Consider the following 57,671-nt stretch of genomic DNA (forward strand, 5'->3'; position numbering starts at 1 on the left):
TGATTAACTCAGCCCTGCTGGGTCGTTTTGCATAGCTTAGTCTAAACTCCAGTTAGTACATCTAAAACAGAAATTTATCGGCATGGCTAGGGTTTACATCCGTCAAGCATTAAAACTTAACCCGCAAGATTCACTAGCTTTGAAATACGCTACCAGACTGAAAATTGAACCGAGTGAAAATACCAATCCGAAATCAATGGCTAAAGCTCTGAGTATTGCGAGTTTATTAAGTCGATTTAACAAAGGGAAACCTTCTCAAGTCAAGTGTTGAAATTTCGGTAACAAACCGTACTAAAACCGAAGCTTCGTGACTAGATTACTCCCCTAGACTAAAATAATAAATAGAAGTAAAACTATTAAGCTACTGAGTCTGGGCGCTCAGTTTAATATAAGCAATATGGGATTCTTCGATTCGGAAATAGTTCAGCAAGAAGCAAAACAGCTGTTTGAGGATTATCAAGCGCTGATCAAGCTTGGCAACAGCTACGGCAAATTTGACCGCGATGGCAAAAAGCTGTTTATTGAGCAAATGGAAACCATGATGGATCGGTACCGCATCTTTATGAAGCGCTTCGAGCTATCAGAAGATTTCATGGCACAAATGACAGTAGAACAACTGAAAACGCAATTAGGTCAGTTCGGTGTCACTCCGCAACAAATGTTTGACCAAATGCACCTCACTTTAGAACGGATGAAAGCCGAGCTAGAAAAACAGCCCTAACAAAAGTTAGGAGTTGGGAGTTAGGAGTTCTCAATAAACTCATAACTCATAACTTATCACTCCTAACTTTAATTTGACTTGGGACGAGAAAACTGGGAAGGTGACTTGAAGTTTTCTACGGGTACGTTCTTAAGTGCCTTCTCCATAAAATCTTTCCAAATGGGAGCAACCATGACACCACCTGTGGCATGGTCAGCTAATTGTCTGTTGTCATCTCTCCCTACCCAAACAGCAGTTGTCAACTGTGGCACAGTGCCAACAAACCAAATATCTTTTTCTGATGATGTTGTTCCGGTTTTCCCTGCGGCTGGGCGACCGAGAGCAGCACCTTTACCTGTACCTTCAGTGATTACCGATCGCATCACATCGATAATTGCGGCTGATGCCCAAGGATCGAGAACTAGCTGTGGTTTAGGAGTGTTATCTAGCAACACGTTACCACTACTATCGGTGACACGGGCAATTACAGTTGGTGGAGATTGCCAGCCATAATTAGCAAAGGTAGCATAGGCACTAGCCATTTCCAGAGGAGTGACACCAATTGCACCAAGTGGTAAGGAAGTAACAGGTTCCATTGGACTCATAATGCCCAAAGTACGACACGTTTCTATAACTCTATTCATCCCTACAGCCTTACCAATCTTGATCACCGGAATGTTGCGCGATTGGGCTAAAGCTCTGCGGATTGGCATAGCTCCACTAAAACCGCCATCATAATTTCTGGGAAAGTACCAACCGTTACCATCTCGATAGCTAACTGGGGCATCTACCACCGTTGAGTCTGGCCCATATTTACCAGTAGCAAAAGCAGTATAGTATACAAACGGTTTAAAAGAAGATCCGGGCTGGCGCTGAGATTGAGTTGCACGATTAAATTCACTCGTCTTAGGATCTATACCGCCCACCAGTGCTTTAATAAAATGCGTGCGCGGATCGATTGCCACTAGGGCCATTTGATTCTTAGATAATCCTTGCCCCAGCAGTGTTTTATGCCACTTAACGACAGTTTCCTCAGCCATGATTTGGAAGTTGGCGTCAACTGTAGTTTGCACCCGCATCCCGCCTTTGAGTAGTGTCTCCCGCCCAAACTTTTTAGCCAACTCCTGCGCTACGGTATTGGTTACATAAGGTAAGGCACTACCTTGAAAGGATTTGATTCTCCCAAGTTTGATTTCTTGCTTGAGGGCATTATCGTATTCTGACTGGTTGATCCAGTTCAATTCCAGCATCCGTCCCAGCACTTCTTTTTGTTTCTGTTTTGCCAGCTTCATGCTCACAAACGGGCTAAATTCTTCTGGTGCTTGGATCAAACCCGCCATCATTGCTGACTCACCCAAGCTTAAATATTCTGATGATTTATTAAAGTAACTGCGGGCTGCCGTTTGTACACCATAATTGTTATGACCCCAATAAACTTGATTGAGGTACATTTCTAATATTTGGTCTTTAGTGAGAATTTGTTCTAACCGGATTGCTAGCACAGCCTCTGCTAACTTACGGGTAAAGGCCCGTTTTTGAGACAAAAACAGGTTTTTTACCAATTGCATAGTCACAGTAGAGCCACCCTCTTTGACTCCACCTGCTACAGCGTTAACTACTATAGCCCGGCCAACACCAGTGGGATTAATACCGTGGTGATCGTAGAAGTGACTATCTTCACTTGCTAATACCGCGCGTTTTAAGTTCGGAGAAATTCTATCTAGAGGTACGACTTCCCGGTTGGCTTCCCCGTGAATACTGGTTAAGAGCTTGCCCTTAACGTCATAAATGTAAGTCGTTTCTGAGGGGAAGAAGTTACGTAGCTGTCTCACATCTGGCAAATTACGGAAACTGATGGCTAAACCAACCAGTCCTCCGGCTACAATGGAACTTGCCAGCATGGTGATTGATAGGAGAGTACCGCCAGTTACCTGACCAACTCCTTTCAAAAACTCAAAACCTGATGAAGCCCGACGCTGTGGCTGTTTATCTTCAAAAGTCCTAGACGACGACACGGCTATTTCACTTCCTCACTTGTAAATTTAACTGTAATTGATTGGGTGAAGCAAGGCGGTTAGTTTTTTGCAATTATAGTAGTTTGGCAGATGAGAAAGCGGATAAATTGCAAGTGTTTATAACCAACTTAACTTCTAGTGTGCAAAACATAGCTAATAATCAGTCTCTTAATATGACGCAAGATTTTGCTTGGCTGCGTCGTGGTGTAGTAGAAGTTTTCCCACAATCAACTGATGTTAACAGCGAAAGTCTAGAAAGGCTCTTACTAACTACAGACAAACCTTTAAGGGTCAAATTGGGAATTGACCCTACAGGTACTGATATTCATCTTGGTCATAGCATACCAGTACGAAAACTGCGAGGATTTCAAGATGCAGGTCATACAGCAGTTTTAATTATTGGCGATTTTACAGCACGTATTGGCGATCCAACTGGTAAATCTGAAGTGCGTCGTCAACTTACAGAAGCAGATGTAGCTAAAAATGCTCAGACTTATTTAGATCAAGTACGTCCTATCTTGGATTTTGACACACCAGGAAGGTTAGAGGTGCGCTATAACTCCGAATGGCTCTCTAAGCTCAACTTAGAGAAAATTTTGGAGTTACTCTCCACGATGACGGTGGGGCAGATGTTAGCGAAGGAAGGATTTGCCGATCGCTATAAAAAAGAGAATCCGATTTTTATCCATGAGTTCCTGTACCCGTTAATGCAAGGTTTTGATTCGGTTGCAGTTGAGGCAGATGTGGAATTAGGCGGCACCGATCAGAAATTTAATATTGCTGTAGGTAGAGATTTGCAGCGCCATTTTGGTCAAAAGCCCCAATTTGGAATGCTGCTGCCAATTTTGATTGGCACAGATGGCGTGCAAAAAATGTCTAAGTCTTTAGGTAATTATATCGGATTGTCAGAACACGCAGGACAAAAGTATCAAAAGTTGCAAGGAGTTCCCGATAATCTCCTAGAACAGTATTTTGAACTGTTGACGGATTTACCTTTGGATCGACTGCCAGAAAATCCCCGCGATCGCCAAACACTCTTAGCATGGGAAGTTGTTAAACAGTACCACGGCCAACAAGCAGCCCAAGAGGCCAAAGAAGCAGCCCAAAGCGGCGGCAAAGAAGGTGCAGTTCCAGAATTTTCTCTAGCTGGCGTGCAGCAGTTTCCCGCGAAGTTAGCTTATATTCTCAATGTCACTGGCTTGTGCAAAAGTACAGGTGAAGGAAAGCGGAAAATTCAAGAGGGTGGCGTGCGTTTAGATGGCGATCGCATCACTGATGCTGATACCACTTTTGATGCTCCTGGTGAATTACAAGGTAAAGTTTTACAAGTTGGAAAAAATAAGTTTGTGCGCTTAGTACCCTAAATTGGGAGTCAGAATGAAAAAACTAATGACAAATGACCAATGACCAATGACAAAATAATTGTGGCTTTGGATGTGCCAGATGAACAAGCTGCGATCGCACTTTTAGATCAACTCCCGCAAGTTGGTTTTTGGAAAGTCGGTTTAGAGTTGTTTACCAGCACTGGCCCGAAAATTCTGGAAGTGTTAAAGTCTCGGCAAAAGCGCATTTTCTTGGATTTAAAGTTTGATGATATCCCCAATACCGTTGCTGGTGCTTGCCGGAGTGCAGCTAGATACGGAGTGGATTTACTGACAATTCATGCTACTGCTGGTAGAGATGCCCTGAAAGCCGCAACTGAGGCGGCACAGGAAGGGGCTGCAAAAGCAGGTGTACAACCACCAAAGTTAATTGCGATTACTCTGCTAACGAGCATTTCTGCCAGACAGTTGGCATTTGATTTAAAAATACCTCTAGAATTGCCAGAATATGCTCTAGAAATGGCCCTACTGGCTCAGGAATCTGGTTTGGATGGGGTAGTTTGTTCGCCTCAAGAGGTGGCACAGCTACGACAAACTTGTGGAAATGACTTTTTACTAGTTTGTCCGGGGGTTAGACCAACTTGGGCTGATATTGGCGATCAAAAGCGATCGCTCACTCCAGCACAAGCTATTATTGCTGGTGCAGATTATCTAGTGATTGGGCGTCCCATCACCACTGCTACTGAGCCTGAGTTAGCCTGGAAGAGGATTTCTGAGGAGTTGATCGCGGTGGCATGAAGCTTAGAGTCAGTGAGAAACTCAGAGTCCAGGGTGTAGAGAAGAACAATCTTGCCTCTTGGCTCAGTCAGAAAAATTATAGTTTCCTGTTTGCTTGTGGCTTCTGGGTTGTAGTCTCAAATAGCTTTGCTTACCCAGCCTTCTCGATAAACCCTATCCCTAAACCCTCGGCGCTAGCAGAAAGGGAAAATCTCAACAATGGTGCGAAGTCTTTGTGTTCTGAGCAAAATTTAGAAACATTAACTATACAGCTATTACAAGATTTACCTAGTTATACCAATCGTGCTAGTCAACGCGCCCGCCGCCTCAGTAGAAGCAGTCAGGTTTACAGTTATATGTTAGTGGCAGGAAGACCTGAGTTTACTCCTCTGCCCCTTAACCTTGAAGAATATAGTGCAGATACGTCTAAAAGTGCTGCATCAGAAGTTGAGCAAGTTTTCTTTACTACCTTGGAGCGGCAGTACATAGATCGGAAAGTTGTAGAATTACAAGAATTTCACTGGCTGTTATTGACTAAAACTAAAAGTGGTTGGCAACTAGTGATGATGTTTTCTCAAGTTGGTTCCTATTCACAACAGCAGCCACTATCTCCACCACGAGATAGTAGTAACGGTACTGTTGCCCAAGGAGTTAAAGCTTGGTTGCGCGATTGTGAAGCTGGAAGTTTACGTTAATAAAACCTAATTCCCAATCTTCGTAAATTAGAAGAATATTAAGTAATGTCTAAAAATACTTACTCAAATTCTCTATAAACAGGATTATCACTTGTGGTTAGAAACTATATTAAAATAAATGCAATAACGAGATTTAGAACATCTTGATTAGGATCGTTTGATTGAGGAGATTTAAAGATTGAATAATGAACAATAACACAAGTTTGAAAGTTATTTACTTTCTTTGAAATGCTCTGGCGCGGCATAGCCCCTTGTTAAAGGTAAGCTAACTTTTTACAGCACGGCGTAAATAAATTACTCATTTCAAATCAATAAAATGCTTACGCTGTATACCTGTTTGAATTTTGTTCGCGAGTCCGCAAGCGTCATTGTGAATTTTGAATTAGCCTTTTGCGGTACTAGTTATTTTCATAGAAGATACATTACCTAACTAGCTCGTATCAGTATGATTTTACCTGTATCTTTAGGAATATTTTTAGGAAAAATAGCTAATAAATAGCTAAAAGAAGCAGACATTATTTAAAAACGCAGATTGGCTTGAATTTAAGCGTTGTAACTCCCGTTTTTTGGCGATAACATGGAAAGAAGTTTATTTCAAGCTTTATCAAACCGCCTTTAGCGTCAGTTTTTTTATGGACATTCAGTTAATTAACATCGGGTTTGGTAACATCGTGTCTGCCAACCGAGTAGTTGCCATTGTCAGTCCAGAGTCTGCCCCGATTAAGCGGATTATTACCGATGCACGGGATAGAGGTCAACTGATTGATGCAACTTACGGTCGTCGCACGAGAGCTGTAATTATCACCGATTCCAGCCACGTAATTCTGTCAGCAATTCAGCCGGAAACGGTAGCGAATCGCTTTGTAATTTCTCGCGATCATCAAACTGTAGATAATTGACTAGCAGTGGATTTTTCCCACTCCTGTTTGTACCGGATCGGTAGTACCATGTGAATTAGACAAATTTTATGTCACTCTTGCTACAAATTCTTTAGTCATTAGTGGACTAAACCAAGAACACAAGACTAATGAATAATATGTATTGATTGATTCACAGGTTGAAGGGATGATGCCAGCTTTACCCATCCAGAGTAGTGCGACTACCGAAGAATGCTTACATTTAGGCAGGTTAATTGTTTTAACTGGCCCCAGTGGGGTCGGCAAAGGTACTTTAATGCGATCGCTCCTAGAGCGTCATCCAGAACTCTATTATTCCGTATCTGTGACAACTCGTTCTCCCCGTCCAGGGGAAATCGATGGCAAAAGTTATTACTTCATCAGTCGCAGTAAGTTTGAACAATTAGTTGCTGAAGGTGAATTTTTAGAATGGGCAGAATTTGCTGGTAACTATTACGGCACACCCCGTGAAGCAGTACTTAACCAAATTCATTTCGGTAAGTTGGTGGTGCTGGAAATTGAACTAGAAGGGGCAAGACAAATTCGTGCTTCCTTCCCCAGTGCCCTCAGCATTTTTATTTTACCGCCTTCCTTTGATGAATTAGAGAAACGAATACGCTCTCGTGCCCAAGATTCTGAAGAAGCAATCGCCCGTCGTCTGCTTCACGCCCAAGAAGAAATTCAAGCCGCAGATGAATTTGATATTCAAATCGTTAATGACGATTTTGAAACTGCTTTAAATGATATTGAAGGAGTTTTGTTTAAATAAATTAGGAGTTAAGAGTTAGAAGTTATGAATTATAAACTCCTAATTCTTAACTCCTGTATAGACGCGATTAATGAGCCAGCGCGTTGCGGGGGTTCCCACGGCAATCGCTCATGGGGGGAACCCCCAAGACCGCGCTGCCTCCCCGTTGTAGCGACTGGCGTCGCGTCTCTACTGCTAACTCCCAGTAATTAACCAAATAGACCTTGAATTAGTGCCAAATTACTGGTCAAAAAGTAAGCAACTACTGCACCACCAATACCACCAATCAAGAAAGAACTGCCGAAGTTGTTCCAGCTTTCTTTAGAGTTAAAAGCATCTGCTGGAGGCTTGGGTACGGTAACACTAGGAAGTGCTTTGGGTGGATTGCTATTTGCATACAGCGATAGAGCGCCTGTGAGAACTACAACCAAGCCAATGGCTGATAGTAACCCAGCTAAGTTAGCATTATCTGTGTCCCGCAGTGGGCCTAATTTGGCAAAGGGGCCAAATAGCCAGTAACCATGAGCCATACCAACTTCCAAACCGCGTCTAGCAGGAGCCAAACCTGGGCGATAGGCAGGTAAATTATTAATAAACCCCTTGATCAAAGGAGAAGAATTAACCGGGGTTTCTAAGTTGCCTATCTGTGGATCGCCAAATGCGGGAAAAACAACTTCCCGATTTCTAGGATCGCTGGGAAGATTCTTTGATGCATCTACTGCTTGTGCCATATTTTATGTTCGCCTCTAAATTAAAATGGTGGCATTTTTATATTAATAATAATTGTCGCTCAAGAAGCATTTTGTTTAGGAAGTTTAGAAAAATTAATTTAGCTGATTTTAAAACCGTGAAACTCGCGATCTGTAAACAGTATCACGAGTTTCAAAAAACTATTTTTGCCGGCTATTTTAGTGATAATTCTGCCTAACTAAGCTGAAAAAATCAACTACACAATATTAAGCAAAAAACAAGACAATGATTCAACAGTCCTAAATCCCATTAGACACTTATGGTAGTGGGTGGAAAAGTAGGTCGGGGAAAAAGCGGTTGAATTCAATCAAGATCCCTGCTGTGATGAACAGCCATATCGTAGCGGCCACGGGTGCTGTAGAAATGAATTTAATCAAATAAGCTGATTGATCGCCTTTGTCTGCCATGAATTTAGTCTCCAAAAGGAATGAATTATTTAAGCTGATTTAGCGTGGAGAAATGGGGATTTCTGTATCCTTGGCCGCTAATTTGTTTGAAAGGAGTTCTTGGACTGCTGCTACTGGCCAAGTAAAGCCTGACGCTATTATGGGTAGTGCCAAAGCAAAATCGATTTGGATTTCTTTTTGTTCAGTATTCGGGTCTTTTTTGATTGTTTGCAGATAGGTACGACCTACCCAGCCAATCCAACCAGCAATATATAGAAACAGAATGCTAGGGATCAAAAAGTCACCAGCATGATCTAGACGGCCATCAACAATCAAGTGGGGATAGCCTTCAGGACCACACAGTTCTTGAGAATAACGCTCAAACCGCTTTCTCCCAGATTCGGGGTCAGCGGTGGTATTACGGGCATTAGCTGCTAGCTGTTGAAAAGCGGGATTGTCTTTACACGGTGTCAAATTAGCCCCTAAAGCTTGTGCTGGGGGGGCAAAATTGAACCAAAGGCTAATCGCTAACATCAAAGCAAACAATCGTCGCATAGAGTTGTTTCCTTTTATTACAAAACAAGAAGTTCTTTGTACAAAACGAAGCGGCTTGTACAGTTGTTTTTTTGCATAACTAGGAAGTCATCATACTCTTGGGTGGGAACCGAGTAAAGTTTAAGTAAATAAAAGTTAAAGCTTCTCAACCAAAATTAGTGCTGAGTTCCGAGTGCTGTTAGCAAAAACGGGGCGTTTAGCCTGTCCTCAGTAGAAGAGTTGTTGTAGGGTAGTAAAGAAGCAAGATTTTTTCTTTACTATTCAGGACTCAGCACTCAGCACTCAGCACTCAGCACTCTCAATGACAACCGTTTTAGCAATAGAAACCAGTTGTGATGAAACAGCCGTCGCAATTGTTAACAATCGTAAAGTTTGCAGCAGTATCGTAGCCTCGCAAATTTCAGTCCATGAGCAGTATGGCGGGGTAGTACCAGAAGTAGCATCTCGCCAGCACTTGGAAACGATAAATGTTGCGATCGCACAAGCCTTAGAGCAAGCTCAACTAGATTGGAGACAAATTGACGCAATTGCCGCCACTTGTGCCCCTGGACTCGTAGGAGCGCTATTGGTGGGATTAACTGCTGCCAAAACTCTAGCGATGGTACATAATAAGCCATTTTTGGGAGTTCATCACCTCGAAGGTCACATCTGTGCAACTTACTTGAGCGAACCAACTTTAAATCCCCCTTTTCTTAGCTTACTGGTTTCAGGCGGACATACAAGCTTGATTTATGTCAAAGATTGTGGTATTTACGAAACTCTGGGACAAACCCGTGATGATGCTGCGGGTGAAGCCTTTGATAAAGTGGCGCGATTGTTAAAGCTGGGTTATCCCGGTGGACCAGCGATCGACAAGTTGGCACAGCAGGGTAATCCTCAAGCCTTTGCTTTACCGGAAGGAAAAGTTTCTTTACCTGGTGGGGGGTTTCATCGTTATGATGCGAGTTTTAGTGGGTTAAAAACGGCTGTATTACGTTTAGTGCAGCAGTTAGAAAAAGATAGTGGACAAGTGCCAGTGGCAGATATAGCAGCGAGCTTTCAGGATGCGGTAGCCCGATCGCTAACCAAAAGAGCGATCGCCTGTGCCCTTGACTATAGTCTAGACACAATTGCCATTGGTGGCGGTGTAGCTGCTAACAGCGGGTTGAGAAAAAACCTTCAAGCCGCCGCTGTTAAACATAACCTACGCGTCCTATTCCCACCTCTAAAATTCTGTACCGATAACGCCGCCATGATTGGCTGTGCCGCCGCTGACCATCTATCCCGTGGTCATACGTCTCCTTTGACACTAGGCGTTGAATCTAGATTAGGGCTTACTCAGGTGATGAAGTTGTATCAACCTGTTGAGTAGTCATTTGTCATTTGTCATTTGTACCTACCAATGCCCAATACAACTCTTGGAGAGGCTGCACTTCTCTACGAGACCCTGCGCGAACGACTACGCCCTTCTCTACGAGAGGCTGCGCTCAGGACAAGCTCTGTTACCACGCCAACGACTTCTCTTCGAGACGCACTCGCGTTCGCGGTAGTTGAATCTCGACTCACAACGACTGCACGGTAGTTGAGCGTAGTCGAAACTCAGTGCAAGTCGCTCGATTACCGCGCAACGATGCACTGAACGCAGTCGTTGTGTCGAAACTCAGTACAAGTGCCCAATGCCCAATGCCCTATACCCTATAACTATTGACTATCGCCCGAATGTGATCGGCCACTGCATCCGGCTGTTCTAACATAGCCAGGTGTCCGCAATTAGGAATTTCCAAAACATTGTCACCACAATATTGAAAAAGCCTGTGAAAGCTGGCTAAATGGCGCACATACTTGGGTTCCATAACCTTGTCTTCCGCGCCAGCCAAAAAATAAACTGGCTGCTTCAGTTGGGATACTAGCTCAGGTAAACGATTGATTTCTTCTTCAGTTGTGGAGTCTAACAAAGTTCCCAGAGCGGCTTCTGGGTCAGCCACAACGAAATCTATTACTCGTTGACGTGCCCAATAGCGCTCTAAAGGACGAGCTACACTAGCTCTGGTAAACAGCAAATCAATCAAAGGCACTTGGGACAGCCAGCGCGGACGGACTTGCAAAAATTTCTGACCCGCCGAGCGAAACTGCTCAAAGGCTTCTTTGAGGTAAATACCACCGCCAGCGTTGATACAGATAACTCCCTTAATACGCTCAGGTATTTGATCTGCTCCCCAAAGAGCGATCGTCCCGCCTAATGAGTGACCAATTAGCCAAGCACTTCTAATATTCAACTGTTTCAGGAGAACTGCTAAATCTTGAGTATACGCAGCAGGAGTATAAAGAGAATCGAAAGATGAGTCAGGCATACTACTGGAGATGGGCGTCATACTCAAAGACGTTTGTGCTTGACTAAAATCGGTTTTTATCTGAGATTGGGATTCACCAAAACCCCGCAAATCATAGGACAAGCACTGCAAATCATCTGATAGGCGGGAAATCACAGGTTGCCAATATCCACGGCTATTGAGCCAACCGTGGATAAATACCAAAGCATGGGGGCAGGAAGTGGGAGCCGTTAGCTCGTATGCGTGTGGAACGCCCAAGATTTCGATAGTTGCCATACTTGTATCGTACCCTTAAGGATGGGTGCGACTAAATACTAAAGTAGAAAGAGTTAGAAGTTAGGAGTGAGGAATTTTTAACTCATAACTCATAACTCATAACTTCTCACTTTTTTATTTACCCAGCAACCTCTGTCGCACTCCTTCAGCAATTTTGTGACCCAGATATTCAGGAATGAGGCTTTCATTCGGCCCTAACAAGTAGAGAATTAGCCGTGTACGTCCGCGCCAAACCAGTAAATTGGCATTGACTACCAAAAGGTCTTCCTGCCAGATAGCATACATCACTTTGTAGAATAATCCTGGTTGATTATCAGCTTCAATCACTAGAGCAGGGAGATGAAATACTGGATCGACATAAAACTCAGTTTGTACCTGCTCTAAGCCAGTGTCAAGATTAAATTCTACCGCCAGCATCTCTTCTACCTCAAACCGACCTCCTAAAGCCTCGCGAATTGCGCGACAGACATTTTCTGCGGTTTTCTCGGTCAAGGCTTTACTACCACGAGATACCAAAAGTTTGATAAAAACTAACATTGGCGGACGGATTTGACCATATAGACTTAAACCGTGGATAGTCAACCCATAAGCTGCTAGTACACCAAAAATATCGCTGAGGAGAAAAGACTGGTTGCGGTAAGCAAAATGCAGGGCACTTTTGCTTCCTTCCGGTTTTAGTTCAATAACAGCGCGTCTAGTTTTATAGAGACGGTAGGCTAACCGCAAATTTTGCAGTTGAATTTCACTACTGACAAATTGCTCATAAAACTGGGGAAACGCTCGGTTAAAGCGCTTTAGGAGTTCCAGTGTCGAAGATTTTAAACCAGAAGCCATTGTTAAGGGTAAAACTCGCTTGCTTTCGTCATCTGGGGGCTGGGTGTTGAGGGTTGGGTGTTAAGGACTAAGGACTGAGGATTGGGGACTGGGAGGACAAGGGGACAACAGAAGAGTGTTCTCGATACCCAATGCCCAATCCCGTGTATACAATTCACTCCTAAGCTAACGTGCATTTAAGCTCTATAGGAGCAATTGCCAGGATTAGGTTTTTCCATTATGAATTTTGAATTTTGAATTGTTTATATCCTTACGCTTTTGGTGAATTTCTCCTAGCCTTTACAACAAAATGCTAAAGTTGAAAATGATTGGTGTGAAACACGCTCTAACTAGCTGTTACCATTGCAAATCCCGAAAACAACCGAAAAAATTTGAGTGTAATAGGGTAATAAATGGGGGTAGCGATGTTAAAAGTGAATCAACACTCCTGAGAGTGGAAACCAATTCAGTTATACTACCCGAACCGCGTTGGCATGGGTTTTTGGAAAACTTGGTTTAGTACTCCTGAATCTGTAGGGACAACTAGGACAAATCTCTTTGAAGAGCATACAGCAGAAACTGCGGGCAACTCCAGCCCCAGTAGTATTAGCGAAGCTGCTTCAAAGGAGGCTCGGATCGTCTTCAGTACGGAACGAGATATTGACCTATATGAGCTAGAAGAACTCTGTGATGCAGTTGGTTGGTCGCGTCGTCCTCTAAGAAAAGTAAAAAAAGCTATTGAGCATAGTTTTCTCGTTGCTTCAATGTGGCAAGTGAGAGGAAACCAAAAGCGGCTCATTGGTTTTGCCCGTGCTACCTCAGATCACGCCTTTAATGCCACTATCTGGGATGTAGTGGTTCACCCAGACTTTCAAAGTCAAGGACTGGGGAAGGCGCTAATGAAATACGTTCTCAAAAAACTTAGGAGTGAAGAAATTAGTAATGTCACTCTCTTCGCTGACCCCCATGTTGTAGATTTCTACCGAACTATGGGGTTTATGGCCGATCCAGAAGGCATCAAAGGCATGTTCTGGTATCCTCACTAATGCTCAATCCAAATAAAACCCGATTCGCACAATAAAATCAGGTATAGTAGTACAAATCTATTATTTAAATTTGGTTTGACAAGGTTTAGCCGACGAACGCACAAGTAATATCTCTTGTAAAACTAAGTCGGCAGACAAACCTTTAACCTTTATCAGTCCAAATATCTAAATCTAGCTAATATTTGCAGAAGATATAAATATATTAGGCATGAGCAGTGTTATGTGATATGATTGCCTTAACGCTTTTGTGAAAGCGCGATCGCTTTGATGGGGAGCTAAAAACCAAACCCAAAAAAGCGGATGAGTATAACGGGATGTAGCGCAGCTTGGTAGCGCGCCTGCTTTGGGAGCAGGATGCCGCAGGTTCAAATCCTGTCATCCCGATTTAATTAATATAGTTAACACTTAGGGTAATTAGCCAGGTTTTCTTTGCTAAATATGCAATTGAATTACATATTTTTACGGAGAAGACCAATTAGGCTGTTTTGTAGTTGAAGCCTAACAGACAAATTTCGTCATTAAATAGTAAGATATTCTGAACACTAAGCTTTGTATAGATTTGAGAAGATACAGCAGTTTGCAACTAAGTGAGGTACAAAACCAAAGGCTTACAAATTAAATTATTCTTCTGCCTTCTGCCTTCTGCCTTCTGCCTCCTGCCTCAAAACCAATGACTTTGTACTTCATACAAATGAAAACTGCTGTATTAAAGCAATCGCAGATGGAACGATTGATTAACTAATAGCGTCAACTAATTTTAGAAAAAGCCGATAAAATGGCATTTATCATCTCCAAGGTTGGAGAGATGGATAGGCTTTTTGCTGTTTGAGAAGACATATAATTAGCATCTACGGCATTTCGCGGTCAATAGCGAAGCAAACCTAGAAAAACACAACGTTAGCACAGCCAACTTGTGAAAACGATACTATAGCAACTCTAAATAGTTAGGGAACATTGGATTTTGACCGTTGACGCTTAACACTCAACCTCAACGCGCATAATGAATTTTTCAAAACTAAAATGAATTGCTATATAACTAAAGCTAGTTGGTGCTGTGCAAATCCAACCATTTGTTTAATTTAATTGGACTATTGATGCGAGGAGCAGTCATGAAATCATTTATTCGCTTAGGCGCAACATTGGGTATAGCTGGCAGTGTATTTTTAACAGGGCTTTCAGGAATAGGCAATATACCAGGAATGGGCAATCTAGAGGCGATCGCTCTGCCACAAGATCAGGTAGTGAAAAAGCTCCAAGAAGTACCAGTATTCACGCTCACCAATCCTAAAGGCGAATTTGTAGTTCTTTCAAGAAACAACGCATCCAAGCCGATCTCACAAGTGGGATTTTTTATTAGCAAGCAAGATGCTCAAAAATTCCTTGACAATCGGCTCAAAAAAGAAAATCCCCAGTTAGCAGGCACTCTACAGGTTAGACCTTTGTCCTTGGCAGACTACTATAAAATAGTTCAAGAAAGCAAAAAGAAATCAGATTCTGTGATTTATACTTTAGTTCCGACGCAACAACAAGTAGCTTCGGCAACAAGTATGATCAATCAAAATGGTAAAAAGGTAGAGCAATTCAATGGTATTCCTCTATTTGTACCCAAATTTAAGAAAGATAATAGCTATCTGACTATTCCCCTTGCTAAAGGTAATGAGCGATACATCCCTTTCTTTTTTGAGAAAGAACAAGCAGTGGCTCTGTTAGAGGAATTCAAAAAAGCCGTGCCAAAGGAAGGAGCCAATACTGAAATTCAGGTGGTAGATTTGTACGGTGTTATGGAAGCTCTCAATAGCAGCAGCGATCCTAGTATCAATAAAATTGTTCTGTATCCATCACGGGAGTCGATCAACTTTATTCGCTCCCTGGCGCCAAATCAATCACCAGCTGCCAAGCCAGCTGCCGCCCCCGCTCCGAAAAAATAACGGATATGCGCTCCAAGGTTGAGGTATGGGGGAGAAACATCCGATAGTCTCTGGTTTACAACTTTGGCAGTGGCGGAATGCAGCTCTTGAAGCAGCGATCGCCACTGATGTTCCACTAATGGAAGTAGATTGGTTGCTCCTCGAAGTTGCAGGTTTAGACCGCTTGGCACTGCGTTTGGAATCTTTCAAAAACTGGCCGCAAATTCAACTGCAATTGCCGCTAGAAGAGTTAGACCATCTGTGGCAGAGGCGATTAAACGATCGCTTACCAGTGCAGTACATTGCTGGTGTGACACCTTGGCGTAACTTTCAAATTGCGGTGTCAAGCGCAGTTTTGATTCCCAGACCAGAAACAGAGTGCTTAATTGATTTAGCTTTAGCAGCTGCTAACGGTGTCTCAGGACATTGGGCAGATTTGGGTACTGGGAGTGGTGCGATCGCCATCGGATTAGCAGATGTCTTGCCAAAAGCAACAATTCATGCAGTTGATTACAGTTTAGAGGCTTTGGCGATCGCTCGATCCAACGCCGATAATTTGGCTTTTGCTGACCGGATTCAATTTTATCAAGGTTCTTGGTGGGAGCCACTGACATTCTTAAAAGGTCAGTTCAGTGGTATGGTGTCGAACCCCCCTTACATCCCCACCAGCACTTTACTGACTTTGCAACCAGAAGTCGTTAACCACGAACCACATCTAGCTTTGGATGGTGGTCTTGATGGCTTAGATTGCATTCGTCATTTGATCGAAGTCTCCCCTAGTTATTTGCAATCGGGTGGCGTGTGGCTAATTGAGATGATGGCTGGACAAGCGGATGCAGTGCAAGAACTTTTACAAAATCAAGGTAGCTATTGTAAAATTCAAATTCACGCTGATTTAGCTGGAATTGAACGTTTTGCCTTGGCCTATAAAAGTTAGGAGTGATGAGTTATGAGTTATGAGTTATGAAATTCCTTACTCCTGCACAGACGCGATTAATCGCGTCTCTACTCCTAACTTTGTAAATATGACCCAAGTTTCTTTAGAAAATTTAATAGTTGGCGCACGCGCTGGTCTTTTAGTGAGCTTTCCGACTGATACTGTTCCGGCACTTGCAGCGATACCAGAGAAAGCAGCATTAATTTTTGCGGCGAAACAACGCAGTCAAGACAAACCTTTGATTTTGATGGCGGCTAGTGCTGAAGATTTGTGGCCGTATGTCAAAGGTAGTGAGAATGAATATAAAGTTTGGCAAGAATTAGCAGATAAATATTGGCCAGGAGGGCTGACATTAGTTTTGCCAGCGAGTGAACGCTTACCAAAAGTTATGAATCCTATCGATCCAACAACAATTGGGATTCGAGTACCAAACAGTGCGATCGCTCAAACAATTTTGGCGCAAACAGGCCCTCTTGCCACCACTAGCGCCAATTTTTCTGGTCAGCCGCCTTTGCAAACAATGACAGAAATTGAGACTCAGTTTCCGCAGGTTCTGATAGCAACGACAGAATACCAGAGTGAAATACCAGGGATGGGTATACCTTCCACCGTTGCTAAATGGACAGGGATAAATTGGCAGATTTTACGACAAGGTGCCATCGAGTTAGATTTATCGAGTGATAACTAAGTATAGGTAGTTATAATGTTGTTTTCGTGGTGTTAACAACAGAGAAATCTGAAACTTTAGTTGGCGCTGTTGTACTTAATTAGCAAGTTAATAATTGCCAGATATGAATTGGAGCAACTGGATATATCTAGGAGTAGGAATAGCACTAGGTATGGTTTTCCGTCAGTTATTTGGGCGAGCGCCTAATGTTTTATCTAGCTCATCCCCAGTAGCGCCATCAGCTCAACAGGATATGTCACTAATATCGCAACAGCTACAGCAAACCCAGCTGGCATATCTGATGGCAAAGGAAATGAGCCAGTTTAAAGCTGGTTTTTTGGCGCGGACTACTCATGAATTGCGATCGCCTTTTAATGGTTTGATTGGCTTACATCAATTAATTTTGTCAGATTTGTGTGAAAATCCAGCTGAAGAGCGAGAATTTATTGCCCAAGCTCACGAGCGAACGCTGAAGTTGCTGAAGCTAATGGATGAAATTCTCAATGTTGCAAGAGCTGAACACGGCACTAATAAATTAGATATTCAGCCCAGAGCCTTAGCCGAAATTTTAGAGGAGGTTCATGACTTAACTTATATGCTGGCGGCAAATCGCAATTTTCCCTTACAATTATTACCCGCAGACTCAGAAATTTATGTTTTGACAGATTACCTCTGGCTGCGCCAAGTATTGATAAGTTTAATAGACACTGCCATTACTCAAATGGAGGAAGGCAGCATTTGTATTTCCAGTAGCACCCTACCTACAAACAATTTTGTAAACATTTGGCTAGATTTACCAACCCATGCTGTACCTTGGAGCGAGCCGATTGATTTGCTCAAATTTGAAGATCCGTTGACCCAGATTGACCAAAAAAACGCTACTCTTTCCCCAGGGATGAGACTATTAATCAATCAAACTTTGGTGGAAGTTATGGGAGGAAAGTTAGAAATCTTGCCTTCGACCATTGTCAAGGAACCACATCAGCAGCTTACCAGACTACAAATCTCTATTCCTCTAGTGAGTAGTGCTGAGTCCTGAGTAGTAGAGAGGAAATCTTGCTTTTTAACTACCCTACTACTACAGTTATTATACTTAATACTCAGCGCTCATTGCTCGGAACTATTTCGATGATTCTTGAAGCTGAACTTCTGTAGCAGCAAGGAAAGTACGGTTAGCTTGATTGTGTAGCACCATCGTAGTGGTAGTGTTGCTTTGAAAACCAATCTTTTCGTAGAAACCCTGTTGGTAAGTAGTCATCAGGTAAACTCGCTCAACCGACTTCATACGAGGATGTCTTAAAACGGTTTCTACTAAATTGCTTCCCAACCCACTATGTTGATACTCTGGATGAATCACAACATCCCAAATTGTGGCGCGATAGATGCCATCAGATGTTGCTCTTGCAAAGCCAATGAGCCGATCGCGATTCCACACGGAAATCACTGGCTCACTATTGGCAATAGCTATACCTAAGTCTTCAATACTGCGTCCCTTTGCCCAGAAAGCGGAAACGTTTAACAGTTCTTGGAGTTGATAAAGGTCAATTTCAGACTTGCGATCGCTAAATTTAATCTGAAGATCGTTCATGTATGGCATCCACTTTTAGCAGTATCTTTGAACAGACATTTGATGAAATTAAATATGCATTATTCAGAAATCTTGTAGAGACTTAGCACTACTAAGTCTCTACATTCTTTTTGGGCAGATGTCTATTCAGGAGGCAGGAGGAACCCACCCTTAATAAAGGTGGATTGAAACAAGGACGTTTTATACCTCGCTGCAAGCAGTCTCGGTATAATTATTAGTTTAAACTGGGCTTTAAACCCTGCAAATGCAAGTTTTCATTGATACTCATTCCCTCCTGCCTCCTAACTCCTGCCTTTCTTTGTAAGGTTAAGTCATATTTTGCTATAAATTGCTGTACGTGTAGAGAAAGAAAATTTAATGACAAACCCACTTCCATAGAGGATGAGTTGCTCCCTGTTGACGTATCCGATAAACTTGTTTTTCTAAACGTTGTTTTTCCTGCGGTGGCAGTCCGAGTAGAATATTCCGACTTTGCCAAACTAAAACAGCAGCAGTCATCCCCAGACAAAAAGCGAGACCGAAGGTAGACAGTGGATGGTAGAACAATCCAAATCTCACTGCCACCCAGGTAAAATATTGTTGCCACAGAGCAATTTCTGCACGTAGACCCCACAACGAGGCAGGCGCAATGGTCAGCCATAAACAGCCGACAAACAGCCACCTGCCATATACTGTTAGCTGATGTAGTCTTTGTACTTGTTGAGCAAATGATGGGTCAGATTTCTCAAAGTCTGGGACAGTATTTAATCGTTCTTGCGGTTGATCCATAGGGAAATAAGATTGCAAGGCGTGGGTGAGCAATTCAAAATACTTTCACCCAATTGGGAAATATACACTCTTTTTAACTATCCTGGGAACTGGGAGATGTATCAATCGAATCAGCGTTGTCTAACATTTGGGATTCTCCTTTTCGCTCTCGCCACCAAGTTAGAAGAGTACTGGCGATGAAAATACTCGAATAAGCCCCCATTGTGAAGCCAATAATCAAAGCCAGCGAAAAGTTTTTCAGTGTTTCTCCACCAAATAAAAAGATTGCAGATAATGTCAGTAATACGGTTAAGGTAGTGTTGATCGATCTTGTCAATGTTTGGTTAACCGCATCATCTACAATTTGGGCAATCGGCTGTTCGGGATGGATTTTAAGGGTTTCCCGAATGCGATCGTAAATTACCACTGTATCGTTGACTGAAAAACCTGTGATCGTAAGTAAGGCGACGATAAAAAGGCTATCTACTTCGATGCCTGCCACCAAACCCAAAAATGAAAAAGCCCCAACTGTAATCAAGATATCGTGGAGTAGGGCAACGATCGCAAACACAGCATAATCTAACTGGAAGCGGAAACTCATGTAGATAGTAATACCGATGAAGGAAACTATCAGAGCTAACATCCCGGATGTAAACAGTTCTCTGCCTAATGTGGGACCAACGGAGTCAATCTGGTTCTTTTGTGGGTCAAAAACGCCGATTTCTTCGCTCAAAGCGTTTTGTAATTTGGTACGCTGATCGACACTCAAATCTTTTGACCGAATTAGTACACCATTTTCTACACCATTTTCTGAGACAAGTTGGATACTGCTATCACCTAGTCCCTGTGCTTTTGCTACTTCCCGGACAGCGTTGATATCAATTGGTTTGTCGCAGTTACCGGGTTTGGTGCAATCTCGGACAAACTGCAACCGCGTACCACCGATAAAATCTAAACCGGGGCGTAAGGGGGAACGAATACTAGGTTGTTGCCAAGAAATCACCATTGAGATGATACCAGCGATGATGATAGCGGCAGAAATACTCCACCAAAGCGATCGCGATTTATTAATGCTTAGTTTCATTGAGTCACCTCTGCCTTATTCGATGCTGGCAGGTTTGGACAGAAAAGTTCTGTCTTCCGCAAGGAGTGAATTGAAATTGCCAAAAATAGCAATGTTCGACTACAGGTAATTGCAGTAAACATACTTACAGCTACCCCCAAAGCTAAGGTTAGAGCAAAACCTTTAACTAAACCAGACCCCAACCAAAACAGGGCAGCGCAAGCAATCCATGTAGTGACGTTGCTATCTAAAATACTAGAAAATGCCCGATAAAAACCCGATTCTACAGAACGATACAGAGATTTACCCGCCCGCAATTCTTCCCGCGTCCTTTCAAAAATTAGCACATTGGCATCAACTGCCATCCCAATACTGAGAATAAAACCAGCAATTCCCGGCAAAGTTAGGGTAACGCCCAACAAAGCAAAGGTTGACCAAGTTAAGAGAGAGTAGATCACTAGTGATATATCCGCAATCAATCCTGGTAGTCGATAGTAAACCACCATGAATATTAATACTAAAGTCAAACCACCGACTCCAGCATAAATACTACTTTGAATACTATCTTTACCCAAGGTTGCTCCGACTGTCCGCCTTTCTGCAACTTCTACTGGTACGGGTAATGCACCACCACGTAACTGCACGCCTAAGTCATTGGCTTGTTGGGCGGTAAAACGTCCTGTAATCACCGCAGAACCACCTGTAATCCCAGTAGCGGCAAATTCTATACCTACAGTAGGAGCGCTGATTAGTTCATTGTCTAGAAAAACACCAATGCTACGCCCAGTACCGGCGAGGTTTTTCGTCAAATTGGCAAACAGTTCACCACCCTTTTGGTCGAAGCGAATGGCAACATTCCAGTTGTTACCTTGAGTGGGTTCACCATAGGCATCCTTGAGGTATTTGCCAATTAGTGGTGGATTAGTGCTTTCAAACAATTCTGCGATCGCTTGATTATTTTTTTGTAAGTCTTCTTGATTCTTGACAATTGCCGCTTTGTCGGTACTCTTTCTTAATTCTTCTTGCTTGAATTTCAATTCGGCTCTTGATGCTTGAAAAGCCAGCAGTTGAGTTTCTGTATTCGCCTTTTGGGTACGAAATTCTAACTGTGCTGTACCGCCTAGCACCCGTTCAGCTTGTTCTGGATCGTTAACTCCTGGTAGTTGCACCAGTATTTTATCTGCGCCGACTGTTTGGATTACTGGCTCAGAAACACCTAAACCATTAATCCGGCCTTCGACAACTTTCTTCACACCTTCCAATTCGCGTTCGGTGATTTTGGGGATATCCGCTGATGGTTTCACCTGAATTGTGAGCTGTGAACCTCCGCGCAAGTCCAGCCCCAGAGGTATCGGAATTGTGGCAATCACCGTAATAGCGGCGATTATCAGGACTAAAATCAAAATTAATAGCGATCGCTGTCTTTGCATACCATAACTCGCATCTGACAAAGGCTATAATAGCGCTCTTTTGAGGAGTTATGAGTTGGGAGTTGGGAGTTAGGAGTTGAGAGTTAGGAGTTGATAGTTAGAAGTTGGGAGTTAGGAGTTGTAAATTCAATATTAAATTTTTAACTCCTCACTCCTAACTTTTAACTCTTAACTTTTAGACTCGCAACGCCACCATTTTTTCCACAGCTTCTACTATTTGCTCTGGTTGGATGATTGTTAGTCGTTCCAGATTGCCGTTGTAAGGTGTGGGAATATCTTGGGAAGAAAGTCGTAGTACTGGCGCATCCAATTCATCGAATAAGCGATCGTTGATTGAGGCGATGACTTCTGCTCCAATACCGGCAGTGCGCATCGATTCTTCCACAACAATGACTTTATGAGTTTTACGTATTGATGCACCAATGGTATCAAAATCTAATGGTTTGAGGGATATTAAATCGATAACTTCTGGATCGTATCCTTGTTTTTCAAGAGTTTTGACGGCTTGCACTACATGATGGCGCATCCGCGAGTAAGTAATAATTGTCACATCTTTCCCTGGACGCACAATTTCTGCTTTATCTAGGGGGAGGAGGTATTCTTCTTCTGGTAAATCTTCTTTCAAGTTGTAAAGTAAAACGTGTTCAAAGAACAACACTGGATTATCATCGCGGATAGCGGATTTCAGCAGTCCTTTAGCGTTTCTTGGTGTGGAACAGGCAACAATCTTTAACCCTGGCACAGCTTGGAAGTAGGTTTCTAGTCGCTGGGAATGTTCTGCGCCTAGCTGCCTTCCCACACCTCCAGGGCCGCGAATTACCATTGGAATTTTAAAGTTACCGCCAGAAGTATAGCGGAGCATCCCAGCGTTGTTGGATATTTGATTGAAGGCAAGCAGTAAAAAGCCCATGTTCATGCCTTCAATGATCGGACGCAACCCAGTCATTGCGGCTCCCACAGCCATGCCAGTAAAGCTATTTTCAGCGATGGGGGTATCTAGAATGCGGAGTTCGCCATATTTTTGGTACAGGTCTTTGGTAACTTTATAGGAACCGCCGTAATGTCCAACATCTTCACCGAGAACGAATACGCTGGAGTCACGCGCCATTTCTTCATCAATGGCTTCCCGTAAGGCGTTGAAGAATAGTGTTTCTGCCATTTAGACCTTTATAGTACGATTATGGTTTTAGAATTTTATCGTGCTGCTGTCGCAAATACAGTGAGCGATCGCACTAGTTAGAGTTTAGGTTTTTTAAATAAACTGCCCCTAGCATAGAACGAGTGATTGCCATAACTATATCAAAGCTATTTAACTTCGATTTTAGAGGTTTTATGAGCGATCGCCTCCCCTTTTGACAAATACGGCTAACTTATTTATGTAATAAAACGCAAGATAAATGTATAAAATATACTTAAAATCTCACGATTAAAAGTATAGTAACTTAACTCAAACCAGAAAAAATCTGTTATGGCAATAATTTATATATGCCTACTCTAGAACAATTGAAAACGTTGTTTATCTTAAGTTTTTGGGCTACTAAAATGTATTTACCTGTGTTTTTAGTGCGAATCGATGAACGAACAAAAAATATTGTAATTCTCGCTGGTGAAGAAAATGAAATTATAATTTAGTTAGACGGGAAGTGAAGATATGTATGAGTAAACCAGATTTTATGACAATGTCCCGTGTCCAATTGCGTCAATATATCTTTGACCACAGAGAAGATGATGAAGCCTTTCAAACTTATTTAGATCGATTCACCTCTGAAGACGCTGTAATCTTCCCTGCGCCGCAGTCAATAGATGATTTAGAAAACTTCCCAGAATTGCATCAACAAAACCTAGAAAGACTACGAAAGCAAGCTTGAGCTTTGGCAACCCTCCAAAAAATTTTATCAGCGATCGCTTCCCATTCTGGTAAATGAGGCAACCCTATACTTCAGTACTATCGCGACCCAAATATGCAGTTAAACTGCAAATAAGCAGTTATACTTAATTTAGCACTGTCAAAGTTAGCAGTTGAATCACCCACCAATCAAGATTTTATAACTTGGCATTGATAAGCAAAAGGAGTGCGAAGCAATGAGTCTTTGGGTTTAAATGGAATCTGTGATTTTCTAATTACCCGTTCTCCAGAAAGACTAATTATCACTGCACCAGTCATTATTATTGTCGAAGCTAAAAAAGAAAACATTACTGCTGGTTTAGGACAATGTGTAGCCGAAATGTTAGCAGCAAGAATATTTAACGAACGAGCAGGTAATGAAAATTTGATAATTTATGGAACTGTCACAACTGGAAGTATTTGGCAATTTTTAAAATTAGAAGGTCAATCTATCCAGATTGATTTAAGTGAATATTATCTTAAAGATGTCAATAAAATTTTAGGAATCTTAGCTAGTGGTGTCCGGTGAAAAAATTATCATTAAGTTGCGATCGCATCCCTAAAACACCCGCTCAAAAGGCTTTTTCCGATAACGCCGATAAATATCAAAATCACTGTCCAAAGTAGCGATCGCAGCAATATCTAAGCGTTCCGAAATGACAATCAAGGATAAATCTGCAAAATCCCCTGGTAAATCTCTGTACTGAGTATTCAATTCAGCAATGCGCGAAAAATCTTGCGGCAATATTTGCTCACACTCGTAGAGTTGTTTAGCAACATCTAGAAGAAACTCGTTTTGTGTACGCCAATCAAAGTTGAGCAACCACACTACTTCTGCAATACAAATGGGCGTAGTCACCAGCCTAGAAGTACAGTTTTCAAAGAAGCGACGCACCTGTTGGTGATACCGATCTCTAGCGCTATAGTACGCAAACAAAAACCCGCTATCCGCGAGTATAAGCGGATAATAGGTCATGAATGCCGCTTGTTGAGATATTGAGCGATCGCTTTTTTACGGTTTGAGCGTTCCGATAAATCCGTTGGTGCATCTTGTAGCAAATGTTCAGGGTGTCCCCCCCGCCTCTCTACCAAAGTTTTACCCGCTTGTAAGGTTAGCCAGCGTTCAGCAATCAAGCGTCGGATCAATTCACTCTTTTCCGTTTGCTCGTGAGCTAAAATATCGGCTAGCTGCCGTTCTGTTTCTTCATCCAGCCTGACACTGAGCATAACCTTTATCATCCTTGCAATACACGTATGACAAGTATAACGCCGATTAGTTAAATTTTGTTTGAATTTCGCACCAGCTAAACCCAAAATATAAAGATAGGACTTACGCAAAATATCTCTCAAACTCTTATTTCTCCGTGTCGTGCCAGTTGCTACCCTGCGGGAACGCTAAAAGCGAACAAGTCGGGGAACCGCAAGAGCGCACTGGCTTCTCTGCGCCTCTGTGGTAGCCTGCGGCAAGCCACTTCGTGTCTACGTTATTCTCTAACTCTTACGTAAGTCCTAAAAGAATCTCACGCCCAAACACCAAAACACAACTCTGCGTCTTCGCCCCTCTGCGTGAGATTTCCCACTAAATTAGTATTCAATATGCCTAGCCTACTTTAACCATCTCGCCGCATCTTTGGCATGATAAGTCAAAATCAAATCTGCACCAGCGCGTTTAAACCCAATTAAAGTTTCCATAACCACCCGCTCTTCATCAATCCAACCATTGAGAGCCGCAGCTTTCACCATCGCATACTCACCAGAAACATTGTAAGCGGCAACTGGCAAGTTACTTGCTTCCTTGACGCGCCAAATAATATCCATGTATGCCAAGGCTGGCTTAACCATGAGCATATCAGCACCTTCAGCGATATCTAATTCAATCTCTTTAATCGCTTCGCGGGCGTTACCTGGGTCCATTTGGTAAGTTCTTCTGTCCCCAAATTGTGGTGTCGAGTCTGCTGCATCCCGAAATGGGCCATAATAACCCGAAGCATACTTAGCAGCATAAGACAAGATTGGCGTATCTTGAAATCCTGCTTCATCCAAACCCTGACGAATTGCTTGCACAAACCCATCCATCATTCCCGAAGGCGCGATGATATCAGCACCAGCTTTCGCTTGAGAAACTGCCGTTTTCTTCAACAATTCCAGAGTTGGATCGTTTAAAACTCGTCCTGTTAAATCACCAGTTTGTAAATAACCACAATGACCGTGACTGGTATACTCACACAAACAAGTATCAGCAATTACAACCAAATCTGGCACTGCTGCTTTTACTGCCGTCGCCGCTTTCTGGACGATACCGCAATCATGCCAAGCGCCAGTGGCATCCACATCTTTATCAGCTGGAATACCAAATAGAATAATAGAAGGAATTCCTAAGTCGTAAACTTCTTTTGCTTCTTCAACAATTTTATCTACCGAAAGTTGGTAGACTCCGGGCATCGATTTCACCTCATTAGCGATTCCCTCACCCGGTACAGCAAATAGTGGGTAGATTAAATCACTTGTTGTTAAAACAGTTTCACGAACCAACCGGCGCAGTTGGGGATGAGTACGCAGACGACGGGGGCGATGTGTAGGAAACATAAAATTTTATCAAGAAAAACAACGCAAATAGACACAAAACAAAGCGTCACAAAAGCAGGCTAAAATTTTCCTGCCGTCAGACAGACTACAAACAGTGCTTAACTGTCCTTTGCCCTACTCTTAATCAAGTTGTAGGGCAATTTTGTATTCTACAGCTTGATTGCACCTATCCGACGGACTGGAAAAAAAACAACATTATGAAGCAATTCAAAATTCAAAATGATAAGACTGTCTGTTGTCTGTTGGCAAAATTGTGGGGAATTGAGGGTTGAGATTTAAACGCAAAGTGGCGCAGAGAGAAACGCAGAGGCACGCAGAGAATTCGCTACGAATTAATTAAATTTTGTATTTGGTAGCAAATAACTGACAATTACCAATGCCCAATGCCCATAATCTATGCTAAAAAACTCGGAAAATATAGGGATAACGGAAGGGTATATCAGGATTGCTAAAAACTCCGATGAGCGCCCAAATTGTTAATCCCCAGTGTAATAGATATCCCAGACCAGCTAGTGGACCCAGCAATAATAGAGGTAATACTAACCAACCGAATAGAAAAAACAGCGCTCCCAGAATTGCACCATAAAACCAGACATTAAAGTGGAAATTGATGGATTCTTTGGCGTTTTCTTTAACAACAGGATCGTCAGATACGAGCAGTATGGCGATAGGTATGCCTACAGATACCAATGTTGTGCTGAAAAAAATAGCTCCATGAGACAAAGCAGATAGAAGCTTTCGCTTGTCTGTGTCGTACATTGCTTTCTCCTATTTAGTCAGATTGTTGGTTATACTACGACCCTATCATGAGCATCGTTGTCTTAAGATTAAAAGACTTACCAGAGTCAAAAAAAATTAAGCTAGCTAACAAACAAATACATTTATGTCTACTGAACTTCAGTCTGAACTTATTCAAGCAGTCGAACTTCGCCGCAACTTTGCGATTATATCTCACCCTGATGCTGGTAAAACTACACTAACTGAAAAGCTACTCCTGTACGGGGGTGCAATTCACGAAGCTGGGGCAGTCAAAGCGCGACGGGCACAGCGTAAGGCTACCTCTGACTGGATGGCGATGGAGCAACAACGGGGTATTTCCATTACTTCCACAGTGTTGCAATTTGAATACCAGAATTGTCAAATCAATTTATTGGACACTCCCGGACACCAAGATTTCAGTGAAGATACTTATCGCACCCTTGCTGCTGCCGATAATGCAGTGATGTTAATTGATGCGGCAAAGGGTTTAGAACCGCAAACCCGCAAATTGTTTGAAGTGTGTAAGTTGCGGGGTATCCCAATTTTTACATTTATCAACAAGCTCGATCGCCCCGGAAGGGAACCTCTGGAATTGTTGGATGAAATTGAGCAAGAATTGGGATTGCAAACCTATGCAGTCAACTGGCCGATTGGGATGGGCGATCGCTTTAAAGGTGTTTTTGACCGACACAAACAACAAATACACTTGTTTGAACGCAGCGCCCACGGCAGCCGAGAAGCCCGCGATACAATAGTGGAGTTAGGCGATCCGAGAATAGAAGAACAGCTAGAACAAAATCTGTACTATCAACTGAAAAACGATCTGGAACTGTTAGAAGGAGTTGGCCCAGAGCTAGATTTGCAGTTGATACACGAAGGCAAAATGACGCCTGTGTTTTTTGGTAGCGCCATGACTAACTTCGGGGTAGAGTTATTCCTCAAGTATTTCCTCGACTATGCCCTCAAACCCGGTTCTCATATCAGCAGTGTTGGTGAAGTTCCCCCTACATACCCGGAATTTTCGGGGTTTGTCTTCAAACTGCAAGCGAATATGGACCCGAAACACCGCGATCGCGTTGCATTTATCCGGGTTTGCACTGGTAAGTTTGAAAAAGATATGATGGTGAATCACGCCCGCATTGGTAAACTCATCCGTCTATCTCGCCCGCAAAAACTTTTTGCTCAAGAGCGAGAATCGATTGATGTGGCTTATCCTGGCGATGTGATCGGTTTGAACAATCCTGGTGTTTTTGCGATCGGGGATACAATTTACACGGGACAAAAGCTCGAATATGAGGGGATTCCGTATTTCTCGCCGGAACTGTTTGCATCTTTGAGGAATCCCAACCCCTCGAAATCTAAACAATTCCAAAAAGGCGTTGCGGAATTGCGAGAAGAAGGTGCTGTGCAAATTATGTATTCAACTGATGAAGCCAAGCGCGATCCAATTTTGGCGGCGGTGGGTCAGTTGCAATTCGAGGTAGTACAGTTTCGTTTACAAAATGAGTATGGTGTAGAAACCATATTAGATTTATTGCCCTACAGTGTCGCCCGTTGGGTTGAGGGTGGTTGGGAAGCATTAGAAAAAGTGGGACGAATATTCAATACCACTACAGTTAAAGACAGTATGGGACGACCAGTGTTGCTATTCCGCAATGAATGGAATTGTCAACAGTTATTGGGCGACCATCCAGAGTTAAAATTAAGCGCGATCGCTCCAGTATTTTCTAGTCAACAACCAGTGGAATAATTCACTTGATGTGGCTCTAACTGGGCGCGGTTGATTTCCACGGCATCCGAGGTTCGCGCTTTTGCACAAACGTGGATCATTTAGAAGAGATTGGAGTGCCAGAATTTGTATGCCTTCACATGCCAAACCATCTTTGGAGGCTGGTTTAGTTGCCCTCAAGCAGGGAAATTACCAAACAGCGATCGCTCAACTAGAACCTATTGCTAGCAGCCATAATGGGACTGCTAGCTTACAAGCTCAGGTTGGTTTAGTGATGGCTTATGCTCGCACTGGCGAAGTTGCCAATGCGATCGCTATTTCCCAGAATCTCATTGAGAGTAACAATCCGCAAGTTCAAGAGTGGGCAACACGCGCTCTCGAACACCTGACAAAACGTAAAAAATCCGATCGAGAATCAAAAAAAGTCGAAACTGGATTTGTTCCCTTTGAGAATTCAACGCCAGCAGATTCAACCCCCATTACTCCCCCGGAAACTCCTACATCAGAGGAAAAACCGAACGATCGAGTCATAGAAACCAAAAGCGACGACATCCCGCCAATGGTGCCACTAGCTAGACTCAAAGCTACATTAGCGACACCGCCACCACCGCCGCCACCAGCTACACCCCTAAGCGGCTTCATGGGTTCTGTTACCCGCACCCAAGCCAAATTATTCGGCGTTATTTATTGGCGGCAAGCACAACGCGCCAAAGCATGGCAACCATTACGTAAACCAAAATTAATTCCCTTGCGGCTACTATCGGCAGGGACATTTATCGCCCTGTTTTGGGTAATACGAGAAATCCTCAAGTTGGCATTGGGATTCATCAACCAAACTTTAGTCAAACTACCTTATCTGGAGCCAATACAGTTTTTATACCAAGATCCTACTCAACTGTTGCTGATCGCATTGGTGATTTTAATCGGGGTATCACCTTGGTTGCTGGATTTGCTACTGACGAACCTGTATGGCCAGCGAGAATTTCCGAAAGATGTATTGAATACTCATAGCCGCGAAGCTGTTCGGGTGCTACAACGTTGTTGCCAGCAGCGGCACTGGCCGTTACCCAAACTGCGGATTTTACCAACGGCTGCACCAATTATTCTGACTTATGGTAGTTTACCACGTAATGCCAGGATTGTTGTGAGTCAAGGGCTATTAGAGCAGCTGGCAGATGATGAAATCGCCATTATTTACGCCACGCAGCTAGGGCATATTGCTCACTGGGATTTTGCTGTAATGTCTTTGTTGCTGTTGGTTACACTACCAACTCACAAGCTATATCAGCAAGTGTCGGAGTTGGGAGACAAAATATCAGCGAAAATTTGGCGTTGGCCAGTGACAATTCTGGCAAGTCTAATTTATGGAATTTGGTGTTTGCTGACTGGAACTGGATTGTGGTTGTCGCGGTTGCGGCTTTATTATAGCGATCGCGTCGCCGCTGAAATTACTGGTAATCCTAATGCCCTGATTCGCGCTTTACTCAAAATTGCCATTGGCATCGCCGCTGATATCCAAAAACAAGAACACACCAGTTGGCAACTGGAAAGCTTAAATCTTTTAACACCAGTCAGCTACCAACAGAGTTTATCTTTGGGCACTATTGCCAGTAATCTATCTTTTGAATCCTTTTTAAAGTGGGATACGGCCAATCCCTATCGCCGATGGTTTACGATTAATAATAGCCATCCTTTAATGGGCGATCGCATCGAACGCCTCTGTCAAATAGCCCGTCACTGGCATCTAGACACCGAACTACATTTTGCTAGCGTTCCATCAAAGGTTAAGCGTCAGTCTTTTCTATTACAAGTCGCTCCCTGGTTGGGAATTCCTCTAGGGGTTCTATTTGCAGCTTTCGTCTGGCTAACCTGGCAACTAGCATTCACACTCAAGTTTTTGAATCTAAAGTGGATATATGAAGATTGGTCTTTCATTACAGGCTGCCTTCTGATTGGCTTTAGCATCGGTACTGTGATGCGGATTAATTCTTTCTTCCCCGATATTAAACCTGCCACCGTACAAACTGACGACAGCTTACCCAACCTGTTAGCTGACCCTTCTGCCTTACCTATTGATAGCGTCAGCGTGCGTCTTGTGGGTAAATTATTAGGTCGTCAAGGCACTAGTAACACCCTAGCGCAAGATTTAATCTTGCAATCCAGCGCAGGTTTGGTGAAATTGCACCACATTTCTTGGCTAGGACAGTCAGTCAATCACCAGGATCTAATCGGGCGGCAAATTATCGTCACAGGTTGGTTCCGGCGAGGAGCAACACCTTGGATCGATATCCAAACCCTAGAAACTCAAAGTGGTAAAACCATTCATAGCCCTCATCCTATTTGGTCTACTTTTTTGGCTGTTGCAGCACAGGCTTGGGGCGCATACGTCTTTTTAACTGGTTAGTCATTGGTCATTAGTCATTGGTCATTAGTCATTAGTTATTGGTCATTAGTCATTGGTTATCAACAAAGGACAAAGGACAAAGGACAAAAGACAAACGACAAATCGAAATGTAAAGAAAAGTTGCAGATTTCCTTAACAAATGTTACATTTATTTACACAAACAAGAGCAACCGACATAACTCAGTATCAGCGCTTAGTTATGGATTTAGGTGCTTTTTCCCCGCTCTATACCTTTTTATCCTCCCAACACAGCAGCAAATTAACCAGCCACTGGCTGGTTTTTGTTTCAAAATATGCTCACTTGCATAAAAAAATGTGTTTTATGTTACGATCTAGTAATAGTAATGCTGAAAATGTAGGCGCTAAACTAGCTACGTAGAAAATACCGTGGTAATGTAAGGAATGGTATTTGATTCTGCGAAAAAGGGCATAGAAGAAAGCGTGTACTTTAGCAGGCAATAGGCTATTAAATTTACAATTCTTAGAATTAAGGTGTTATTAACTCACCATTAGTGTGAGCCTTTGGATTAAACAAGCTTGATCCCGACGAAAAACTGTATTGTTGTATAAGTTGACAGTTTCGAGCAAAAAAATTGGTTTATGGCAGTCTTGGTCAATAGCATCTATTTAAAAGCCAAAGCTAAGTGATTGTTTTCTTGCCTTGCCATGTTCATTCAACTCTGGAGGTATAGTTCATGTCCGTTCGCCTATATATAGGTAATTTGCCTAAAGATGAAATAGATCGTCAAGATCTGCAAGCCGTTTTTGCAGCAGAAGGTGATGCTGTAACTACTAAATTAATTAAAGACCGCAAAACTGGCAAATGCCGTGGTTTCGGTTTTCTTACAGTCAACAATGACGAACAAGCTGACGAAATTATTGAAAAGTATAATGGTCAGATGTTCAAAGACACTCCCATTAAGCTAGAGAAGGCATTACCTCGCACAAAGGGTGAAGAGGGCGACGAGCAAGCTCCTAAACCAGTTACTCTTGCTAATAATAGTACGCCAACTCCTGCCCCCAACAGAGAAGGTAGCCGTCGTGAGAAAAGCTCTAAGAAGCCTCGTCGTGGCGGCGGTGGCGGTGGTTCTCGCGAAACCAGCACCACAACCACCGATTCAGACGCTATTCGTCCAGATCCTCGTTGGGCTTCGGAATTAGAAAAGCTGAAGCAGATGCTAGCTGCACAAACTACGAATTAATCGTTAAGGGAGAGAAGTTAAAAATTAAAAATCAGAATTTTTTTTGATTTTTAATTTTTAATTATTGTTGATAATTATCTAGCTGCTTGGTTAAATATACTTGCAGCTAATTTTGTAAGTGCGTAAGCATCGCATTGTCAAATCGTGGAGAATTGAGGGTTGAAATTTCAACGCAGAGGGACGCAAAGGTAAGCGCAGAGGTACGCAGAGAATATGCTACGAAGTTATATAGTTTTCTATTTAGAATAAAATTAAGTTTTTGTAATTAGAGGCATTGAAAAACCTGGACGATGGGGATGCAATGCCTAGGTTGGGCTGCGCCTACGCAGTAATTAGCTGGATTTGATAAATTAGAGTCAGTAATGGCAAGCTTGATAATGCCAAGAGAACCAGAGGCGCGATCGCTTTCAAGATAATCTACACTCAAGGTGATACCGATCGTTTGCAGCTTCTGTTATGTCCTCAATTCTAGATTCTTTGCCACCTGCGCTCGCTAAAATTGTCCAGCGCTTTCAACGCGCTTCCGAACCGAAACGACGCTACGAACAGCTAATCTGGTATGCTCAGAAGCTCAATGAGTTCCCAGAAGCTGAGAAATTACCCGAAAATAAAGTTCCTGGTTGCGTGTCTCAAGTTTATATCACAGCAGCTTTGGATGACGGTAAAGTTGTATTTCAGGGCGATTCCGACTCCCAATTAACCAAAGGATTAGTCGGGCTTCTGGTTGAAGGATTACATGGATTAACGCCAAGTGAGATTGTCCAGCTTACTCCAGATTTTATTCAAGAAACAGGTTTAAATGTTAGCCTAACACCTTCCCGTGCTAATGGATTTTACAATATTTTTAAAACCATGCAAAAAAAAGCATTGGAATGTAAGTTAGATTTGCCTAGCTAAACTTGGTTATTTTAGTCATTTGTCATTAGTCATTGGTCATTAGCAAAGGACAAATGACAAATAAGGTACAACTACCAAAATTTAGTCTTATGTCAACAAATTTATTATCTACCCCTGCTACTGGCTTTGGTGGAGTAGTTCAAGAATATCTCTGGAATTGGGAAAATCAGCAATTGCGCGTTGTTTATGAAACCCTTGGTAAAGGTTCACCGTTATTGCTACTACCATCTTTCAGCAGTGTTTCGACGCGTTTGGAAGTCGGCGAACTTGCCAAGTTACTAGCTCCCAATTTTCAAGTTGTAGCCATAGACTGGCCTGGATTTGGTGAATCTTCTCGCCCTAGTTTGAATTATCGACCGGAAATATATCAGCACTTTCTGGAAGATTTTGTCAAAGCTATTTTTAATACTCCCATTACCGTGGTGGCGGCTGGTCATGCTGCTACATACGTTTTACAATTAGCTGTCAAACAGGCTGCTTTCTCAAAAATTGTATTGTTGGCTCCTACTTGGCGTGGGCCTTTACCAACAATGGGGGCAAGTCAACAGATAGCTGGCATTGTGAGAGAATTGGTGCGATCGCCTATACTTGGTCAAGTTCTCTACAAACTCAACACTACCCCATCCTTTTTAAGTTTCATGTACCGCCGTCATGTTTTTACTGACGCGGCTAAAATTACACCCAGTTTCATTGAGAAAAAGTGGCACACGACTCAACAACCAGGAGCGCGATTTGCATCTGCTGCCTTTGTAACTGGTAATCTCGATGCTGTACGCGAACAATCTGATTTTTTGGAACTTGTAAAATCTTTAACCGTACCGCTCATGGTAGTAATTGGAGAATCCAGCCCCCCCAAATCACGAGAAGAAATGAACGCTTTGGTAGCCTTACCAGGAGTGAGAAGCGTTGTTATACCCGGTTCTCTAGGACTGCATGAAGAATATCCAGCAGTTGTTTTAGAAGCAGTTCAAGATTTTTTGTTCTCTCGATAAAATTCAATCCTCATACCAAGACGCAAAGAATCATTTTGCGCCTTGGTGCGAGATTAAAATTAGTTCAAGCTACTGCTTCCCTACCTTGGGCGGCTTTTAGAAAACAAGCGGGAATCTTTTTCTTTTTTGAGGAAATTAAGAGAGCGACGCAAACGTTTTTTTCCTTCTGCAAACCCAGGTAAATTTGCATACTCAGACTTGGGATTTTCTGCAATATTTAAAGCCGTTTCTAAGTAGGATATGGCGAGATCCACTTCTTGATTAGATAGCTTAGTTGCGTTATCTTGCCAGCTTTCAGCGATGCGTCCCAAAGCTTCTTCTGCATTATATTTAAGCTCCAGTTTCTTCAAAGCTTCAATAAGCACCGGGACGGCTGTTGCTGCTTTTTCCCCCATGCTTTCTAAAGCAGAGGCAGCACTTGAACGAACCTGAAAGTCCAAATCATTTTTCAAAGCTTCAATAAGTGCGGGGACTGCGGTTGCTGCTTTTTCACCGATGAATTTCAAAGCATAGGCAGCATTTGAGCGAACTTTTGCATTTTTATCCTCTTTTAAAGCTGTGATGAGTACAGGCACGGCTTTTACTACTTCTTCACTCTTGCGTTCCCAAATACCAACCCTTCCCAAAATAGAGGCAGCACTTATACGAACCAAATCATTTTTGTCTTTCAATGCTTGGATAATTACAGGAAATAGCGATGTTGTATCTTTCGCCATATTACTCAAAGCACTAGTAGCATTTGATCGCACTTGCTCGTTGTCATCTTTGAGTGTTTCCATGAGTACGGGAATTGCTGCTTTCAGTTCGTTTGTGAGTTTGACGTTAAAGTTGTCATCGCTAGAATAAGTAAAACTCATAGATCGAAAAGCTATGAGCGCAGCTAACCGCACTTCCGTATCACTGTCTTTGAGTGCTGCAATGACAACGGGGATGACTGCTTTCACGTCAGGGGTAGATTTATTTAAGTCGTTGCCAGCAATGCTAATCAAAGCTGAGACAGCACAAACGCGAACTTCCGCATCTGGATCGTTTTTTGAGGCGGTAATTAAGTTTGGAATTACCTCACTAGCTACTTTTTTATCAATGCTTCCCAACAGGTGAGCAGCATCGGCACGCAGTTTTGTATCCCGGTTTCGTAACGCTTTAACTAAATCAGAAACAGCTTGTGAACCAATTCTTTGCCTTGCTCTAGCTGTTCTTTCAGAGCCACAATAGTTTCGGTTTGGTTCTTGGTAGCTTGAGACATGCAATGTGCGCTCCATCTGTTGCCCCCAGACGTTGCCTATCGGCAACATAGATAACCAAAGGCATAAAAATGAAATTTCTAATGCTACTTGAAATTTAACTAAAAAGCTGACTGGAATAGATGCAGATGCTTGACCTGTTTGAGTTACTTGCTTTTTCGAGCAGGTAGTGTTTCTTGAAACCACCACGCTTCTCCATCAAAGTATAGTTTTTTATGTGATGATTATCATAGATTTCCTCCTATTGTCAAGCTACTAACCTGCAACTTATGGCAGAGTAAACTAGCTTGGATGCAATATTCCTACCAAGCTATGCCAACTTATGAATATTTATTACTTATTACAGATGCACAAAAATAAAGTGCTTTTTGATTAAATTATGTGATTATTTTGCTGAAACCCAAAATAACAACAAGTTCGCACAAAAATATAAAAAGATTTATCATGGGCGATAATGATTATCCATAAGGTGAGACAAGAGGAATTTAGAGTATGGTGGCTGACGTAATCAACAATTCAGTTCCCGTTACTGTTCTTACAGGCTATTTGGGAGCAGGAAAAACGACTCTACTCAATCACATCCTCACCTACGAACACGGCAAAAAAGTTGCTGTGATTGTGAATGAATTTGGGGAAGTGGGTATTGATAATCAATTGATTATCGATGCAGATGAAGAAATTTTTGAAATGAATAATGGCTGTATATGTTGTACAGTGCGCGGCGATTTAATTCGCATCATTGGCAATTTGATGAAGCGACGCGATAAATTTGATCATTTAGTAATTGAAACGACTGGATTAGCCGACCCTGCACCAGTGATTCAAACATTTTTTGTTGATGAAGATTTACAAAGCCAACTGTCTCTAGATGCGGTGGTGACAGTGGTAGATGCCAAACACATCTCGCAGCACTGGGATGCAGACGAAGCACAAGAACAGATTGCCTTTGCTGATGTAATTTTACTTAATAAAACAGATTTGGTAGCGCCAGAAGAGTTGAATGAATTAGAAAAACGGATTCGGGCGATGAATGCGATCGCAAAAATCTACCGTACCCAAAATTCTGAACTCGGAATGGATGCTTTATTAGGTGTTAAAGCCTTTGATTTAGAACGCGCATTAGAAATCGATCCAGATTTCTTAGGCGAAGATGCCCACGTACACGATGAAACTGTTTATTCTGTGGCTTTAGTAGAAGCAGGTGCAGTTGATGGAGAAAAATTAAACGCTTGGCTTTCGGAATTACTGCGTACTCAAGGCCCCGATATTTTTCGGATGAAAGGCATTTTAAATATTGCTGGAGAAGATAATCGATTTGTATTCCAAGGAGTACACATGATATTTGATGGCAAACCCGATCGCCCCTGGAAACCCAGCGAAACTCCTAAAAACGAACTAGTTTTTATTGGTCGTAACCTTGATGCAGCCCAACTCAAACAAGATTTTCTCGCTTGTCTAGCGTAAATAAAAAGTTAGGAGTTAGGAGTTATGAGTGATGAGTTAAAAATTCCTAACTTCTAACTTCTAACTCCTCACTCTTGTAGAAAATTATGAACTTCACAACCAGCAAATCTAAGGAATTTGAACAACACTATTCGGGGACACTTTCAGATTATGTAACAGCGATCGCTTGGTCGCCACAAGGTCAAACTTTAGCAGCAACTTCCGCCGCTGGAGAAGTAGTTTTGTGGAATGATGGCGAACTCACAACCTTACAAACTGGTAACGGTAAATCAGTAGACTGTCTAGCTTTTTCACCAGATGGAAAATTTTTAGCCGTTGGCGGACAAGATGGACAGGTAAAAATTTGGCGCGACACTGAATTAATTGCCACGTTAGAAAATGCTCCCGCATGGGTTGACAAGCTAGCTTGGAATTACACCAGTAACCAACTCGCTTTTAGTTTGGGGCGTTACGTCCAAGTCTGGGATGCAGAGACTCGTGAAATTGTCGTGACGCTGAATTTCGACAACTCTTCAGTATTGGGTATAGATTGGCGCATTGATGGGCAGTATTTGGCTATTGGTGGTTACAAAGGAATGAAGATTTGGCATAGTCAAAACTGGGATGAAGAACCATACAGTTTAGATATGACTACTGTCAGTTTAGCGATGGCTTGGTCGCCCGATGGTAAATTCCTGGCTTCTGGCAACATGGATCGTAGTGTCACCGTTTTGGAATGGAACAACCCCGATCCTTGGGTAATGCGCGGCTTCCCTGGTAAAATTCGCCAATTGGCATGGTCAGAAGCTATGACCAAAGTAGGTGCGCCAATATTGGCATCTTCTAGCGTTGAAGGTATTGTAGTCTGGGAAAAGCTAGAGGATGATTCATTAGGTTGGGAAGCACGAGTATTAACTAATCATGTGGGTGTGATTAATGCGATCGCCTTTGCACCCAAAAGCTTCCTTCTGGCTTCTGCTGCTGCTGACGGCTGGTTATGTTTGTGGAACCAAGCCAAAGAAGTATCCCAAATTATCACAGGTGTCTCTGGAGGATTTTCTAGCCTAGCTTGGCATCCCCAAGGTAAGTTATTGGCCGCAGGGGGTGAACAGGGCGAATTACTTGTATGGTCAAAGGTTTTGCGGGGTCAAGGATTTGGACGTAGTTAAGCAATACTTGGTAATTAAAATTGAAGCTGGGCAATTTATTAGCTATGCTGTATCAGCAAAGCTATCTTTGTGTGAATTATGAACATTGTCAAACTGATTTTACTCGCCTGTCCTGCATTTCTGGTATCCATGCTGTTGGTAGTCAATCCAGCACAAGCATCCAGCCTAAAATCTGTAGATGCTACCCAAATTATGACGGTAGTATCTACACAACAAATTCCCGATCTGGCAACACCAAACTTGATTCAAACATCTCATCCGATAATCGATCGAGTTGGTTGTAATTGTGCCAACTGTGTTCAGTCTAAATTTCAGTCGCTACAAGGCAAGCTGCCATCAGTCGGTTTTTAATAAAGTTAGGAGTTATGAATATTGTTAGGGCACAGCAATGCTGTGCCCTTATTAATTTTATCAGCTTTTTGTACGTAACTATTGCACTGGTTGCAGCATAATTATTGATGATATTCGCTAAAAGTCACGCCTGAAAAACGAAGTAGGAAAGTTGTTAAGTGAATCCCTGGATACTGAGAAAGCTGCTGGTAAAGTAGTAAGGTTGGTGCAATCGCTATCTGCACCCAAGCTGTTAAGCTCTTGTTAAAAGAGCTAGTCCGGGGATTAGAAAACTTGCTAGAGTGAACAGAGTTAGCCTTAATGTCTAATCCCCAAAACCTATACATCTCATGGATTTTGCTAATATTGCATCCCAGCTAAACGCTGGAACGATTTTGCCAGAGGGGATTGTTATTCTCACCCTCTTGGGGGTTTTGATTGTTGATTTGATTTTGGGGCGTACATCTGGACGCTGGATTGGATATCTAGCGATCGCAGGTTTATTTGCTTCGATTGTCGCCCTATATTTTCAATGGGACTCTCCCAATCCTATCGGTTTTACCGGTGGCTTTAATAGTGATGACTTGAGTATCGTCTTTCGCGGTATTATTGCCTTGTCTGCGATTGTGACTATACTGATGTCAATTCGCTACGTTGAGCAGAGTGGCACCGCAATAGCCGAATTTCTCGCTATTTTGCTGAGTGCTACTTTGGGAGGGATGTTTTTATCCGGGGCTAGTGAGTTGGTGATGATTTTCATCTCCCTAGAAACCCTGAGTATCTCCTCTTACTTGTTGACAGGTTATACCAAGCGTGACCCCCGCTCCAACGAAGCGGCGCTGAAATACTTGTTAATTGGAGCTTCCAGTACAGCAATATTTTTGTACGGTGTATCCCTGCTGTATGGACTATCTGGAGGACAAACCGAACTTAGTGCGATCGCTAATGGCATTGCCACAGCAAAAGTGGGACAATCTTTAGGTTTAGTGATTGCCCTGGTATTTGCGATCGCGGGTATTGGCTTCAAAATCTCCGCCGCACCCTTCCACCAGTGGACACCAGACGTTTACGAAGGCGCTCCCACCCCAGTCATCGCCTTTTTATCTGTCGGTTCCAAAGCAGCTGGTTTTGCCTTAGCCATCCGCTTGTTAACAACAGCCTTCCCCCTTGTTGCTGACGAGTGGAGGTTTGTCTTCACAGCTCTAGCCGTTCTCAGCATGATTTTGGGTAACGTAGTTGCCCTAGCCCAAACCAGCATGAAACGGATGCTAGCTTATTCATCCATTGCCCAAGCTGGGTTTGTGATGATTGGCTTGATTGCTGGTACTCAGGCAGGATACGCCAGTATGATATTCTACTTACTGGTTTACCTGTTCATGAACCTGTGCGGCTTTACCTGCATCATTCTGTTTTCACTGCGGACAGGAACCGACCAGATTGCCGAATACTCTGGCTTATATCAGAAAGACCCACTCTTGACACTAGCGTTGAGTATCTCCCTGCTTTCCTTGGGTGGTATTCCACCATTAGCTGGGTTTTTCGGCAAGATTTACTTATTCTGGGCTGGTTGGCAAGCCGGACTTTATTGGTTAGTTTTGCTGGGCTTAGTTACCACCGTCGTCTCCATCTACTACTACATTCGCGTAGTTAAGATGATGGTAGTAAAAGAACCCCATGAAATGTCCGACGCGGTGAAGAATTATCCCCAAGTGCGTTGGGATTTGCCTGGGTTAAGACCTTTGCAGGTTGGGTTGGTGGTAACATTTATTGCCACTTCTATAGCAGGGATTTTGTCAAATCCACTGTTTACGCTGGCTAACAACTCTATTTCCCATACCGCATTTTTGCAAGCAACAATCAACACTAATGTAAAAGCAGAAAATCCACTGCTTTTACCAAAGTTAGATTCGGTTAGTCAGTCGGAATCCTCTGTTGATTCTACTGCCAAGATATAACTGAGTCTCAACCAGATTTTGTAATCAAAAACACGCCTGTTTGCTAATTAGCATACAGGCGTTGTTATATCTTTTAACTTAAATTTTATAAGGCTGATTGAATAGGTATTTTAATTACAAATTCTGCACCTTTTTCTGGAACAGAAAAACAGTTAAGTTGCCCGTTATGTTTTTCAACTATAATTTGATAGCTTATATATAGCCCTAGTCCAGTACCTTTACCCACAGTTTTAGTGGTAAAAAATGGATCGAATAGCTTTGAGCGAACTTGTTCATTGATCCCCAAACCATTATCAGCAATACTAACTTCTATCCATTTTTCATCGATTAGCTCAGTTTTAATTTGAATTTGGGGATTATTATTTATCAGTTTTTGATTTTCAGTTTTTTGTGTATTTACTTCTGAATATTGACTGTTGAGCGCTGATGCTTCTAGTGCATCGATTGCATTAGCAAGAATATTCATAAACACTTGATTGAGTTGACCAGGATAGCAAGTTACATTTGGTAGCTGACTATATTTTTTGATGACTTTGATTTCTGGGTACTCATGCCTAGCTTGCAGGCGATGCTCCAAAATCATCAAAGTACTATCAATTCCTTCATGAATATTGACTTGCTTAAGTTCTGCTTCATCCAGCCTGGAAAAATTACGTAGTGATTTAACAATTTCCTGAATGCGTTCTGCTCCCACTTTCATGGATTGGAAGAGTTTGGTTATATCTTGAATCAAAAAATCTAAGTCTATTTCTTCTACTTGCTGTTGGATTTCTGGAAGAGTATTTGGAAAAGCTTGTTGATAAACTTCGACTAATTTCAGTAAATCCTGAGTGTATTTATGAGCGTGGTGAAGGTTCCCATAAATAAAACTCACGGGGTTATTTATTTCATGAGCAATACCAGCGACCATCTGACCTAAACTAGACATTTTCTCAGCTTGGATAAGCTGAGTTTGGGTAAGCTTTAGCTCATTTAGTGTGTCTTGTAAAGCAGTTGTACGTTCCTCGACCCGAATTTCTAGCTCTTGATTCGCTTTCTTGAGCGCTTCCTCTGCTTGTTTCCGTCTCTGAATTTCTTTGGCTAACTCATCAATTTTTTCGTTCAAGAGAACGAAATTACTGCTGGTCAGAGTTCTATTTTCCAAGCGTAAGAGAATTAAAGCTGAAGATTCAGGAGACCAAGGTTGAATAACGGCTCCTTGGCTACGACATATTAACGTTTGTCCATCATTCTTTCGTAAAGTCAAAGAGCCAATCACCATTGCCCTGCTACTTGAACAAGCTTGCAGATACTTTACAATATCGTTAGCAGGCTCAGTTACAATTTCAAAAAGTATTTTTCCCTGCAATTCTTGACGGCGTAACCCCAACATATCTGCTAATGGTTGATTGGTAGCTAACAGCTGACCCTCTCCACTTACCAGAAGTAAAGGTTCTGGTAAAACTCTGGCAAATTCAAGAAATTGTTCAGGAGTCATGGGGCTTCTACTTTCACGGTTTGACTCTACTTTACATATCTGCACTAAGCTTAATCCTGGAGTTATTTTGTTCGATAGTGAAGGATTTACACAGATTCTAGTCCCCTAAAGTATTCTCGACCTTCTGCATCTTCTGCCTCTTCTGTAAGTTTTAAGTAAACAATAACTTTACATCCAGAATTACCTTCTGCTATTGTCTCTTGCAATTCTACTTTTGCATATCCTAGATTATTAGCTGCGATCGTTCCAAAAACGTTTGAAGTCATCATGCACATGGCAGGGCGATTAATTACTTTATCGCCAAATGGGCAAACACGGTTGCCAAAGACAATTTTTTCATCATTCTGCTCAATAACATAAAAATCGCCCTGGATTCGTTTTTTTAAATCAATCAAGACATCAGCTACCTGCCTACGAGAAAGGTTAGATATCTCCAGGGCAGATTTATAATCTTGGTTAATCTGCCTTCCCATCCTTTCACCAACAACGCTAATAAATCCCGAAGCTTCTTTTAAACCCACTACATCCTGCAAAGTACCAGATAATTCTCTGATTAGTGTACGTAAAAATATGTCGCGTTCTAAAGAAAGATTAAGCGTAGCTATTGAGTCCTTGGGTACATCGATCATAAATTTTGAGAATACAATCTTGGAAGTACACTTATAGAGTTCCCCAAAATTTCTCTAAAGTAACTACTTAATCTTTTTATTTTGAGAATTTAATGTTTGCTTTTGGTTCTAATGAAAAAATGTCGATAAGAAATTATGAGCCTTATCGTTGTGACAGTTTACGGTTTTGCATAGTCTCTTCTAGGTTAAGTCCCCATTATTTTTTCTAACCCTCCTTCAAGAGTGGGGAATTAGATCAAGTCTTAAAAGGTTAGCCAGCAAAAATAATCCCAGCTTTTGGTATATCTTTTGCAAGAGAACTGGCACATTGCTGAAGAACTTCTTCAACTGCTGCAAGAGAATCTGGATCGTTACTGTGGTCTACTACTGCCTTGAACATAAATTTATTTATTATGTTAATAAATGTAGCTTACTATAATTATTAAATAGGAAGTTTAATGATAAATTCTGAACCTTGCCCTATTGATGAATTTACCTCTAGAGTTCCTCCATGTTTTTCGACAACAATCTGACGAGCAATTGATAAGCCTAATCCTGTACCTTGACCCACAGGCTTGGTGGTGAATAAATAGTCAAAGATTTTTTGTTGGACATCAGCCGACATTCCCACGCCATTATCTTTAATCCTAATCGAGATATAATTTTTATCTTCAGTGAGAGTGGTTTGAATCAAAATTTGATTAGGATTTGCATCAATTTCCATATAGGTAAGTCCTATATTAGACTCCTCTAAAGCATCAATAGCATTAGCTAATAAATTCATAAATACTTGATTTAGTTGTCCGATAAAACATTCTAATTCTGGCAATATATCGTAATCTCTAATTACTTGAATATCGGGTCGATCTTCGGATGCTTTTAAACGGTGTTTTAGAATCATAATTGTACTGTCTATACCATCATGAATGTTGCAATACACTTTGCGATCGCTATCTGCTCGAGAAAAGGTTCTCAAGCTGGTACTAATGTTGCGAATGCGCTGAATTCCCTCTTTCATTGAGGAAATTAAATTAGGTAGATCGGCAAGTATATACTTCAAATCTATCGCTGCAATTTCCTCTTGAATTTCTGGAACTGGATTAGGATAGTGCTCCTGATAAAGATCAATAATGCTAATCATGTTTTGGAAATATACTGAAGCGTGTCCAAGATTGCCATGAATAAAACCAACTGGATTATTAATTTCATGAGCAACTCCTGCTACTAATTGACCAAGAGCAGACATTTTTTCCGTCTGTACAAGCTGAAGTTGAGACTCTTGTAGGTCTTTTAATGCCCTAGATAATGCTGATGTCCTTTCTAAAACTCGTTTTTCTAAAGTTTTTGTGAGATTTCGTAATTGAAGATGGGTTTTTATTCTAGCTAATAATTCTTCTTCATGAAAGGGTTTTGTGATATAATCAACTGCCCCTATATTTAGACCCTTTACCTTACTATGAGTATCAGAATTAGCTGTCATAAAAATTACGGGTATATCACAAGTAGCTGAATTTTCTTTTAGTCTTTTGCAAGTTTCAAATCCATCTATTCCTGGCATCATCACATCTAATAAAATTAAATCGGGAAGTTGGAACTCAACCTGCTTCAGCGCTTTTTCTCCATCATTTTCTGTAAGAACTTTAAAGCCTGCATTACTTAATATGTTAAAGACAATTTCTAAATTAGTGGTAGTATCATCTACCACTAAAATTAAACTATCTTCTGGGGTATAAAGCATTTTTATTTCTGATTTTTCATTCATATATTTAAATTAATTTAATTTCTTCTTATTTGCTCTGCGATCGCAGCTAATTCCCCTCTATTTTCTTGGTAGACAGGCTGCCAATTTATCGTCTGACAACCCTATAGTTCCCAAAAACTCTGATAACAGCAACATTTTCACGCTAAATTGCCTATAGCTTTGCGTTGGGGCGATGGCTACTAAGGAACATTAACCACCAATCTTCATTTCAGTAGATATAAATATCTTCCTTTCGGAAGGCCATAACTCATAAATTAGTCATTATTACCCTTGTCTTTTTATAAAATTAGTGGCTTGCTAGCTCAGAAAAAAATTGTTGATGTTATAAGTTAATTGTTTCATTTAGTCAATACAGGACTTACCCACCCAGATCCCCCAACCCCATTAAAAAGGGGCTTTAGAAGTTCCCCCCTTTTTAAGGGGGGCTAGGGGGGATCTAGGTTTCAGGCTTCAGTGCGTAAGTCCTAAATAGTGCCTATTATGAGTATTTTTCTATGTAACTTTTTGTTACAAAAAATCTAATTACATATAATTACGCTATAGTTACAACTATGTTTGTTAAAAACATCACAAATTAAGTTTGCAAATATTCACATAGATTTACATACCACTAGCAGTGACGTAAATATAATTTACACACTGTAGAACATGTGGTGTTACAGTAAGTTCTTTTCAAAAATTTGTCATAGGCTTTTTATAAGTCTATTGATTTTTTCTTCTGTAATTCATATTCAGGACTTATGAACTTCTAACTAATAATTACCATGAAGGAACTACTTTCCTCCGATTTATACTGTCCATTTTCATCCCATATCAATAAGCATATTGATGTTTTAGAAGAGTATGCTCTTGAATGGGTAACTTGCTTTAACCTACTGGCAAATGAATCAGTTTATCGACGTTTCACCAAGTCAAATTTTTTCAAGCTCGTAGCAGGTGCTTATCCTTACTGCAATCTGGAAAAAATAAAGATTGCCAGTGACTTGTTCAGTTGGCTGTTTATTTGGGATGACCAATGTGATATGTCAGATTTAGGCCAACAACCTGAAGCACTTAAACTTTTTCATCAAAGATTTATTGAAGTACTAAATGGAGCAGAACTTACAAGCAACGATATACACCTTAGCTATGCTTTAAGTGACCTACGACAACGGATGCTCCAAATAGGGAGCATAAAATGGTTCGATCACTTTGTTTTTAGCTTTGAGGAATACTTCGCTGGATGTGTACAGGAAGCAAGTAACCGCGCACAGGAAATAATACCGGATATTGATACTTATATCAGAATACGAAACTTAAGTTCGGCGGGGGATCTTACCGTAGTATTGATTGAATTTTGCGATCAATTGCTGATTCCTGATATTTTACGACAGCACGAGATTTTCAAAAAACTCAAAGAGAAGACAATTAATATTCTTGCCTGGTGTAATGATATCTTTTCGTATTCTAGAGAAATGGCAAGTGGTGATGTTCACAATCTAGTATTAGTATTGTACTATCAACAGCAACTACCTCTAGAAATAGCGATTAAGCGTGCAGTCGATATCCACGACCGAGAAGTACGAGAACTGATCGAACTAGAAGCATGTCTGCCATCTTTTGGAGAAGAAGTAGATGCTGAACTTACAAAGTATATTTCAGGAATGTATGCCTGGATACGGGGCAATCTAGATTGGTATTTTAATTCCGATCGCTATCAAACTATAGAAAGGCTAGAGTTAGTAGAAACGTTGGAGTTAGATAAATCTCAAAGCAATATGCAATTACTTTCAAACATGAAAGTTTTACTACCATCATAAGGAAAACTATACTATCTCAACGAATATTTTTCACGATGCTCCCAACGATTTTTATAAAGAGTGGTTAGGAGCATCTAGAATTTTATTGCTTCAAAGTTAATCAATATTACTCCATAACTAACAATACAAAAGTAACGCAATTTCAATATGAAAAATCAAATGCAACTACCTAATCCACTAAAAACTCCCTCTTTAATCCAGAAAATCCAGTGGGTTGCAGACCCCGTTAGTTTTATGGAAAATGCAACTCAGCAATATCCTGATATTTTTACTGCTGAGGTAATTGGTTTTGGGGAGACTGTGGTTTTTGTGAACCATCCTCAAGCAATTAAGGAAATTTTCACTAACGATCGGAAGAAGTTTTTATTCGTTGGCAGAGGGAACAAAATATTTGAACCCTTAGCCGGGGAATATTCACTCCTCATGCTGGACGGTGAACGCCATAAACGGCGGCGGCAACTCACAATGCCTTCCTTTCATGGCAACAGAATGCGAGCTTACGGTTCTTTGATTTCTAATCTCACCGAACAAGTCTTTAGTCATTTACCACTAAATCAGCCCTTCTTAGCTCGTACTGCAATGCAGGAAATTTCTCTGCAAATTATTTTACAAGCTATTTTTGGCTTGCATAAGGGAGCACGTTACGACAAAATCAAGCACTTAATGGCGTTGCTTCTCGATCTCTTTAGCTCACCTCTTACTTCTAGCTTCCTTTTTTTCCCCTTCCTGCAACAAGATTTAGGAGCTTGGAGTCCTTGGGGATGGTTTCTGCGTCAACGGCAGCAAATTTATGAATTGCTATACGCTGAAATTGCCCAACGCCGGGAAGAACCCAATCGAGATCGCATCGATATTTTATCCTTGCTGATGTTAGCGCGAGATGAAGCGGGTAATCCGATGACAGATCAAGAGTTGCGTGATGATTTGATGACACTGATGGTAGCAGGACATGAAACAGTGGCAACAGCAATGGCTTGGGGATTGTATTGGATTCATCATTTACCGAAAGTCCGAGATAAATTGCTTCAAGAACTTGATTCCCTCGGTGATTCCCCAGATCCCATGAGCATTTTCCAACTACCTTATCTCACAGCTGTTTGTAATGAAACATTGCGAATTCACCCGATCGCAATGTTCGCGTTCCCCAGGATAGTCCAAGAACCCTGTGAACTACTAGGACATCCTTTAGCTTCTGGAACATTACTGGTTCCCAGTATTTACCTAACTCATCAGCGTGAGGATTTATATCCGCAGCATCAGCAATTTAAACCAGAACGCTTTTTAGAACACGAATTTTCTACTTATGAATTTTTGCCCTTTGGTGGTGGAGTTCGTCGCTGTATAGGTGAAGCTTTGGCTATGTTTGAAATGAAGCTAGTATTAGCAAAAGTACTGTCAGGCTATCAACTTGCTCTAGCTGGTAAGCGGCCAGAGCATCCTCAACGTCGAGGTTTTGCACTTGCGCCTGCTAATGGGGTGAAGATGGTAGTTACAGGACGACATGTGCGTGAAGAGCCTCGAGTGAATATGACAACTACATCCACATCGGTCTTTTAATAATCTGTCAGAGCGATTTTAATAAAAATTATAAACGCAGCTTTTCACAAAAACTGCGTTTTTAGTACTCTTAGATTTGGACTCGATCAATTACTCATCTAACCCTCTAACTGTTGCATTGGTATCTCAATAGTAAACTCAGTCCCTTTTCCCGGTGTAGAATTACAGGTTAAACTACCTTTGTGTTTGTCCACGACAATCTGGTAGCTAATTGACAACCCTAAACCCGTACCACTTCCTACTGACTTGGTGGTAAAAAATGGGTCAAATATTTTCTGCTGCACGGCTTTTGTCATGCCAGAACCGTTATCAGTAATCCGAATTATTGCCGTATTAGAATTTGTTAGTTCAGTAAAAATGTGAATTTGTCGTACACGATGAGAAGTCGGTGACGTATCTATATCATTTGTTAATTCTTCTCGCTCGTTTATTAATGATGGATGAGCTATGATAAATAACTCTTCTAAAGCATCAATTGCATTACTCAGAATATTCATAAATACCTGATTTAGTTGGCCAGGGTAACAAATAACTTCCGGTAATTGTCCATATTTTTTGATGACTTCAATTTCTAGTAAATTGCTATTTGGTTTCAGTCGGTGCTGCAAAATCATTAAGGTGTTGTCTATTCCCTCATGAACATCTACAGGTTTCATTTCAGCTTCATCTAAGCGAGAAAAGTTACGTAAGCCCAAAACAATATTTCGGATACGCGAACTCCCTACTTTCATGGAATCTAGAATCTTGAGAAGGTCTTCTGATAAAAAATCTATGTCAATCTCCTCAGATTTCTCTTCAATTAAAGGGGATGGATGGGGATATTCTTGCTGATAAATAACTATCAAATCCAGCAACTCTTGGACATACTCGCTAGCATGATTGATATTGCCATGAATAAAGTTAATCGGGTTATTTATTTCATGAGCAATTCCCGCCACCATTTGTCCCAAAGAAGACATTTTTTCACTTTGAATTAATTGGATTTGGGTACTTTGCAATTCTTGTAAAGTTTGTTGTAAACATTGATTTTTGTCATTGAGTTCTTGGGTTCTTTCCTGAACCTTTCCCTCTAGGGTATGGTTGTATTCCTCCAAGCTTTCTTTAGCTTGTGCCAAGTTTTTATAAAGAATAGCATTCTCTAGGGATATTGCTGCTTGAGTGGTGAGAAGTTTGAGAACTTCTATGCGATCGCGTGTAAATGCTCCTGTTGTCAGACGATTTTCTAGGTAAAGAATCCCAATTAATTTACCTTGATTTAGAAGAGGTATAGACAATAAGCTCTTAGGTTCTTCACTAGTGATATAACTATCACTTGCTAGAAAAGAAACAGCTATTGGATCATCAATAACCAAGATTTCTCTAGAGCGTTTAACATAGTTAATCAAAGTAATGGGAACATCGTAGCTTGATTCAAGGCAAGTTGATGGAAACTCAGTATAGGTATGCTCAAAATTTGAACTTGAACAAACTGCTGTGACAGTTAATGCTAAGTTATCACCTTCACTCAAAATTAAAGCGCATTTAGAAGCTCCTGCATTCTCCATAACAACTTCCATTAAAGTAGAAAGTAGTCGCTCAAGCTCGATTTCTCCAGAGAGTGCGTGAGATGCTTTAATGAATGCGGCTAAATCCAGAGAATCAGAAATACTTGTCTTCGAGCCAATAACAGTTTGTTGATTACTTAGAGTAGATAAAGATGATATAGATATGCTATTGAAAGAAGCGCTTTCCTCGCTAGCAGGGATACTCAGTTTTTGTTGCTGGGATATAGGAGTGAGTAATTGGGGATAGCGTTTTACTAAATCGTCAACTTTGGCTTTTGCTCCCCAATTAACGTATCCATAATAGGCATCAATTAAGTAGGTTTGGGCAATTTTCTGCTTGCCCCATTTTAGATAAAATTTAGCTGCAAGTTCCTGAGCTAAAGCTACTTCATTCTTGTAGTCATGCTCTTCAGCTAGGGAGATAGCACGGTCGTATTCTTCCATTGCTTCAAAATATTTCCCTTCAACTCGATACCTTTCTGCTTCTACCAAATAAAATTTATGGCAATTATTCATTGGGGCATGATATGCCCAATATTGCATCTTTTCCTGATTAGCTTGCACCCGATCGAGAATACGCTTTTGCTCTGAATCAGGTGCATCGGCGTACACCGCCAGTTTGGCCAGAGAATCGTAAAAATAGAAAACAGGAACAACTAGTTGTCCTGTACCACTATCTAAGTACTTTTCAGCTAGGGTGGCATTTTCAGCTGCTTGAGGGAACTGCTGAAACAAGTAGCATAAATGTAGTTTATGGAAATATAGATATAAAAGTCCGATTCCATCCTTGGCTTCCAAATGCAGTGGCAGCATTTTCTCCTCATCATAGGCTGCACCAATTAAACGACAAGGATTTTCTACAAACCCCAGTAAATTTAAGACACTTTGTTGATAGATACAATTCCAGTTAAACGCTCTTTCTTGCTTGATTTGCTTCAAAGCATTGCTGTAGTTTGCTATCTCGCGTTCCAGCCCTGTAAGTTCTCTACCAATAGAATAACAACAGAAGCAATAAAACTGAAGAAATAAAGCTGCAAATTCTAAATCTCCTGTTTCTATCGCTAGAGAGTAAGCTTCTAGTACAGTATTTAATGTTTCCTTAGGATGCTCCTTCCAATGACGGATACCTGCATGAAATACCTCCATAACTTTTGCTTCAACTTCTTTAGCATTGTACTTAGCCACCAAACTTAAAGCCAGTTTGCCAAAATCATAGCCAGACTGAATATCTCCCTTTTCACTACAGAGGATCGTTCCGTAAAGAACGTATGCAAAGGCAGACAAGGGGGCATTGCCATATTTGAGCGATAAGTTGATTTGTTTAAGAACAATCAGGAAAAAAAGTTCAGGAGTAACTGCATAGGCAAAAAAAAGCGCATTCGATAGAATCCGCATAACTACCAATGTTTGTTCTGCCGTCATTTCTGGCAGATCAATTAAATCCTCAATCCGCTTTTCATTTAAATTTAATGTTAGTTCAGCGATCGCTAGCTGAATATCTGACTGACTAGGATTTTCAGGCAACTCAACTTCCAACAATTTTAGAACACTTAGTGCAGTCCTGACAGATTCTAGTGCTTGGTTTTGCGCTCCATAAGCTTTAATTTTGACTTCATAAACTTTTACTTTTTCTAGCAGTGTTTTTGCTCGTGCCAACACTACTTCTACTAATTGCTCCATTTGCCTAAAGTCGCCAGCTAGATACGCAGCCTCTGCTCCTGTCTCATACAAAGCTAGGATTAGTTGATATTTAGTCTCCCAACTATCACTTGCGAGCAATTGGATGCCGATAGTTAAATACTTAACAGCGGCGGGATAAGCTGTTGATGCTAAAGCCTTACGTCCAGCAATTAGATTCATCTGGGCCAGTTCATCTCGTTTAGCTTGAGGGGAGATGAATTCTACTGCGATATTAAACTGATTGACAAGCTCAAAAATCTTTTCTTCCTGTTTTGCAACAGGAATATTGTTCAATAACAGTAGCCCAATTTTTAAGTGAATTGGCTTTTTTTGTTCTTCAGGAATTAAAGAATAAGCGGCTTGCTGCACTCTATCATGGACAAATTTATACTTGGGTAGCTGTAAATTAGAATTTGAACATTGTGTAGATTCTATTCCATGAACAATGAATTCTTGATTAGTATTATCTTTTGAAAAAATGCTGTAATTTTCAGATTGTGGTAAAATTAGCCCATCAAGTAACGCTTGCCACAAGTCTGATGCTGTATCTACTACAGATTTTTCATTAACGATCGCCAGAGTTTTTAAGTCAAATTGATTTCCAATACAGGCAGCTAGTTTCAAAACTTTTTGGGTATATATTGGCAATTTTTCTATTTGCAGGGCGATAAATTCTACTACATCATCTGTAAGAGCTAAATCTTTGATTTTTGAAATATCATACTGCCAATGACCAGCATCAAAATTTAATACAATTAGCCCATCATTATGTAAAGTTTTGAGAAATTGAACAGAAAAGAAGGGGTTGCCTTTAGTTTTAGCAAACACCATCTGGGTGAGAGGAACAGCAACCAATTCTGGACAATGAAGTGTCTCAGCAATTAGATGATTTAAATCGCCTTGATTTAAAGGTGCTAAAGTAATTGTATTAATGATTACTCCTGCTTTTTGAATCTCCTGTAGTGTCAAAGAAAGCGGATGTGCCTTGGAAATTTCATTATCTCGATAGGAACCAACTAATAAGAAACCCCCTTTTGTTTCACGCATCTGTTCTGTCTCTTCTGAAATAGAAGACAACATACTTTCACACATTAATAACTGAATTAATTTCAAAGAAGCTGTATCTGCCCATTGCAAGTCATCGAGAAAGATAACTAGGGGATGTTCTTTAGTTGTAAAGATTTGGATGAATTTTTGAAACAATAAATTGAAACGATTTTTGGCAGCGCTGCCAGAGAGTTCTGTAACCTGAGGTTGTTTACCAATAATCTGTTCGAGTTCAGGAATGACATCAATAATCACCTGTGTTTGTGTACCTAATTCCCGCAGAATTTTGGATTTCCATTGTTGAATTTGAGCATCAGTTTCTGAGAGCAGTTGCCCAATTAAGTCCCGAAAGGCTTGCACTAATCCTGACAAAGGAATGTCACGTTGAAACTGGTCAAATTTTCCTTTGATGAAGTAACTACGCTGCCGCACAATAGGTTTGTGGACTTCATTAACCACGGCAGTTTTGCCAATGCCAGAGAAACCTGCGACTAATATCATTTCTGTTGCCCCGTCTGTCACACGCTTAAAAGCAGCAAGTAGAGTTTCAACTTCACTTTGGCGACCATAGAGTTTTTCAGGGATTACAAAACGGTCAGAGATGTCTCTCACGCCGAGTTTAAAGGGTGCAATATTTCCTGTTTCTTGCCACTGGCTTTGGCACACCTCCAAGTCATGCTTTAACCCCAAAGCACTCTGATAGCGGTCTTCGGCATTTTTTGCCATCAGCTTGCTGATGATGTCAGACAAAATTAGCGGAATATCGGAGTTAATCCGACTGGCTCTTGGCGGTTGTTTGGCAATGTGAGAGTAAACTAACTCCGTCGGATCTTTGCTGGTGAAAGGTAACTGTCCGGTGAGGAGCTGAAAGAAGGTGACACCGAGGGAATAAAAATCAGTGCGGTAGTCAATACCTCGGTTCATCCTTCCAGTTTGTTCTGGGGAAATGTAAGCCAGGGTACCTTCTAAGATGTTGGGATTCGTGAGAAATTGAATTTCTCTTGGCAAAAGGGTGGCAATACTAAAGTCGATGAGTTTGATTTCATTTGTGCTAGGGTTGATGAGGATGTTGGCAGGCTTGATATCTTTGTGAATGATGCGATCGCGATGCAGTCTTTCCAGGGTAGAAGCAATTTTAATCGCAATGTGGAAAAACTCGTTCAGGGAAAGCCAGTTTTCCTTTTTTACTTTGTCATCTATTTGCCAGTTTTGGAGGGAAATGCCACCAAAGTCTTCCATCACTAAAACATAGCTGTTACGGTAATTTTCTAAGCTATAGGTTTTGACTATGCCAGGAAAATCGAGGTTTTTGGTGATGATATATTGATTTCGGAACTGAGCTATTTCTGCAAAGGTAGGATATTCATTCCGCATCAATTTGAGAACGACTGATTTTTGGTCTTCTTCTCTAATACCTCGATAAACTAGAGTTTTACTGCCTGAGTAGATTTGTTCAGTAATGCGATAACCAGGAAACGAATATAATGTATCTAATACTACTAACATTGCGGACTATGCTCATAATTATTGTTTCTATGGCTTATTATTCCCGCGCAAAGACTATCCTCATCATGAAAGAGGATTTTTTTGTTTAATTTGTATTAGAAAATGTGACTTGTAATATATTTTTATTACTAAATATCTGAATCTTAAACTGTATGTTTTCTCATCAAGTGAAGTACATATCGAAATCTCAACACAACCCTTCTTTGAACTTACTAAGAGGGAAGATAAAGTACAGCTTTACCGAGCTTAGGTCAAGCTGTACCTCACTAAATAATGATGATTTATCAACATAAGTGTTTTTGAACTAACTATTTTTATCCGCTTTTAATCGGACACCAGTATAGATGGTGTATTTTTGGCTGCGATAATAATAACGAGCACAAATACTACTTGATTTTTTGTTTAATAAAAGTCACAACCTGAGTAAGCTGTTTCTTCAAACCATCAATTTCTGCTTGCATTTTGACAATTTTCTCATTCAATGCATTAATTTCTGCCTCGGAGACTCCTCCAGTACTGGGGGTTGTGATGCTGGGGGCTGTGACGCTATTTGCAACGCTAGGAGCTACTACCGTACCATTGGCGACACCAGAGGTTGCTACTGTGCCATTTTTGACAGCAACCGCTGCTCCTACTGCCACTAGTTCTGGGCGTGGCTGTTTTGCCTTGGCCATAGCTAGCTTAATTGCACCAATTAGTTGTTTCTGATCGAAAGGTTTGCCCAGAAATTCAAAATATTCAAATGGTTCTGTGATTTTCTCAGTCACCTCTTCTTTGCGACCAGACATGATCACTAAAGGAATTTTCCTTAACTCTGGATCGGCTTGAACTTTCTGGAAAACTTCCCAGCCACTCATTTTAGGTAACAGAAAATCCAGCATAATCAGGCTGAGTTTTTCCTGAAGGATGAAATTTAGTCCTTCCACACCGTCTTTTGCTTCTAGTACCTCAAAATTGCCCGGAGGCAACATTTCTCGTACTTTTACCCTGACAACTGTAGTGTCATCGATAACTAAAATCTTGTTGCTTGCCACGACTGTTTGCTCTAACAGAAACTATAAGTGTAAATAGCGGCTTTGCCGATTGTCCTTGAGAATCCTCCCACTATATACATAATTTCTAGCAATTGGGGGATAGTATATTTCGGTATAAATGACATTGTTAGAGGTGTTTTGCAAAACTTTTGCTCGTGCTCTTTTAAATTTGTGTCATTGTGATATTTAATCAACCGACCACTACATCTATATCCGCATCTTGCTTGGATGTTTATGATTTCGTCACAACAAGCCGAACTAAAGTCTGAAATTAAGGCAATGCCTAGCTGGTTACGTCGCCCGATTGGTAAAGCCAGTGAAATCTCTACCGTACAACGCATTATTAAGCAGCGCCAAATTCACACGATTTGTGAAGAAGGACGCTGCCCTAACCGCGGAGAGTGCTATGCCCAAAAAACTGCAACTTTTTTGCTAATGGGGCCTACATGCACACGCTCTTGTGCTTTCTGTCAAGTAGATAAAGGTCATGCACCAATGCCTCTTGATTTAGAGGAACCTGAAAAGGTTGCCCAGGCGGTGCAGCTTTTGGGATTGCGTTATGTGGTGCTGACTTCTGTAGCCCGTGATGACTTGTCCGATCGGGGTGCAGGGCACTTTGTAAAGACGATCGCGACTATTCGCCAATTGAATCCAGAGACTCAAATAGAAGTGCTGACCCCAGATTTTTGGGGTAGTGCTGGTGTTGGAGAAGAAGGTCAACGCCAGCGGATAGCGATGATTGTCAAAGCCAAACCAGCTTGTTTCAATCACAATATTGAGACAGTGCGGCGGTTAACTGGGCCAGTGCGCCGGGGAGCCAAGTACGATCGCTCCCTCTTGGTGCTGGCTACGGTTAAAGAACTCGATTCGACAATTCCCACCAAATCAGGTTTGATGCTGGGACACGGAGAAACAGTTGATGAAGTTATTGAAGCAATGGCTGATTTAAGGGCTGTAGGATGCGATCGCTTGACTCTTGGGCAGTATATGCGTCCTTCTTTAGAACATTTGCCAGTCCAAAAATATTGGACTCCAGAGGAATTCGATCGACTTGGCAGATTAGCATGGGAAATGGGATTCAACCATGTTCGTTCTGGGCCTCTGGTTCGCAGTTCTTACCATGCTGGAGAGGAGGGAGTAAGGATTGGGGAGTAGGGAGTGGGGGGAGCAGGGGGGCAGGGGGACAAGTTTCTCCTTTGTCTCCCCCCTCTTCCTTGTCTCTTCTCCATGCCCAATGCCCAATTCCCAATTCCCAATGCCCAATTCCCAACTTCACACAAATATTCTTAAAGAATTTGAGTATTTGGTACACCAGTTTGGTATTTCTTTAAAAGTCATGACATTAGGAGAATCGGATTATGACCTCTAAAACAACGAAGAATCCTACAGATTTACCAGTTGCCGACAGTGGAGCTAAACCTCCCTACGCCTATCGCACAGGCTGGGCAATATTCTTGTTAGCTATCAATTTCCTGGTAGCAGCCTGGTATTTCCACATTATTGAATAATTAGAAGTGGAGTGGTGCTGCTCAAATCGTTCCTTTGAATAAACCTTTGGGGCGAATGAGCAGCACCAAAATCATGATTAACAGTGCTACACCTTGTTTGTATTGTGAACCCAGCCAAGGAGTGCTGATTTCCTGGACGATGCCAATGATAAAAGCTGCTGCGATCGCACCGTAGGGATTGCCAATTCCACCAAGTATTACTGAGGCAAATAATGGTAATATTAAGAACCAACCCATATTCGGGCGCACAGCTGTAATTAACCCATACATACTGCCGCCCAATGACGTAATCGTGCCAGCAATTACCCAAGTCCAAAAAATAACTCGGTCAACATTGATACCTGAAACTCTAGCTAAGTCCAGATCGTCGGCAACTGCTCGCATCGCCTTACCAATTTTGGTATTTTGCAGCAGATAATGCAGCGCCAAAATTGCTAGCACCGCCAACCCTAATACCAATAATTGATTTTGCGGTATCTTTAAACCCAAAATATCTAAAGCCGGAGTAACAGGTAAATTATAATTTTGGTTCCTGCCACCCCAGATAAAAATAATCCCATTGCGAATAAATAAGGCAAGTCCGATAGAAATAATAATCAGCGTAGTGGAAGTAGCACGGATAGAGCGCATCTTTGACCACAGTAACTTTTCCGATAACAGCATTGCTGCTACTGTTCCCGCCGCCGCCAAAATCATCGACAGCCAAATATTGACTCCAATGGTGTTCATCAGCCAAGTTAGATAGGCTCCTAAAGTGAGAAAGTCACCATGAGCAAAGTTAGATAGCCGTAAAATTCCATAAGTAAGAGTCAGTCCGACTGCGGCTAGAGCAATAATGCTCCCCACCGCAATCCCATTCACGATTAGTTGAGCGAATTGTGCATCCATAAGTTTTCAGTTGCGTTGAAAAAATTTTAGGTTAGGTTCATACAATAATTTTTTTTTGGACTAGCTGCTAAACTCGACATCATAAGTTATGGTTTATAACAACATAAGTTATCGTTTATAAATAAAAAAGAATTGTCCGTTAATATACATAAAATCCTGTTGGGATTTTTATGCGTAGCTAAACTTGTTCAGCGGTCTAGTTGACCATGCAGCAGTATTCAAGCTTACCAGACCAGAAATCACTGATAGATGCAACGCCAAAACTTAAACTTTTGACAACAATTGAGCAACTTCGCGCGCAGCTGTGGCTGGAGAGCAGCTTAAACCAGTTGCAAAGTCGCCTTAATGATTGCTTGCTTTCTGCTTGTAACACTGTCCCACAGCCAGAAGCAGCACAAGCGGAAATTTTCCAAACCGTGGTTAACGAGATTAACAGTGCTATTCACAGCAGTAATCTGGCACTTACAGAATGTGCCGTAGGCATCGCTATGTGTCAACCACAAGAAACTGTTGCCACAGTTTGCTATGTTTCTGGTTCTCCATCCCCAAATTCACCACCTTTATTTCTAGAAGTGCTGACAGCAGAAAAAAAGCTGCTGTTGAGATTGCAAGAAGTCATAAAAATTGAAGATTTACAACAGCTTGAGAATCAGCAACTACCGAGCGCTTGGCGGTTAGCGGATGATTCTGGCAGCGTTATCGGCTGGCTAATTCTTGCCACAGCGCCCCTAAGTTCTCATCATGAGTCGTTCATAGAATCGCAAGCTCAACTCAGATCGCAATTGATAACAAGGTCTGCCAAATGCTGTACTACAACCTTGGTACAACTTAGACACATCCTGTCTTGGCCGCAACGGTGTCAACAGTTAAGTAATTCTAATCAAGAATTGGAGCGCACCAATCAACTGAAAAATCAGTTTCTGGCAAACACCAGCCACGAAATTCGTACACCGCTTAGTTCCATTATTGGGTTTACCCATCTGCTTTTAGCTCCAGGGTACGAACCAACTAAAGAACGGCAGCAAGAGTATTTAAATAT

Annotated in this window: 53 protein-coding genes and 1 tRNA gene (1 of these 54 running past the window's edge); 31 read left to right on the forward strand and 23 right to left on the reverse strand. The window is 41.5% G+C overall.

Annotated features, from left to right (window positions below):
* The first annotated feature begins 82 nt into the window (after positions 1 to 82).
* Together RMX89_RS19240 and RMX89_RS19245 are read left to right on the forward strand one after the other, a co-directional pair.
* A complete protein-coding gene (locus RMX89_RS19240; RefSeq protein WP_322690068.1) occupies positions 83 to 271 on the forward strand; it encodes a hypothetical protein in 189 nt (62 codons plus the stop codon).
* A 126-nt stretch (positions 272 to 397) separates the two neighbouring features.
* Positions 398 to 721 carry a DUF1825 family protein gene (locus tag RMX89_RS19245; protein WP_094349476.1) on the forward strand — a complete coding sequence of 108 codons (324 nt, stop codon included), beginning with the start codon at positions 398 to 400 and terminating at the stop codon, positions 719 to 721.
* Positions 722 to 789: 68 nt separating this feature from the next.
* On the opposite strand, the gene RMX89_RS19250 is transcribed toward RMX89_RS19245, so the two are convergent.
* On the reverse strand, positions 790 to 2,715 hold the full coding sequence (locus RMX89_RS19250; RefSeq protein ID WP_322684892.1) for a transglycosylase domain-containing protein: 1,926 nt from the start codon (positions 2,713 to 2,715) through the stop codon (positions 790 to 792).
* 173 nt (positions 2,716 to 2,888) lie between these two features.
* Between RMX89_RS19250 and tyrS the strand changes: the two genes are divergently transcribed.
* From tyrS to gmk, 5 genes are all read left to right on the forward strand, one after another.
* Positions 2,889 to 4,079: a tyrosine--tRNA ligase gene (gene tyrS, locus RMX89_RS19255; protein ID WP_322690069.1), complete on the forward strand. Its 1,191-nt coding sequence runs from the start codon at positions 2,889 to 2,891 to the stop codon at positions 4,077 to 4,079.
* 39 nt (positions 4,080 to 4,118) lie between these two features.
* Positions 4,119 to 4,835, forward strand: a complete 717-nt coding sequence (gene pyrF / locus RMX89_RS19260; RefSeq protein ID WP_322690070.1) for an orotidine-5'-phosphate decarboxylase — start codon at positions 4,119 to 4,121, stop codon at positions 4,833 to 4,835.
* Positions 4,832 to 5,509, forward strand: a complete 678-nt coding sequence (locus RMX89_RS19265; RefSeq protein ID WP_322690071.1) for a hypothetical protein — start codon at positions 4,832 to 4,834, stop codon at positions 5,507 to 5,509. Before pyrF ends, RMX89_RS19265 begins: the two co-directional genes overlap by 4 nt.
* Positions 5,510 to 6,141: 632 nt before the next feature.
* Positions 6,142 to 6,408, forward strand: a complete 267-nt coding sequence (gene remA / locus RMX89_RS19270; protein ID WP_073639751.1) for an extracellular matrix/biofilm regulator RemA — start codon at positions 6,142 to 6,144, stop codon at positions 6,406 to 6,408.
* 166 nt (positions 6,409 to 6,574) lie between these two features.
* A complete protein-coding gene (gmk, locus tag RMX89_RS19275; protein ID WP_322672059.1) occupies positions 6,575 to 7,174 on the forward strand; it encodes a guanylate kinase in 600 nt (199 codons plus the stop codon).
* A gap of 188 nt (positions 7,175 to 7,362) precedes the next feature.
* On the opposite strand, the gene RMX89_RS19280 is transcribed toward gmk, so the two are convergent.
* The 3 genes from RMX89_RS19280 to RMX89_RS19290 all read right to left on the reverse strand — a co-directional run bounded on the left by RMX89_RS19280 (position 7,363) and on the right by RMX89_RS19290 (position 8,844).
* Positions 7,363 to 7,884 carry a photosystem I reaction center protein subunit XI gene (locus RMX89_RS19280; protein ID WP_322663575.1) on the reverse strand — a complete coding sequence of 174 codons (522 nt, stop codon included), beginning with the start codon at positions 7,882 to 7,884 and terminating at the stop codon, positions 7,363 to 7,365.
* Positions 7,885 to 8,160: 276 nt separating this feature from the next.
* Positions 8,161 to 8,310: a photosystem I reaction center subunit IX gene (psaJ, locus tag RMX89_RS19285; RefSeq protein WP_094349471.1), complete on the reverse strand. Its 150-nt coding sequence runs from the start codon at positions 8,308 to 8,310 to the stop codon at positions 8,161 to 8,163.
* Between the two features lie 39 nt (positions 8,311 to 8,349).
* Positions 8,350 to 8,844 carry a Photosystem I reaction center subunit III gene (locus tag RMX89_RS19290; RefSeq protein WP_322684893.1) on the reverse strand — a complete coding sequence of 165 codons (495 nt, stop codon included), beginning with the start codon at positions 8,842 to 8,844 and terminating at the stop codon, positions 8,350 to 8,352.
* A gap of 301 nt (positions 8,845 to 9,145) precedes the next feature.
* Between RMX89_RS19290 and tsaD the strand changes: the two genes are divergently transcribed.
* Complete coding sequence (tsaD, locus tag RMX89_RS19295; RefSeq protein WP_322690072.1) at positions 9,146 to 10,195, forward strand: tRNA (adenosine(37)-N6)-threonylcarbamoyltransferase complex transferase subunit TsaD; 1,050 nt, start codon at positions 9,146 to 9,148, stop codon at positions 10,193 to 10,195.
* 316 nt (positions 10,196 to 10,511) lie between these two features.
* Here the strand turns inward: tsaD and RMX89_RS19300 are convergent, their stop codons facing one another.
* Both RMX89_RS19300 and RMX89_RS19305 read right to left on the reverse strand, forming a co-directional pair.
* Positions 10,512 to 11,429, reverse strand: coding sequence for an alpha/beta hydrolase (locus tag RMX89_RS19300; protein WP_322690073.1), 918 nt, complete (start codon positions 11,427 to 11,429; stop codon positions 10,512 to 10,514).
* 114 nt (positions 11,430 to 11,543) lie between these two features.
* Positions 11,544 to 12,263, reverse strand: coding sequence for a hypothetical protein (locus tag RMX89_RS19305; RefSeq protein WP_012410214.1), 720 nt, complete (start codon positions 12,261 to 12,263; stop codon positions 11,544 to 11,546).
* Between the two features lie 473 nt (positions 12,264 to 12,736).
* On the opposite strand from RMX89_RS19305, the gene RMX89_RS19310 reads away from it, so the two are divergent.
* The 6 genes from RMX89_RS19310 to RMX89_RS19335 all read left to right on the forward strand — a co-directional run bounded on the left by RMX89_RS19310 (position 12,737) and on the right by RMX89_RS19335 (position 17,838).
* The gene (locus tag RMX89_RS19310; RefSeq protein ID WP_322671979.1) at positions 12,737 to 13,288 is read left to right on the forward strand and encodes a GNAT family N-acetyltransferase; all 552 of its coding nucleotides are present in this window, start codon (positions 12,737 to 12,739) and stop codon (positions 13,286 to 13,288) included.
* A gap of 310 nt (positions 13,289 to 13,598) precedes the next feature.
* Positions 13,599 to 13,672: transfer RNA gene (locus RMX89_RS19315), tRNA-Pro, on the forward strand.
* A gap of 725 nt (positions 13,673 to 14,397) precedes the next feature.
* Positions 14,398 to 15,216: a Tic22 family protein gene (locus RMX89_RS19320; protein ID WP_322690074.1), complete on the forward strand. Its 819-nt coding sequence runs from the start codon at positions 14,398 to 14,400 to the stop codon at positions 15,214 to 15,216.
* A 25-nt stretch (positions 15,217 to 15,241) separates the two neighbouring features.
* On the forward strand, positions 15,242 to 16,132 hold the full coding sequence (gene prmC, locus RMX89_RS19325) for a peptide chain release factor N(5)-glutamine methyltransferase (RefSeq protein WP_322690075.1): 891 nt from the start codon (positions 15,242 to 15,244) through the stop codon (positions 16,130 to 16,132).
* A gap of 88 nt (positions 16,133 to 16,220) precedes the next feature.
* A complete protein-coding gene (locus tag RMX89_RS19330; protein WP_322690115.1) occupies positions 16,221 to 16,820 on the forward strand; it encodes an L-threonylcarbamoyladenylate synthase in 600 nt (199 codons plus the stop codon).
* A gap of 103 nt (positions 16,821 to 16,923) precedes the next feature.
* Positions 16,924 to 17,838 carry a HAMP domain-containing sensor histidine kinase gene (locus RMX89_RS19335; protein WP_322690076.1) on the forward strand — a complete coding sequence of 305 codons (915 nt, stop codon included), beginning with the start codon at positions 16,924 to 16,926 and terminating at the stop codon, positions 17,836 to 17,838.
* Between the two features lie 81 nt (positions 17,839 to 17,919).
* Here RMX89_RS19335 and RMX89_RS19340 read toward each other — a convergent pair whose 3' ends face one another.
* From RMX89_RS19340 to RMX89_RS19360, 5 genes are all read right to left on the reverse strand, one after another.
* Entirely contained in the window at positions 17,920 to 18,387 is a 468-nt protein-coding gene (locus RMX89_RS19340; RefSeq protein WP_322690077.1) for a GNAT family N-acetyltransferase, read from the reverse strand.
* Positions 18,388 to 18,741: 354 nt separating this feature from the next.
* Positions 18,742 to 19,155 carry a hypothetical protein gene (locus RMX89_RS19345; protein WP_322671984.1) on the reverse strand — a complete coding sequence of 138 codons (414 nt, stop codon included), beginning with the start codon at positions 19,153 to 19,155 and terminating at the stop codon, positions 18,742 to 18,744.
* A 73-nt stretch (positions 19,156 to 19,228) separates the two neighbouring features.
* Positions 19,229 to 20,218: a protein translocase subunit SecF gene (secF, locus tag RMX89_RS19350; RefSeq protein WP_322690078.1), complete on the reverse strand. Its 990-nt coding sequence runs from the start codon at positions 20,216 to 20,218 to the stop codon at positions 19,229 to 19,231.
* The gene (gene secD, locus RMX89_RS19355) at positions 20,215 to 21,627 is read right to left on the reverse strand and encodes a protein translocase subunit SecD (RefSeq protein WP_322685002.1); all 1,413 of its coding nucleotides are present in this window, start codon (positions 21,625 to 21,627) and stop codon (positions 20,215 to 20,217) included. The genes secF and secD overlap by 4 nt, the downstream gene beginning before the upstream one ends.
* 175 nt (positions 21,628 to 21,802) lie before the next feature.
* Positions 21,803 to 22,786, reverse strand: coding sequence for an alpha-ketoacid dehydrogenase subunit beta (locus RMX89_RS19360; RefSeq protein ID WP_292776035.1), 984 nt, complete (start codon positions 22,784 to 22,786; stop codon positions 21,803 to 21,805).
* Between the two features lie 326 nt (positions 22,787 to 23,112).
* Between RMX89_RS19360 and RMX89_RS34545 the strand changes: the two genes are divergently transcribed.
* The 3 genes from RMX89_RS34545 to RMX89_RS19370 all read left to right on the forward strand — a co-directional run bounded on the left by RMX89_RS34545 (position 23,113) and on the right by RMX89_RS19370 (position 24,041).
* Positions 23,113 to 23,259: a DUF6888 family protein gene (locus RMX89_RS34545; RefSeq protein ID WP_416211993.1), complete on the forward strand. Its 147-nt coding sequence runs from the start codon at positions 23,113 to 23,115 to the stop codon at positions 23,257 to 23,259.
* Positions 23,260 to 23,282: 23 nt separating this feature from the next.
* Positions 23,283 to 23,495, forward strand: coding sequence for a DUF6887 family protein (locus tag RMX89_RS19365; protein ID WP_322690079.1), 213 nt, complete (start codon positions 23,283 to 23,285; stop codon positions 23,493 to 23,495).
* A 204-nt stretch (positions 23,496 to 23,699) separates the two neighbouring features.
* Complete coding sequence (locus tag RMX89_RS19370; RefSeq protein WP_416211994.1) at positions 23,700 to 24,041, forward strand: hypothetical protein; 342 nt, start codon at positions 23,700 to 23,702, stop codon at positions 24,039 to 24,041.
* A gap of 30 nt (positions 24,042 to 24,071) precedes the next feature.
* Here the strand turns inward: RMX89_RS19370 and RMX89_RS19375 are convergent, their stop codons facing one another.
* The 4 genes from RMX89_RS19375 to RMX89_RS19390 all read right to left on the reverse strand — a co-directional run bounded on the left by RMX89_RS19375 (position 24,072) and on the right by RMX89_RS19390 (position 26,857).
* Positions 24,072 to 24,488: a type II toxin-antitoxin system VapC family toxin gene (locus tag RMX89_RS19375; protein WP_322690080.1), complete on the reverse strand. Its 417-nt coding sequence runs from the start codon at positions 24,486 to 24,488 to the stop codon at positions 24,072 to 24,074.
* Positions 24,485 to 24,739 carry a hypothetical protein gene (locus RMX89_RS19380; protein WP_292745472.1) on the reverse strand — a complete coding sequence of 85 codons (255 nt, stop codon included), beginning with the start codon at positions 24,737 to 24,739 and terminating at the stop codon, positions 24,485 to 24,487. Before RMX89_RS19380 ends, RMX89_RS19375 begins: the two co-directional genes overlap by 4 nt.
* A 378-nt stretch (positions 24,740 to 25,117) precedes the next feature.
* On the reverse strand, positions 25,118 to 26,098 hold the full coding sequence (gene hemB / locus RMX89_RS19385; protein WP_322690081.1) for a porphobilinogen synthase: 981 nt from the start codon (positions 26,096 to 26,098) through the stop codon (positions 25,118 to 25,120).
* A gap of 399 nt (positions 26,099 to 26,497) precedes the next feature.
* Positions 26,498 to 26,857: a DUF4870 domain-containing protein gene (locus tag RMX89_RS19390; protein WP_322640530.1), complete on the reverse strand. Its 360-nt coding sequence runs from the start codon at positions 26,855 to 26,857 to the stop codon at positions 26,498 to 26,500.
* A 124-nt stretch (positions 26,858 to 26,981) separates the two neighbouring features.
* Between RMX89_RS19390 and prfC the strand changes: the two genes are divergently transcribed.
* From prfC to RMX89_RS19415, 5 genes are all read left to right on the forward strand, one after another.
* Complete coding sequence (prfC, locus tag RMX89_RS19395; RefSeq protein WP_322690082.1) at positions 26,982 to 28,607, forward strand: peptide chain release factor 3; 1,626 nt, start codon at positions 26,982 to 26,984, stop codon at positions 28,605 to 28,607.
* Between the two features lie 109 nt (positions 28,608 to 28,716).
* On the forward strand, positions 28,717 to 30,990 hold the full coding sequence (locus RMX89_RS19400; protein ID WP_322690083.1) for a M48 family metalloprotease: 2,274 nt from the start codon (positions 28,717 to 28,719) through the stop codon (positions 30,988 to 30,990).
* Between the two features lie 695 nt (positions 30,991 to 31,685).
* Entirely contained in the window at positions 31,686 to 32,192 is a 507-nt protein-coding gene (locus RMX89_RS19405) for an RNA-binding protein (protein ID WP_322671990.1), read from the forward strand.
* Positions 32,193 to 32,648: 456 nt separating this feature from the next.
* Positions 32,649 to 33,089: a SufE family protein gene (locus tag RMX89_RS19410; protein ID WP_322690084.1), complete on the forward strand. Its 441-nt coding sequence runs from the start codon at positions 32,649 to 32,651 to the stop codon at positions 33,087 to 33,089.
* 89 nt (positions 33,090 to 33,178) lie between these two features.
* Positions 33,179 to 34,081, forward strand: a complete 903-nt coding sequence (locus tag RMX89_RS19415) for an alpha/beta hydrolase (protein ID WP_322690085.1) — start codon at positions 33,179 to 33,181, stop codon at positions 34,079 to 34,081.
* Between the two features lie 80 nt (positions 34,082 to 34,161).
* Here RMX89_RS19415 and RMX89_RS19420 read toward each other — a convergent pair whose 3' ends face one another.
* Complete coding sequence (locus RMX89_RS19420) at positions 34,162 to 35,511, reverse strand: HEAT repeat domain-containing protein (protein ID WP_322690086.1); 1,350 nt, start codon at positions 35,509 to 35,511, stop codon at positions 34,162 to 34,164.
* 306 nt (positions 35,512 to 35,817) lie between these two features.
* On the opposite strand from RMX89_RS19420, the gene RMX89_RS19425 reads away from it, so the two are divergent.
* The 4 genes from RMX89_RS19425 to RMX89_RS19440 all read left to right on the forward strand — a co-directional run bounded on the left by RMX89_RS19425 (position 35,818) and on the right by RMX89_RS19440 (position 40,222).
* On the forward strand, positions 35,818 to 36,789 hold the full coding sequence (locus tag RMX89_RS19425; RefSeq protein ID WP_322690087.1) for a GTP-binding protein: 972 nt from the start codon (positions 35,818 to 35,820) through the stop codon (positions 36,787 to 36,789).
* An 86-nt stretch (positions 36,790 to 36,875) separates the two neighbouring features.
* Complete coding sequence (locus RMX89_RS19430) at positions 36,876 to 37,937, forward strand: WD40 repeat domain-containing protein (protein WP_322690088.1); 1,062 nt, start codon at positions 36,876 to 36,878, stop codon at positions 37,935 to 37,937.
* A 78-nt stretch (positions 37,938 to 38,015) separates the two neighbouring features.
* Positions 38,016 to 38,288: a hypothetical protein gene (locus RMX89_RS19435; protein ID WP_322690089.1), complete on the forward strand. Its 273-nt coding sequence runs from the start codon at positions 38,016 to 38,018 to the stop codon at positions 38,286 to 38,288.
* Between the two features lie 329 nt (positions 38,289 to 38,617).
* Positions 38,618 to 40,222, forward strand: a complete 1,605-nt coding sequence (locus tag RMX89_RS19440; RefSeq protein WP_322690090.1) for an NAD(P)H-quinone oxidoreductase subunit N — start codon at positions 38,618 to 38,620, stop codon at positions 40,220 to 40,222.
* Between the two features lie 85 nt (positions 40,223 to 40,307).
* On the opposite strand, the gene RMX89_RS19445 is transcribed toward RMX89_RS19440, so the two are convergent.
* The 4 genes from RMX89_RS19445 to RMX89_RS19460 form a co-directional block, all read right to left on the reverse strand.
* Entirely contained in the window at positions 40,308 to 41,699 is a 1,392-nt protein-coding gene (locus RMX89_RS19445) for an ATP-binding protein (protein ID WP_322690091.1), read from the reverse strand.
* An 86-nt stretch (positions 41,700 to 41,785) separates the two neighbouring features.
* Positions 41,786 to 42,328, reverse strand: coding sequence for a methanogen output domain 1-containing protein (locus tag RMX89_RS19450; RefSeq protein WP_322684909.1), 543 nt, complete (start codon positions 42,326 to 42,328; stop codon positions 41,786 to 41,788).
* 250 nt (positions 42,329 to 42,578) lie between these two features.
* A complete protein-coding gene (locus RMX89_RS19455; RefSeq protein WP_322690092.1) occupies positions 42,579 to 42,707 on the reverse strand; it encodes a hypothetical protein in 129 nt (42 codons plus the stop codon).
* A gap of 42 nt (positions 42,708 to 42,749) precedes the next feature.
* The gene (locus RMX89_RS19460; protein WP_322690093.1) at positions 42,750 to 44,069 is read right to left on the reverse strand and encodes a response regulator; all 1,320 of its coding nucleotides are present in this window, start codon (positions 44,067 to 44,069) and stop codon (positions 42,750 to 42,752) included.
* Between the two features lie 764 nt (positions 44,070 to 44,833).
* On the opposite strand from RMX89_RS19460, the gene RMX89_RS19465 reads away from it, so the two are divergent.
* Both RMX89_RS19465 and RMX89_RS19470 read left to right on the forward strand, forming a co-directional pair.
* On the forward strand, positions 44,834 to 45,868 hold the full coding sequence (locus RMX89_RS19465; RefSeq protein ID WP_322690094.1) for a terpene synthase family protein: 1,035 nt from the start codon (positions 44,834 to 44,836) through the stop codon (positions 45,866 to 45,868).
* Between the two features lie 159 nt (positions 45,869 to 46,027).
* Positions 46,028 to 47,425 (forward strand): cytochrome P450, encoded by a 1,398-nt coding sequence (locus RMX89_RS19470; protein ID WP_322690116.1) that lies wholly within the window; start codon positions 46,028 to 46,030, stop codon positions 47,423 to 47,425.
* Positions 47,426 to 47,523: 98 nt separating this feature from the next.
* On the opposite strand, the gene RMX89_RS19475 is transcribed toward RMX89_RS19470, so the two are convergent.
* Together RMX89_RS19475 and RMX89_RS19480 are read right to left on the reverse strand one after the other, a co-directional pair.
* A complete protein-coding gene (locus RMX89_RS19475) occupies positions 47,524 to 53,202 on the reverse strand; it encodes an AAA family ATPase (protein WP_322690095.1) in 5,679 nt (1,892 codons plus the stop codon).
* Positions 53,203 to 53,588: 386 nt separating this feature from the next.
* The gene (locus RMX89_RS19480) at positions 53,589 to 54,236 is read right to left on the reverse strand and encodes a response regulator (protein WP_322672005.1); all 648 of its coding nucleotides are present in this window, start codon (positions 54,234 to 54,236) and stop codon (positions 53,589 to 53,591) included.
* 234 nt (positions 54,237 to 54,470) lie between these two features.
* Here RMX89_RS19480 and lipA point away from each other — a divergent pair, with 234 nt between their 5' ends.
* Together lipA and RMX89_RS19490 are read left to right on the forward strand one after the other, a co-directional pair.
* Positions 54,471 to 55,391, forward strand: coding sequence for a lipoyl synthase (gene lipA / locus RMX89_RS19485; protein ID WP_322690096.1), 921 nt, complete (start codon positions 54,471 to 54,473; stop codon positions 55,389 to 55,391).
* A 203-nt stretch (positions 55,392 to 55,594) separates the two neighbouring features.
* On the forward strand, positions 55,595 to 55,744 hold the full coding sequence (locus tag RMX89_RS19490) for a photosystem I protein PsaX (protein WP_322669294.1): 150 nt from the start codon (positions 55,595 to 55,597) through the stop codon (positions 55,742 to 55,744).
* 21 nt (positions 55,745 to 55,765) lie between these two features.
* Here RMX89_RS19490 and RMX89_RS19495 read toward each other — a convergent pair whose 3' ends face one another.
* Positions 55,766 to 56,632, reverse strand: coding sequence for a branched-chain amino acid ABC transporter permease (locus RMX89_RS19495; RefSeq protein ID WP_322690097.1), 867 nt, complete (start codon positions 56,630 to 56,632; stop codon positions 55,766 to 55,768).
* Positions 56,633 to 56,838: 206 nt separating this feature from the next.
* Between RMX89_RS19495 and hrmK the strand changes: the two genes are divergently transcribed.
* Positions 56,839 to 57,671 carry the start of a hybrid histidine kinase/response regulator HrmK gene (hrmK, locus tag RMX89_RS19500; RefSeq protein ID WP_322690098.1) on the forward strand. It continues 994 nt past the right edge of the window, so 833 of the gene's 1,827 nt are visible here — the first part of the coding sequence; it begins with the start codon at positions 56,839 to 56,841; its stop codon lies beyond the right edge, outside the window.

The sequence above is a fragment of the Nostoc sp. DedSLP04 genome (assembly GCF_034530775.1).
Taxonomy (GTDB): Bacteria; Cyanobacteriota; Cyanobacteriia; order Cyanobacteriales; family Nostocaceae; genus Nostoc.

What these genes read in the sequence shown, in the direction of transcription:
- RMX89_RS19440 (WP_322690090.1), top strand. Translation starts at nt 38,618, where the DNA reads ATGGATTTTGCTAATATTGCATCCCAGCTAAACGCTGGAACGATTTTG.
- RMX89_RS19360 (WP_292776035.1), bottom strand. Translation starts at nt 22,786, where the DNA reads ATGGCAGAAACACTATTCTTCAACGCCTTACGGGAAGCCATTGATGAA.
- RMX89_RS19320 (WP_322690074.1), top strand. Translation starts at nt 14,398, where the DNA reads ATGAAATCATTTATTCGCTTAGGCGCAACATTGGGTATAGCTGGCAGT.
- RMX89_RS19380 (WP_292745472.1), bottom strand. Translation starts at nt 24,739, where the DNA reads ATGCTCAGTGTCAGGCTGGATGAAGAAACAGAACGGCAGCTAGCCGAT.
- RMX89_RS19300 (WP_322690073.1), bottom strand. Translation starts at nt 11,429, where the DNA reads ATGGCAACTATCGAAATCTTGGGCGTTCCACACGCATACGAGCTAACG.
- RMX89_RS19375 (WP_322690080.1), bottom strand. Translation starts at nt 24,488, where the DNA reads ATGACCTATTATCCGCTTATACTCGCGGATAGCGGGTTTTTGTTTGCG.
- RMX89_RS19265 (WP_322690071.1), top strand. Translation starts at nt 4,832, where the DNA reads ATGAAGCTTAGAGTCAGTGAGAAACTCAGAGTCCAGGGTGTAGAGAAG.
- RMX89_RS19305 (WP_012410214.1), bottom strand. Translation starts at nt 12,263, where the DNA reads ATGGCTTCTGGTTTAAAATCTTCGACACTGGAACTCCTAAAGCGCTTT.
- RMX89_RS19475 (WP_322690095.1), bottom strand. Translation starts at nt 53,202, where the DNA reads ATGTTAGTAGTATTAGATACATTATATTCGTTTCCTGGTTATCGCATT.
- hemB (WP_322690081.1), bottom strand. Translation starts at nt 26,098, where the DNA reads ATGTTTCCTACACATCGCCCCCGTCGTCTGCGTACTCATCCCCAACTG.
- RMX89_RS19425 (WP_322690087.1), top strand. Translation starts at nt 35,818, where the DNA reads ATGGTGGCTGACGTAATCAACAATTCAGTTCCCGTTACTGTTCTTACA.
- lipA (WP_322690096.1), top strand. Translation starts at nt 54,471, where the DNA reads ATGATTTCGTCACAACAAGCCGAACTAAAGTCTGAAATTAAGGCAATG.
- prmC (WP_322690075.1), top strand. Translation starts at nt 15,242, where the DNA reads ATGGGGGAGAAACATCCGATAGTCTCTGGTTTACAACTTTGGCAGTGG.
- secD (WP_322685002.1), bottom strand. Translation starts at nt 21,627, where the DNA reads ATGCAAAGACAGCGATCGCTATTAATTTTGATTTTAGTCCTGATAATC.
- RMX89_RS19345 (WP_322671984.1), bottom strand. Translation starts at nt 19,155, where the DNA reads ATGGATCAACCGCAAGAACGATTAAATACTGTCCCAGACTTTGAGAAA.
- RMX89_RS19245 (WP_094349476.1), top strand. Translation starts at nt 398, where the DNA reads ATGGGATTCTTCGATTCGGAAATAGTTCAGCAAGAAGCAAAACAGCTG.
- RMX89_RS19330 (WP_322690115.1), top strand. Translation starts at nt 16,221, where the DNA reads ATGACCCAAGTTTCTTTAGAAAATTTAATAGTTGGCGCACGCGCTGGT.
- RMX89_RS19470 (WP_322690116.1), top strand. Translation starts at nt 46,028, where the DNA reads ATGCAACTACCTAATCCACTAAAAACTCCCTCTTTAATCCAGAAAATC.
- prfC (WP_322690082.1), top strand. Translation starts at nt 26,982, where the DNA reads ATGTCTACTGAACTTCAGTCTGAACTTATTCAAGCAGTCGAACTTCGC.
- RMX89_RS19455 (WP_322690092.1), bottom strand. Translation starts at nt 42,707, where the DNA reads ATGTTCAAGGCAGTAGTAGACCACAGTAACGATCCAGATTCTCTTGCA.
- RMX89_RS19465 (WP_322690094.1), top strand. Translation starts at nt 44,834, where the DNA reads ATGAAGGAACTACTTTCCTCCGATTTATACTGTCCATTTTCATCCCAT.
- RMX89_RS19445 (WP_322690091.1), bottom strand. Translation starts at nt 41,699, where the DNA reads ATGACTCCTGAACAATTTCTTGAATTTGCCAGAGTTTTACCAGAACCT.
- RMX89_RS19415 (WP_322690085.1), top strand. Translation starts at nt 33,179, where the DNA reads ATGTCAACAAATTTATTATCTACCCCTGCTACTGGCTTTGGTGGAGTA.
- RMX89_RS19390 (WP_322640530.1), bottom strand. Translation starts at nt 26,857, where the DNA reads ATGTACGACACAGACAAGCGAAAGCTTCTATCTGCTTTGTCTCATGGA.
- RMX89_RS19340 (WP_322690077.1), bottom strand. Translation starts at nt 18,387, where the DNA reads ATGAACGATCTTCAGATTAAATTTAGCGATCGCAAGTCTGAAATTGAC.
- RMX89_RS19460 (WP_322690093.1), bottom strand. Translation starts at nt 44,069, where the DNA reads ATGAATGAAAAATCAGAAATAAAAATGCTTTATACCCCAGAAGATAGT.
- gmk (WP_322672059.1), top strand. Translation starts at nt 6,575, where the DNA reads ATGATGCCAGCTTTACCCATCCAGAGTAGTGCGACTACCGAAGAATGC.
- RMX89_RS19310 (WP_322671979.1), top strand. Translation starts at nt 12,737, where the DNA reads ATGGGTTTTTGGAAAACTTGGTTTAGTACTCCTGAATCTGTAGGGACA.
- RMX89_RS19450 (WP_322684909.1), bottom strand. Translation starts at nt 42,328, where the DNA reads ATGATCGATGTACCCAAGGACTCAATAGCTACGCTTAATCTTTCTTTA.
- RMX89_RS19335 (WP_322690076.1), top strand. Translation starts at nt 16,924, where the DNA reads ATGAATTGGAGCAACTGGATATATCTAGGAGTAGGAATAGCACTAGGT.
- pyrF (WP_322690070.1), top strand. Translation starts at nt 4,119, where the DNA reads ATGACCAATGACAAAATAATTGTGGCTTTGGATGTGCCAGATGAACAA.
- RMX89_RS19365 (WP_322690079.1), top strand. Translation starts at nt 23,283, where the DNA reads ATGAGTAAACCAGATTTTATGACAATGTCCCGTGTCCAATTGCGTCAA.
- RMX89_RS19280 (WP_322663575.1), bottom strand. Translation starts at nt 7,884, where the DNA reads ATGGCACAAGCAGTAGATGCATCAAAGAATCTTCCCAGCGATCCTAGA.
- RMX89_RS19290 (WP_322684893.1), bottom strand. Translation starts at nt 8,844, where the DNA reads ATGCGACGATTGTTTGCTTTGATGTTAGCGATTAGCCTTTGGTTCAAT.
- RMX89_RS19405 (WP_322671990.1), top strand. Translation starts at nt 31,686, where the DNA reads ATGTCCGTTCGCCTATATATAGGTAATTTGCCTAAAGATGAAATAGAT.
- remA (WP_073639751.1), top strand. Translation starts at nt 6,142, where the DNA reads ATGGACATTCAGTTAATTAACATCGGGTTTGGTAACATCGTGTCTGCC.
- RMX89_RS19490 (WP_322669294.1), top strand. Translation starts at nt 55,595, where the DNA reads ATGACCTCTAAAACAACGAAGAATCCTACAGATTTACCAGTTGCCGAC.
- RMX89_RS19400 (WP_322690083.1), top strand. Translation starts at nt 28,717, where the DNA reads ATGCCTTCACATGCCAAACCATCTTTGGAGGCTGGTTTAGTTGCCCTC.
- psaJ (WP_094349471.1), bottom strand. Translation starts at nt 8,310, where the DNA reads ATGGCAGACAAAGGCGATCAATCAGCTTATTTGATTAAATTCATTTCT.
- RMX89_RS34545 (WP_416211993.1), top strand. Translation starts at nt 23,113, where the DNA reads ATGCCTACTCTAGAACAATTGAAAACGTTGTTTATCTTAAGTTTTTGG.
- RMX89_RS19495 (WP_322690097.1), bottom strand. Translation starts at nt 56,632, where the DNA reads ATGGATGCACAATTCGCTCAACTAATCGTGAATGGGATTGCGGTGGGG.
- RMX89_RS19410 (WP_322690084.1), top strand. Translation starts at nt 32,649, where the DNA reads ATGTCCTCAATTCTAGATTCTTTGCCACCTGCGCTCGCTAAAATTGTC.
- secF (WP_322690078.1), bottom strand. Translation starts at nt 20,218, where the DNA reads ATGAAACTAAGCATTAATAAATCGCGATCGCTTTGGTGGAGTATTTCT.
- RMX89_RS19240 (WP_322690068.1), top strand. Translation starts at nt 83, where the DNA reads ATGGCTAGGGTTTACATCCGTCAAGCATTAAAACTTAACCCGCAAGAT.
- RMX89_RS19430 (WP_322690088.1), top strand. Translation starts at nt 36,876, where the DNA reads ATGAACTTCACAACCAGCAAATCTAAGGAATTTGAACAACACTATTCG.
- tsaD (WP_322690072.1), top strand. Translation starts at nt 9,146, where the DNA reads ATGACAACCGTTTTAGCAATAGAAACCAGTTGTGATGAAACAGCCGTC.
- tyrS (WP_322690069.1), top strand. Translation starts at nt 2,889, where the DNA reads ATGACGCAAGATTTTGCTTGGCTGCGTCGTGGTGTAGTAGAAGTTTTC.
- RMX89_RS19435 (WP_322690089.1), top strand. Translation starts at nt 38,016, where the DNA reads ATGAACATTGTCAAACTGATTTTACTCGCCTGTCCTGCATTTCTGGTA.